The organism is Goekera deserti (assembly GCF_010685995.1).
Taxonomy (GTDB): Bacteria; Actinomycetota; Actinomycetes; order Mycobacteriales; family Geodermatophilaceae; genus Goekera; species Goekera deserti.
The window spans coordinates 1-56,960 of the sequence record NZ_JAAGWK010000009.1 but is presented as its reverse complement, the minus strand read 5'-3'; the positions used below and the strand labels follow the sequence as shown (position 1 = coordinate 56,960).

General features: G+C 75.1%; 56 protein-coding genes and 1 pseudogene (1 of these 57 running past the window's edge). 39 read left to right on the top strand and 18 right to left on the bottom strand.

Annotated elements, in window-relative coordinates:
• The 4 genes in view from aroQ to nusB are tightly spaced (at most 4 nt apart) and all read left to right on the top strand, a layout consistent with a single transcriptional unit that may run on beyond the window.
• On the top strand, positions 1–396 hold the 3' portion of the coding sequence (aroQ, locus tag G1H19_RS04645) for a type II 3-dehydroquinate dehydratase (RefSeq protein WP_162392504.1). 39 nt of this gene lie to the left of the window's left edge; the window shows 396 of its 435 coding nt (coding positions 40–435); the start codon falls outside the window, past its left edge; its stop codon occupies positions 394–396.
• Between the two features lie 2 nt (positions 397–398).
• Entirely contained in the window at positions 399–1,499 is a 1,101-nt protein-coding gene (locus tag G1H19_RS04640; RefSeq protein WP_152730731.1) for a M24 family metallopeptidase, read from the top strand.
• Positions 1,500–2,060 carry an elongation factor P gene (gene efp, locus G1H19_RS04635; RefSeq protein ID WP_152730614.1) on the top strand — a complete coding sequence of 187 codons (561 nt, stop codon included), beginning with the start codon at positions 1,500–1,502 and terminating at the stop codon, positions 2,058–2,060. It begins immediately after the preceding gene.
• A gap of 4 nt (positions 2,061–2,064) precedes the next feature.
• Positions 2,065–2,472: a transcription antitermination factor NusB gene (gene nusB, locus G1H19_RS04630; protein WP_162392503.1), complete on the top strand. Its 408-nt coding sequence runs from the start codon at positions 2,065–2,067 to the stop codon at positions 2,470–2,472.
• Positions 2,473–2,567: 95 nt separating this feature from the next.
• Here nusB and bldD read toward each other — a convergent pair whose 3' ends face one another.
• Positions 2,568–3,101 carry a transcriptional regulator BldD gene (bldD, locus tag G1H19_RS04625; protein WP_152730613.1) on the bottom strand — a complete coding sequence of 178 codons (534 nt, stop codon included), beginning with the start codon at positions 3,099–3,101 and terminating at the stop codon, positions 2,568–2,570.
• A gap of 200 nt (positions 3,102–3,301) precedes the next feature.
• Here bldD and pyrR point away from each other — a divergent pair, with 200 nt between their 5' ends.
• The 17 genes from pyrR (at position 3,302) to G1H19_RS04540 (ending at position 23,498) form a co-directional block, all read left to right on the top strand.
• Positions 3,302–3,943 carry a bifunctional pyr operon transcriptional regulator/uracil phosphoribosyltransferase PyrR gene (gene pyrR, locus G1H19_RS04620; protein ID WP_152730612.1) on the top strand — a complete coding sequence of 214 codons (642 nt, stop codon included), beginning with the start codon at positions 3,302–3,304 and terminating at the stop codon, positions 3,941–3,943.
• Positions 3,940–4,860 carry an aspartate carbamoyltransferase catalytic subunit gene (locus tag G1H19_RS04615; protein WP_152730611.1) on the top strand — a complete coding sequence of 307 codons (921 nt, stop codon included), beginning with the start codon at positions 3,940–3,942 and terminating at the stop codon, positions 4,858–4,860. The genes pyrR and G1H19_RS04615 overlap by 4 nt, the downstream gene beginning before the upstream one ends.
• Positions 4,857–6,191 (top strand): dihydroorotase, encoded by a 1,335-nt coding sequence (locus G1H19_RS04610; protein ID WP_152730610.1) that lies wholly within the window; start codon positions 4,857–4,859, stop codon positions 6,189–6,191. The genes G1H19_RS04615 and G1H19_RS04610 overlap by 4 nt, the downstream gene beginning before the upstream one ends.
• A gap of 26 nt (positions 6,192–6,217) precedes the next feature.
• Positions 6,218–7,369: a glutamine-hydrolyzing carbamoyl-phosphate synthase small subunit gene (gene carA / locus G1H19_RS04605; protein WP_162392502.1), complete on the top strand. Its 1,152-nt coding sequence runs from the start codon at positions 6,218–6,220 to the stop codon at positions 7,367–7,369.
• Positions 7,369–10,818 (top strand): carbamoyl-phosphate synthase large subunit, encoded by a 3,450-nt coding sequence (carB, locus tag G1H19_RS04600; protein WP_152730609.1) that lies wholly within the window; start codon positions 7,369–7,371, stop codon positions 10,816–10,818. Before carA ends, carB begins: the two co-directional genes overlap by 1 nt.
• A 134-nt stretch (positions 10,819–10,952) precedes the next feature.
• On the top strand, positions 10,953–11,879 hold the full coding sequence (locus G1H19_RS04595) for an iron-sulfur cluster-binding protein (RefSeq protein WP_235927969.1): 927 nt from the start codon (positions 10,953–10,955) through the stop codon (positions 11,877–11,879).
• Complete coding sequence (locus G1H19_RS04590; RefSeq protein ID WP_235927968.1) at positions 11,876–12,862, top strand: dihydroorotate dehydrogenase; 987 nt, start codon at positions 11,876–11,878, stop codon at positions 12,860–12,862. The genes G1H19_RS04595 and G1H19_RS04590 overlap by 4 nt, the downstream gene beginning before the upstream one ends.
• Positions 12,859–13,878, top strand: coding sequence for an orotidine-5'-phosphate decarboxylase (gene pyrF / locus G1H19_RS04585; RefSeq protein WP_162392501.1), 1,020 nt, complete (start codon positions 12,859–12,861; stop codon positions 13,876–13,878). The genes G1H19_RS04590 and pyrF overlap by 4 nt, the downstream gene beginning before the upstream one ends.
• A 360-nt stretch (positions 13,879–14,238) precedes the next feature.
• Complete coding sequence (mihF, locus tag G1H19_RS04580; protein ID WP_152730608.1) at positions 14,239–14,595, top strand: integration host factor, actinobacterial type; 357 nt, start codon at positions 14,239–14,241, stop codon at positions 14,593–14,595.
• Between the two features lie 58 nt (positions 14,596–14,653).
• Complete coding sequence (gene gmk / locus G1H19_RS04575) at positions 14,654–15,250, top strand: guanylate kinase (protein WP_162392500.1); 597 nt, start codon at positions 14,654–14,656, stop codon at positions 15,248–15,250.
• Positions 15,251–15,317: 67 nt separating this feature from the next.
• On the top strand, positions 15,318–15,581 hold the full coding sequence (rpoZ, locus tag G1H19_RS04570; protein ID WP_014741310.1) for a DNA-directed RNA polymerase subunit omega: 264 nt from the start codon (positions 15,318–15,320) through the stop codon (positions 15,579–15,581).
• Between the two features lie 183 nt (positions 15,582–15,764).
• Positions 15,765–17,015: a bifunctional phosphopantothenoylcysteine decarboxylase/phosphopantothenate--cysteine ligase CoaBC gene (gene coaBC / locus G1H19_RS04565; protein WP_152730607.1), complete on the top strand. Its 1,251-nt coding sequence runs from the start codon at positions 15,765–15,767 to the stop codon at positions 17,013–17,015.
• Positions 17,016–17,159: 144 nt separating this feature from the next.
• Entirely contained in the window at positions 17,160–18,362 is a 1,203-nt protein-coding gene (gene metK, locus G1H19_RS04560) for a methionine adenosyltransferase (RefSeq protein WP_162392499.1), read from the top strand.
• 124 nt (positions 18,363–18,486) lie between these two features.
• Positions 18,487–20,454, top strand: a complete 1,968-nt coding sequence (locus tag G1H19_RS04555) for a primosomal protein N' (protein ID WP_235927967.1) — start codon at positions 18,487–18,489, stop codon at positions 20,452–20,454.
• A gap of 130 nt (positions 20,455–20,584) precedes the next feature.
• Positions 20,585–21,136 (top strand): peptide deformylase, encoded by a 552-nt coding sequence (gene def / locus G1H19_RS04550; RefSeq protein WP_162392498.1) that lies wholly within the window; start codon positions 20,585–20,587, stop codon positions 21,134–21,136.
• Positions 21,085–22,065: a methionyl-tRNA formyltransferase gene (locus tag G1H19_RS04545; protein WP_328593535.1), complete on the top strand. Its 981-nt coding sequence runs from the start codon at positions 21,085–21,087 to the stop codon at positions 22,063–22,065. The genes def and G1H19_RS04545 overlap by 52 nt, the downstream gene beginning before the upstream one ends.
• Positions 22,062–23,498, top strand: coding sequence for an RsmB/NOP family class I SAM-dependent RNA methyltransferase (locus G1H19_RS04540; protein ID WP_162392497.1), 1,437 nt, complete (start codon positions 22,062–22,064; stop codon positions 23,496–23,498). Before G1H19_RS04545 ends, G1H19_RS04540 begins: the two co-directional genes overlap by 4 nt.
• 152 nt (positions 23,499–23,650) lie before the next feature.
• Here the strand turns inward: G1H19_RS04540 and G1H19_RS04535 are convergent, their stop codons facing one another.
• The 11 genes from G1H19_RS04535 to G1H19_RS04485 form a co-directional block, all read right to left on the bottom strand.
• Positions 23,651–24,331 (bottom strand): GPP34 family phosphoprotein, encoded by a 681-nt coding sequence (locus G1H19_RS04535; protein ID WP_162392496.1) that lies wholly within the window; start codon positions 24,329–24,331, stop codon positions 23,651–23,653.
• The gene (locus G1H19_RS04530) at positions 24,328–24,993 is read right to left on the bottom strand and encodes a hypothetical protein (RefSeq protein WP_162392495.1); all 666 of its coding nucleotides are present in this window, start codon (positions 24,991–24,993) and stop codon (positions 24,328–24,330) included. The genes G1H19_RS04535 and G1H19_RS04530 overlap by 4 nt, the downstream gene beginning before the upstream one ends.
• Positions 24,990–25,223: a hypothetical protein gene (locus tag G1H19_RS04525; protein ID WP_152730604.1), complete on the bottom strand. Its 234-nt coding sequence runs from the start codon at positions 25,221–25,223 to the stop codon at positions 24,990–24,992. Before G1H19_RS04525 ends, G1H19_RS04530 begins: the two co-directional genes overlap by 4 nt.
• A gap of 105 nt (positions 25,224–25,328) precedes the next feature.
• Positions 25,329–27,104, bottom strand: a complete 1,776-nt coding sequence (locus tag G1H19_RS04520) for an amidase (RefSeq protein WP_162392494.1) — start codon at positions 27,102–27,104, stop codon at positions 25,329–25,331.
• A gap of 38 nt (positions 27,105–27,142) precedes the next feature.
• The gene (locus G1H19_RS04515) at positions 27,143–28,027 is read right to left on the bottom strand and encodes a carbon-nitrogen hydrolase family protein (protein ID WP_152730602.1); all 885 of its coding nucleotides are present in this window, start codon (positions 28,025–28,027) and stop codon (positions 27,143–27,145) included.
• Complete coding sequence (locus G1H19_RS04510; protein ID WP_235927965.1) at positions 28,024–28,689, bottom strand: isochorismatase family protein; 666 nt, start codon at positions 28,687–28,689, stop codon at positions 28,024–28,026. Before G1H19_RS04510 ends, G1H19_RS04515 begins: the two co-directional genes overlap by 4 nt.
• Positions 28,686–30,149 (bottom strand): MFS transporter, encoded by a 1,464-nt coding sequence (locus G1H19_RS04505; protein ID WP_152730601.1) that lies wholly within the window; start codon positions 30,147–30,149, stop codon positions 28,686–28,688. The genes G1H19_RS04510 and G1H19_RS04505 overlap by 4 nt, the downstream gene beginning before the upstream one ends.
• A 3-nt stretch (positions 30,150–30,152) precedes the next feature.
• Positions 30,153–31,232 (bottom strand): pyrimidine utilization protein A, encoded by a 1,080-nt coding sequence (gene rutA, locus G1H19_RS04500; protein ID WP_152730600.1) that lies wholly within the window; start codon positions 31,230–31,232, stop codon positions 30,153–30,155.
• A 40-nt stretch (positions 31,233–31,272) separates the two neighbouring features.
• Positions 31,273–32,373: an ABC transporter permease gene (locus tag G1H19_RS04495; RefSeq protein ID WP_152730599.1), complete on the bottom strand. Its 1,101-nt coding sequence runs from the start codon at positions 32,371–32,373 to the stop codon at positions 31,273–31,275.
• Positions 32,370–34,001 carry a sugar ABC transporter ATP-binding protein gene (locus tag G1H19_RS04490; RefSeq protein WP_202925819.1) on the bottom strand — a complete coding sequence of 544 codons (1,632 nt, stop codon included), beginning with the start codon at positions 33,999–34,001 and terminating at the stop codon, positions 32,370–32,372. The genes G1H19_RS04495 and G1H19_RS04490 overlap by 4 nt, the downstream gene beginning before the upstream one ends.
• On the bottom strand, positions 33,998–35,173 hold the full coding sequence (locus G1H19_RS04485; RefSeq protein WP_152730598.1) for a sugar ABC transporter substrate-binding protein: 1,176 nt from the start codon (positions 35,171–35,173) through the stop codon (positions 33,998–34,000). The genes G1H19_RS04490 and G1H19_RS04485 overlap by 4 nt, the downstream gene beginning before the upstream one ends.
• A gap of 237 nt (positions 35,174–35,410) precedes the next feature.
• Here G1H19_RS04485 and G1H19_RS04480 point away from each other — a divergent pair, with 237 nt between their 5' ends.
• From G1H19_RS04480 to hisG, 8 genes are all read left to right on the top strand, one after another.
• Positions 35,411–36,052 carry a TetR/AcrR family transcriptional regulator gene (locus G1H19_RS04480; RefSeq protein ID WP_152730597.1) on the top strand — a complete coding sequence of 214 codons (642 nt, stop codon included), beginning with the start codon at positions 35,411–35,413 and terminating at the stop codon, positions 36,050–36,052.
• A gap of 53 nt (positions 36,053–36,105) precedes the next feature.
• Positions 36,106–36,786, top strand: coding sequence for a ribulose-phosphate 3-epimerase (gene rpe / locus G1H19_RS04475; protein ID WP_235927964.1), 681 nt, complete (start codon positions 36,106–36,108; stop codon positions 36,784–36,786).
• Complete coding sequence (gene ribD / locus G1H19_RS04470) at positions 36,783–37,898, top strand: bifunctional diaminohydroxyphosphoribosylaminopyrimidine deaminase/5-amino-6-(5-phosphoribosylamino)uracil reductase RibD (RefSeq protein WP_152730596.1); 1,116 nt, start codon at positions 36,783–36,785, stop codon at positions 37,896–37,898. Before rpe ends, ribD begins: the two co-directional genes overlap by 4 nt.
• A 1-nt stretch (position 37,899) precedes the next feature.
• Positions 37,900–38,538: a riboflavin synthase gene (locus tag G1H19_RS04465; protein WP_174278080.1), complete on the top strand. Its 639-nt coding sequence runs from the start codon at positions 37,900–37,902 to the stop codon at positions 38,536–38,538.
• Entirely contained in the window at positions 38,535–39,884 is a 1,350-nt protein-coding gene (locus tag G1H19_RS04460) for a bifunctional 3,4-dihydroxy-2-butanone-4-phosphate synthase/GTP cyclohydrolase II (RefSeq protein ID WP_152730594.1), read from the top strand. Before G1H19_RS04465 ends, G1H19_RS04460 begins: the two co-directional genes overlap by 4 nt.
• 73 nt (positions 39,885–39,957) lie before the next feature.
• The gene (ribH, locus tag G1H19_RS04455) at positions 39,958–40,488 is read left to right on the top strand and encodes a 6,7-dimethyl-8-ribityllumazine synthase (RefSeq protein WP_162392493.1); all 531 of its coding nucleotides are present in this window, start codon (positions 39,958–39,960) and stop codon (positions 40,486–40,488) included.
• A complete protein-coding gene (locus G1H19_RS04450) occupies positions 40,485–40,748 on the top strand; it encodes a phosphoribosyl-ATP diphosphatase (RefSeq protein WP_162392492.1) in 264 nt (87 codons plus the stop codon). Before ribH ends, G1H19_RS04450 begins: the two co-directional genes overlap by 4 nt.
• Before the next feature lie 87 nt (positions 40,749–40,835).
• A complete protein-coding gene (gene hisG / locus G1H19_RS04445) occupies positions 40,836–41,702 on the top strand; it encodes an ATP phosphoribosyltransferase (protein WP_162392491.1) in 867 nt (288 codons plus the stop codon).
• Positions 41,703–41,771: 69 nt separating this feature from the next.
• Here hisG and G1H19_RS04440 read toward each other — a convergent pair whose 3' ends face one another.
• Together G1H19_RS04440 and G1H19_RS04435 are read right to left on the bottom strand one after the other, a co-directional pair.
• Positions 41,772–42,992, bottom strand: a complete 1,221-nt coding sequence (locus G1H19_RS04440) for an MFS transporter (RefSeq protein ID WP_202925818.1) — start codon at positions 42,990–42,992, stop codon at positions 41,772–41,774.
• A 208-nt stretch (positions 42,993–43,200) separates the two neighbouring features.
• A complete protein-coding gene (locus tag G1H19_RS04435; RefSeq protein WP_162392490.1) occupies positions 43,201–44,130 on the bottom strand; it encodes a LysR family transcriptional regulator in 930 nt (309 codons plus the stop codon).
• Positions 44,131–44,239: 109 nt separating this feature from the next.
• Between G1H19_RS04435 and G1H19_RS04430 the strand changes: the two genes are divergently transcribed.
• The 5 genes from G1H19_RS04430 (at position 44,240) to G1H19_RS04410 (ending at position 49,405) form a co-directional block, all read left to right on the top strand.
• Positions 44,240–45,211, top strand: coding sequence for a fumarylacetoacetate hydrolase family protein (locus tag G1H19_RS04430; protein ID WP_162392489.1), 972 nt, complete (start codon positions 44,240–44,242; stop codon positions 45,209–45,211).
• Between the two features lie 83 nt (positions 45,212–45,294).
• Positions 45,295–46,425, top strand: a complete 1,131-nt coding sequence (locus G1H19_RS04425) for an FAD-dependent monooxygenase (RefSeq protein ID WP_152730592.1) — start codon at positions 45,295–45,297, stop codon at positions 46,423–46,425.
• A complete protein-coding gene (locus G1H19_RS04420; protein WP_152730591.1) occupies positions 46,422–47,480 on the top strand; it encodes an amidohydrolase family protein in 1,059 nt (352 codons plus the stop codon). Before G1H19_RS04425 ends, G1H19_RS04420 begins: the two co-directional genes overlap by 4 nt.
• Positions 47,477–48,415, top strand: coding sequence for a VOC family protein (locus G1H19_RS04415; RefSeq protein ID WP_152730590.1), 939 nt, complete (start codon positions 47,477–47,479; stop codon positions 48,413–48,415). The genes G1H19_RS04420 and G1H19_RS04415 overlap by 4 nt, the downstream gene beginning before the upstream one ends.
• Positions 48,416–48,445: 30 nt before the next feature.
• Positions 48,446–49,405: a fumarylacetoacetate hydrolase family protein gene (locus tag G1H19_RS04410; RefSeq protein WP_152730589.1), complete on the top strand. Its 960-nt coding sequence runs from the start codon at positions 48,446–48,448 to the stop codon at positions 49,403–49,405.
• Between the two features lie 47 nt (positions 49,406–49,452).
• On the opposite strand, the gene G1H19_RS04405 is transcribed toward G1H19_RS04410, so the two are convergent.
• Complete coding sequence (locus G1H19_RS04405) at positions 49,453–50,445, bottom strand: oxamate carbamoyltransferase subunit AllH family protein (protein WP_152730588.1); 993 nt, start codon at positions 50,443–50,445, stop codon at positions 49,453–49,455.
• A gap of 288 nt (positions 50,446–50,733) precedes the next feature.
• Between G1H19_RS04405 and G1H19_RS04400 the strand changes: the two genes are divergently transcribed.
• Positions 50,734–52,662 carry a helix-turn-helix domain-containing protein gene (locus G1H19_RS04400; RefSeq protein WP_152730587.1) on the top strand — a complete coding sequence of 643 codons (1,929 nt, stop codon included), beginning with the start codon at positions 50,734–50,736 and terminating at the stop codon, positions 52,660–52,662.
• A 22-nt stretch (positions 52,663–52,684) separates the two neighbouring features.
• On the opposite strand, the gene G1H19_RS04395 is transcribed toward G1H19_RS04400, so the two are convergent.
• Positions 52,685–53,227, bottom strand: a complete 543-nt coding sequence (locus tag G1H19_RS04395) for a TlpA family protein disulfide reductase (protein WP_162392488.1) — start codon at positions 53,225–53,227, stop codon at positions 52,685–52,687.
• A 137-nt stretch (positions 53,228–53,364) separates the two neighbouring features.
• On the opposite strand from G1H19_RS04395, the pseudogene G1H19_RS22955 reads away from it, so the two are divergent.
• The 3 genes and pseudogenes from G1H19_RS22955 to G1H19_RS04385 all read left to right on the top strand — a co-directional run.
• Positions 53,365–53,844, top strand: a pseudogene (locus G1H19_RS22955) (SDR family NAD(P)-dependent oxidoreductase); the annotation flags it as partial.
• Between the two features lie 13 nt (positions 53,845–53,857).
• On the top strand, positions 53,858–54,118 hold the full coding sequence (locus tag G1H19_RS22950) for an SDR family oxidoreductase (protein ID WP_328593534.1): 261 nt from the start codon (positions 53,858–53,860) through the stop codon (positions 54,116–54,118).
• A 106-nt stretch (positions 54,119–54,224) separates the two neighbouring features.
• Entirely contained in the window at positions 54,225–54,488 is a 264-nt protein-coding gene (locus G1H19_RS04385; protein ID WP_235909915.1) for a hypothetical protein, read from the top strand.
• Positions 54,489–54,498: 10 nt separating this feature from the next.
• Here G1H19_RS04385 and G1H19_RS04380 read toward each other — a convergent pair whose 3' ends face one another.
• Entirely contained in the window at positions 54,499–54,855 is a 357-nt protein-coding gene (locus tag G1H19_RS04380) for a WhiB family transcriptional regulator (protein ID WP_152730585.1), read from the bottom strand.
• A gap of 307 nt (positions 54,856–55,162) precedes the next feature.
• On the opposite strand from G1H19_RS04380, the gene G1H19_RS04375 reads away from it, so the two are divergent.
• Complete coding sequence (locus G1H19_RS04375; protein ID WP_162392487.1) at positions 55,163–55,546, top strand: VOC family protein; 384 nt, start codon at positions 55,163–55,165, stop codon at positions 55,544–55,546.
• A gap of 43 nt (positions 55,547–55,589) precedes the next feature.
• On the opposite strand, the gene G1H19_RS04370 is transcribed toward G1H19_RS04375, so the two are convergent.
• Positions 55,590–56,960 (bottom strand): ATP-dependent DNA ligase (locus G1H19_RS04370; RefSeq protein ID WP_163638788.1); only part of this gene is annotated, 1,371 nt, incomplete at its 5' end.

Sequence of the window (56,960 nt, the reverse complement as noted above, 5' to 3'; positions counted from 1 at the left end):
CTCGGCACCCGCGAGCCGGCCGTCTACGGCAGCACCACGCACGCCGAGCTGGTCGAGATGATCGAGGCGGTGGCGATCGAGCTGGGCGTGCCCGTTCAGGTGCGCCAGACCGACTCGGAGGCCGAGCTGCTCGGCTGGGTGCACGCCGCCACCGACGCCGGTGACCCGGTGGTGGTCAACCCCGGTGGCTGGACGCACACCTCGGTGGTGCTGCGCGACGCGCTGGCCGCCGCCACGGCCCCGGTGGTCGAGGTGCACATCAGCAACGTGCACGCCCGCGAGCCCTTCCGCGCCCACTCCTACGTCTCCCCGGTCGCCACCGGGGTGATCGCCGGGCTCGGGGTGCGCGGCTACGAGCTCGCGCTGCGCTGGATCGCCGCGGAGGTCCGCCCGTGACCATGGACCACGCCGGACGCCGGGAGCGGCTGCGGGCCACCGCGGCGGCGGCCGGGCTGGACGCCGTCCTGGTGACGAACCTGCTCAACGTGCGCTACCTGACCGGGTTCACCGGCTCCAACGGTGCCCTGCTGGTGCGCACCGGCGGCGCGGACCTGCTCGGCACCGACGGCCGGTACACCACGCAGGCCGCCGTGCAGGTGCCCGACGTCGAGGCGGTCATCGATCGCAGCACGGTGCCGGCGCTGGCCCGGGCCGCCGTGCGCGGTGGCGCCTCGGTGCTCGGCTACGAGTCCCACCACCTCACCGTCGACGGGCTGCACCAGCTGGAGGGCGTGCTCGCCGAGGCCTCCGGCGCCGCGGCCGCCCCGCGGCTGGAGTCGGTGCGCCGGGCGGTGGAGGCGCTGCGCGCGGTCAAGGACGAGGCGGAGGTGGCGGCGCTGCGGCAGGCGTGCGCGGTCGCCGACCAGGCACTGGCCGAGCTCGCCGCGGAGGGTGCGCTGCGCCCGGGCCGCACCGAGCTCGACGTGGGCCGGGAGCTGGACCACCGCATGCTGGTGCTCGGCGCCCAGGCGCCGTCGTTCGAGACGATCGTGGCCACCGGCGCGAACTCGGCGATCCCGCACCACCGGCCCGACGCGACGGTGCTGCGGCACGGCGACCTCCTCAAGCTCGACTTCGGCGCGACCGTCGACGGCTACCACTCCGACATGACCCGCACCGTGGTGCTGGGCCATGCCGCGGACTGGCAGCGCGAGGTGTACACGCTGGTGGCCGAGTCCCAGGCGGCCGGGCGGGCGGCGCTGGCGGTGGGCGCCGAGGTCACCGCTGTGGACGCCGCGGCCCGCGACGTCATCGTCGACGCCGGTCACGGCGAGCACTTCCTGCACGGCCTGGGGCACGGGGTGGGCCTGGAGATCCACGAGGCGCCCGGCATCTCGGCGCTCGGCGCCGGTAAGCTGGCCGCCGGCATGGCCGTCACCGTGGAGCCGGGGGTGTACCTGGCCGGCCACGGCGGTGTCCGGATCGAGGACACCCTCGTCGTCACCGATGGCGCGCCCGAGTTGTTGACCCTCACGAGCAAGGATCTGCTGGTTCTCTAGATGGCTACCACCAACGACCTCAAGAACGGCATCGTCCTCAACCTGGACGGTCAGCTGTGGACCGTCACCGACTTCCAGCACGTGAAGCCCGGCAAGGGCGGTGCCTTCGTGCGCACCACGCTGAAGAACGTGCTGTCCGGGAAGGTCGTGGACAAGACCTTCAACGCCGGGCTCAAGATCGAGACGGCGAACGTGGACAAGCGGACCATGACCTACCTGTACAAGGACGGCGCCGACTACGTCTTCATGGACGGCGACACCTTCGACCAGATCCCGGTGTCCGCGGCCACCCTCGGCAGCGGGGCGGACTACCTGCTGGAGAACACCGAGGTCACCGTGGCGGTGCACGAGAGCACCCCGCTCTACGTCGAGCTGCCGGTCACCATGGAGCTGGTGGTGCAGCACACCGACCCGGGCCTGCAGGGCGACCGCTCCACCGGCGGCACGAAGCCGGCCACGCTGGAGACCGGCGCGGAGATCCAGGTGCCGCTGTTCGTCACCACCGGGGAGAAGCTCAAGGTCGACACCCGCGACGGCCGGTACCTCGGCCGGGTCAGCTGACCTCGTGGCCGCTCGCTCCAAGGCGCGCAAGCGCGCCGTCGACGTGCTCTACGAGGCCGACCTGCGCGGTGGGGACCCGCTGGAGCTGCTGCGCGAGCGGGTCTCCGACACCACGCCGCCGGTGCCCGACCACGCCGTCCGGCTGGTGGAGGGCGTGCACGCCCAGTCCGCCCGGATCGACGAGCTGATCGACACCCACGCCAGCGGCTGGTCCATCGACCGGCTGCCCGACGTCGACCGCGCGATCCTGCGTATGGCGGTCTACGAGCTGCTCTGGGTGGACGACGTGCCCGACGCCGTCGTCATCGACGAGGCGGTGGAGCTCGCCAAGCTGCTCTCCACCGACGACTCCCCGGCCTACGTCAACGGCGTGCTGGGCGCCATCGTCCGCGCGGAGATCCCGACGAGCTGAGCCCGCGGGACCCTCCGGGCCCCACTCGATCGGGCTCGTGCTCGGATATCCGGGTCGGGGACCCTCCGGGCCCCGCTCCCCGGACTCCCGGACTGCTAGCGCGGCCCTCGGCGGCGGTCGCGGGCGTCGTCCTCGTCGTCGAAGTAGGAGGCGACGTCGGCGCCGGGGGAGAGCACGCCCCACTCGATCAGCCGGGTGGTGAGCTCGTCGGGGCTCATGTCGTAGATGATCGCCAGCGACTTCAGGTCCTCGGCGCGGATCGACAGCACCTTGCCGTTGTAGTCGTGCCGCTGGGCCTGGATGGTCGAGGCGTAGCGGGCCAGCGGGCCGGCCTCGTCGGCGGGCAGCGAGCCCAGCGACTCCAGGTTGAGCACGATCTTGGTGTTCTTGGTCACCGCCGAGCTGGGGCGGGGGTCGGGCAGCAGCTCGGCCACCGGGACCCCGTAGAACACGGCCAGCTCGGACAGCCGCTGCACCGTGACCGCGCGGTCTCCCCGCTCGTACGAGCCGACGACGACGGCCTTCCAGCGGCCGTGCGACTTGTCCTCCACGCCCTGCAGGGACAGGCCCTGCTGGTTGCGGATGGCCCGGAGGCGGGCGCCCAGCGCCCTGGAGTAGTCGGTGCTCATCGGTGTGCGTGCTCACTCACTGTCAGGAGGGACGGGAGTTCCTGGTAACGGAGAGTACGTGAGACGAAGTGTCACCAACAGGCGGCCACCCCTTAGGGGGTACGGACGCCCGGCGGGGTGGCGGCAGGTGTGCAGTAGCCTCCCCCGCGGATCACCTGCTCCTTTAACGACCCGTCCCGTGAGGCGGGGAAGGAGGCCTGATGGCCCTGCCATCCGACCAGAGCCCAGCGCAGCCCGACCCGACCGCCCCGAGCGCACTGATGGGCGCCGACGACGTCGCCCGCAGCGTCGACCGCATGGCCCACCAGCTCATCGAGCGCGCGGCCGCCACCACCCCCGGTGCCCCCGACGGTGGCCTGTCCGGCCTGGTGCTCATCGGCATCCCCACCCGCGGCGCCCCGCTCGCCCGCCGGCTGGCCGCCCGGATCGAGGCGTTCACCGGCACCCGCGTCGACGTGGGCACCGTGGACATCACGCTGTACCGCGACGACCTGCGCATGCACGGCGTCCGCGCGCTGGAGTCCACGCTGCTGCCCGAGGCGGGCATCGACGGCCGGCTGGTCGTGCTCGTCGACGACGTCCTGTTCTCCGGCCGGTCGGTGCGTGCCGCGCTGGACGCGCTGCGCGACCTGGGCCGCCCGCGGGCGGTGCAGCTCGCGGTGCTGGTCGACCGGGGTCACCGCGAGCTGCCGATCCGCGCGGACCTGGTGGGCAAGAACGTGCCGACCGCGCGCAGCCAGAAGGTCTCGGTGCACCTGAGCGAGGTCGACGGCGAGGACGGCGTCACCGTCACCGAGGGGCCCGCGCTCCCGGCCCTGCCCCCCGACCCCACCCCGGCATGAGGCAGCACCTGCTGGAGGCCGCCGACCTGGACCGCGCCGACGCCACGCTGGTGCTGGACACCGCGGCGCAGATCGACGCCGCGCTGGCCGGCCGGGAGGTCAAGAAGCTCCCGACGCTGCGCGGGCGCACCGTGGTCAACCTGTTCTTCGAGGACTCCACCCGCACCCGGATCTCCTTCGAGCTGGCCGCGAAGCGGCTCTCCGCGGACGTGATCAACTTCGCCGCGAAGGGCAGCAGCGTCTCCAAGGGCGAGAGCCTCAAGGACACCGCCCTGACGCTGGAGGCGATGGGCGCCGACGCGATCGTCATCCGGCACGGGGCCTCCGGTGCCCCGCACCGGCTGGCCCACTGGGTGCGCGGCAGCGTGGTCAACGCCGGCGACGGCACGCACGAGCACCCCACGCAGGCGCTGCTGGACGCGTACACGATCCGCCGCCGGCTGGGCCGCGTCGACGGCGTCCGGGTGGTGATCACCGGCGACGTGCTGCACAGCCGGGTGGCCCGCTCCAACGTGCGGCTGCTGCACACGCTCGGCGCCGAGGTGACGCTGGTCGCCCCGCCGACGCTGCTGCCGGTGGGCGTGGAGACCTGGCCGGTGCAGGTCAGCTACGACCTGGACGCCGCCCTGCCCGAGGCCGACGTGGTGATGATGCTGCGCGTGCAGGCGGAGCGGATGAACGCCTCGTTCTTCCCCAGCGCCCGGGAGTACAGCCGCCGCTACGGGCTGGACGCGCGCCGGATGGCGACGCTGTCCGACGACGCGATCGTCATGCACCCCGGGCCGATGAACCGCGGCATGGAGATCGCCGCCGACGTCGCGGACTCGGCCCGCTCCACCATCGTCGAGCAGGTCGGCAACGGCGTCAGCGTGCGCATGGCCGTCCTGTACCTGCTGCTCGGAGGAGCTCCCGAATGACGAGTGTGCTGATCACCGGGGCCCGGCCGTACGGCGAGGACCCGGTGGACGTCGTGCTGAAGGACGGCCGGATCACCACGGTCGGGGCGTCGCTGTCCGTGCCCGGCGCCGAGCGGCTCGACGCCTCCGGGCTGGTGCTGCTGCCCGGGCTGGTCGACCTGCACACCCACCTGCGCGAGCCGGGCCGGGAGGACGCCGAGACGGTGGAGACCGGCAGCCGGGCCGCCGCGCTCGGCGGGTTCACCGCGGTGCACGCGATGGCCAACACCGACCCGGTCGCCGACACCGCCGGCGTGGTGGAGCAGGTGTGGCGGCTGGGCCAGCAGGCGGGCCTGGTCGACGTCGTCCCGGTGGGGGCGGTGACCGTGGGGCTGTCCGGCACCCAGCTCGCCGAGCTCGGTGCGATGGCCGACTCGGCGGCCCGGGTGCGGGTGTTCTCCGACGACGGGCACTGCGTCGCCGACCCGTCGCTGATGCGCCGGGCACTGGAGTACGTGAAGGCCTTCGACGGGGTCGTCGCCCAGCACGCGGAGGAGCCGCGGCTGACCGTGGGCGCCCAGATGCACGAGGGCGAACGCTCCGCGCGGCTGGGCCTGACCGGCTGGCCGGCGGTCGCCGAGGAGGCGATCATCGCCCGGGACGTGCTGCTCGCCGAGCACGTCGGTGCGCGGCTGCACGTCTGCCACGTCTCCACGGCCGGCTCGGTGGAGCTGCTGCGCTGGGCCAAGTCCCGCGGTGTGCGGGTCACCGCCGAGGTCACCCCGCACCACCTGCTGCTCACCGACGCCTGCGTCGAGGGCGAGGTCGACGGCGGGGTCCGCACCGGCGCCTACGACCCGGTGTTCAAGGTCAACCCGCCGCTGCGCACGCACCGTGACGTCGCGGCCCTGCGGGCCGGGCTGGCCGACGGCACCATCGACGCGGTCGCCACCGACCACGCCCCGCACGCCGTGGAGGACAAGGAGTCGGAGTGGGCCGCGGCCCGCCCCGGCATGCTCGGCCTGCAGCAGGCGCTGTCGGTGGTCGTCGAGACGATGGTGGCCACCGGCCTGCTCGACTGGCGCGGGGTGGCGGACCGGATGTCGGTGCGACCGGCCGCCATCGGCCGGCTGGACGGCCTGGGCGACGCCGCGCACGGCCGCCCGATCGCACCCGGCGAGCCGGCCAACCTGGTCCTGGTCGACCCGGGGACCCGCGCCGTCGTCGACCCGGCCGCGCTGGCCAGCCGCAGCCGCAACAGCCCCTACGCGGGCCGGGAGCTGCCCGGCCGCGTCGTCCACACGTTCCTGCGCGGCACCGCGACGGTGCTGCACGGGGTTGCCCAGAAGTGAGAGGCCCAGAAGTGACCGGCTCAGCAGTGACAGAGGCGATCCTCGTCCTGGAGGACGGGCGCACGTTCCGCGGCGAGGCCTACGGCGCGCGCGGCACCACCATCGGCGAGGCGGTGTTCTCCACCGGCATGACCGGATACCAGGAGACGCTCACCGACCCCAGCTACCACCGCCAGGTGGTGGTGATGACCGCCCCGCACGTGGGCAACACCGGCGTCAACACCGAGGACGACGAGTCCTCGCGCATGTGGGTGGCCGGCTTCGTGGTGCGCGACCCGGCCCGCCGGCCGGCCAACTGGCGGGCCACCGGCACCCTGGACGACGAACTGGTCGCCCAGGGCGTCGTCGGCATCAGCGGCATCGACACCCGGGCGCTGACCCGGCACCTGCGCGAGCGCGGGGCGATGCGGGTGGGCATCAGCACCGAGACCCTGGACCCCGAGCAGCTGCTGGCCCAGGTCACCGCGGGCGACGAGATGACCGGCGCCGACCTCGCCCCCCAGGTGAGCACCGCCGCGGCCTACGTGGTGCCGGCGGTGGGGGAGAAGCGGTTCACCATCGCAGCCCTCGACCTGGGCATCAAGACCGCGACGCCGCGGCACCTGGCCGCCCTCGGCGTGGAGACCCACGTGCTGCCCTCGACCGCGACCGCCGCCGAGCTGCTCGCCGCCGGCCCGGACGGGGTGTTCCTGTCCAACGGCCCCGGCGACCCGGCCACCGCCGACTACGCCGTGGAGGCGGTGCGCGGCGTGCTGGACGCCGGCCGGCCGCTGTTCGGCATCTGCTTCGGCAACCAGGTCCTGGGCCGGGCGCTGGGCCTGGGCACCTACAAGCTGCGCTTCGGCCACCGCGGGCTCAACCAGCCGGTGCTGGACCGGGTCAGCGGCACGGTGCGGGTGACCAGCCACAACCACGGCTTCGCCGTCGACGCCCCGCTGGACCGGCCCACCGACACCCCGTGGGGACCGGTCGAGGTCAGCCACGTCGGGCTCAACGACGACGTGGTGGAGGGCCTGCGGCTCACCGAGGCGCCGGCGTTCAGCGTGCAGTTCCACCCCGAGGCCGCGGCCGGCCCGCACGACGCGGCGCCGCTGTTCCAGCGGTTCGTCGACCTGATGGAGACGCACGCGACGTCGCCGACCACGGTGCAGCACACGACCGGTGAGAAGGACTCCTGATGCCCAAGCGCACCGACATCGAGCACGTGCTGGTGATCGGCTCCGGGCCGATCGTCATCGGCCAGGCCAGCGAGTTCGACTACTCCGGGACCCAGGCCTGCCGGGTGCTCAAAGCCGAGGGGCTGCGGGTCAGCCTGGTCAACAGCAACCCGGCCACGATCATGACCGACCCCGAGGTCGCCGACGCCACCTACGTGGAGCCGCTGACGCCGGAGTTCGTGGAAAAGGTGATCGCCGCCGAGCGCCCGGACGCGCTGCTGGCCACCCTGGGCGGGCAGACGGCGCTGAACATCGCGATCGGCCTGTTCGAGAACGGCGTGCTGGAGCGCTACGGCGTGCGGCTGATCGGTGCCGACGTCGACGCGATCAACCGTGGTGAGGACCGGCAGATCTTCAAGGACATCGTCCGGTCGATCGGTGCCGACGCCCCGCGCTCCACCGTCTGCGGCACCGTCGAGGAGGCCCTGGCCACCGCCGCCGACGTCGGCTACCCGGTGGTCATCCGGCCCAGCTTCACCATGGGCGGACAGGGCTCCGGCATCGCCACCGACGAGGCGATGCTGCGCCGGATGGCCCACCACGGCCTCACCGACTCACCCGTGCACACCGTGCTGATCGAGGAGTCGGTGCTCGGCTGGAAGGAGTACGAGCTCGAGCTGATGCGCGACCGCAGCGACAACGTGGTGGTCGTCTGCTCGATCGAGAACGTCGACGCGATGGGCGTGCACACCGGTGACTCGGTGACCGTCGCCCCGGTCATGACGCTCACCGACCGGGAGTACCAGACCATGCGCGACGTCGGCATCGCGGTGCTGCGCGCGGTCGGGGTGGACACCGGCGGCTGCAACATCCAGTTCGCGGTGCAGCCGGACACCGGCCGGCTCGTGGTGATCGAGATGAACCCGCGGGTCTCCCGGTCCAGCGCGCTGGCGTCCAAGGCGACCGGTTTCCCGATCGCCAAGATCGCCGCCAAGCTCGCCATCGGCTACACGCTGGACGAGATCACCAACGACATCACCGGGGTCACCCCGGCCAGCTTCGAGCCCTCGCTGGACTACGTCGTCGTCAAGATCCCGCGGTTCGCGTTCGAGAAGTTCCCCGGTGCCGACCCGCGGCTGACCACGACGATGAAGAGCGTCGGCGAGGTCATGTCGATGGGCCGCAACTTCCCCGAGGCGCTGGGCAAGGCGATGCGCTCCACCGAGACCAAGGCCGCCGGGTTCTGGACGGTGCCGCAGCCGGAGGTGCCCGCGGCCGAGCTCGTCGAGCAGCTGCGCGTGCCGGTCGACGGCCGGCTCTACACCGCCCAGCAGGCCCTGGCCGCCGGCGCGAGCGTGGAGCAGGTCAGCCAGGCCAGCGGCTTCGACCCGTGGTTCGTCGACCAGCTCGCCCTGGTGACCGAGATCGGTGCCGAGGTGCGCGACGCACCAGCGCTGACCCCCGAGGTGCTGCGCCGGGCCAAGCGGCACGGGCTGTCCGACCGGCAGATCGCCGCGCTGCGGCCCGAGCTCGCCGGCGAGGACGGCGTCCGGCTGCTGCGCTGGCGGCTCGGGATCCGGCCGGTCTACAAGACCGTGGACACCTGCGCCGCGGAGTTCGAGGCGCGCACGCCCTACCACTACAGCTCCTACGACGAGGAGACCGAGGTGCGCCCCCGGGAGAAGCCGGCGGTGCTGATCCTCGGCTCCGGGCCCAACCGGATCGGGCAGGGCGTGGAGTTCGACTACTCCTGCGTGCACGCCGTCATGGCGCTGCAGGACGCCGGCTACGAGGCGGTGATGGTCAACTGCAACCCCGAGACCGTCTCCACCGACTACGACACCGCCGACCGGCTGTACTTCGAGCCGCTCACGCTGGAGGACGTGCTCGAGGTCGTCGAGGCCGAGCGCGCCGCCGGGCCCGTGCTGGGCGTCATCTGCACCCTGGGCGGGCAGACGCCGCTGGCCCTGGCACAGCGGCTCAAGGACGCCGGCGTGCCGGTGCTGGGCACCGCCCCGGAGGCGATCGACGCCGCGGAGGACCGCGGCGCCTTCTCCCGGGTGCTGGCCGACACCGGGCTGCTGGCGCCCAAGCACGGGATGGCCACCACCTTCCCCGAGGCGCGGGAGATCGCCGCCTCGATCGGCTACCCGGTGCTGGTGCGGCCCTCCTACGTGCTCGGTGGGCGGGGCATGGAGATCGTCTACGACGACGGGACGCTGGAGGCGTACATCGCCAAGGCCACCGACGTCAGCCCCGAGCACCCGGTGCTGGTCGACCGGTTCCTGGAGGACGCGATCGAGATCGACGTCGACGCGCTCTTCGACGGCACCGAGCTGTACCTGGGCGGGGTGATGGAGCACATCGAGGAGGCCGGGGTGCACTCCGGGGACTCCGCCTGCGCGCTGCCGCCGATCACCCTGGGCAGCACCGACCTGCGCGCGATCCGCGTCGCCACCGAGAAGCTGGCCGCCCGGATCGGGGTGCGCGGGCTGATGAACGTGCAGTACGCGCTCAAGGACGACGTCCTCTACGTGCTCGAGGCCAACCCACGGGCCAGCCGCACCGTGCCGTTCGTGTCCAAGGCGACGGCGGTGCAGCTGGCCAAGGCCGCGGCCCGGATCGCGGTCGGGGAGACCATCGCCTCGCTGCGGGCCGAGGGCGTGCTGATGGCCACCGGTGACGGCACCGACCTGCCGCTGGACTCGCCGATCTCGGTGAAGGAGGCCGTGCTGCCCTTCCACCGCTTCCGTACCGCCGACGGCGCCGGGGTGGACACCGTGCTCTCCCCGGAGATGAAGTCCACCGGTGAGGTGATGGGCATCGACGCGGAGTTCGGCACCGCCTTCGCCAAGAGCCAGGCCGCCGCCTACGGGTCGCTGCCCACCACCGGCACCGTGTTCGTGTCGCTGGCCAACCGGGACAAGCGCGCGGCGGTGTTCCCGGTCAAGCGGCTGGCCGACCTCGGCTTCCGGGTGCTGGCCACCGCCGGCACCGCGCAGGTGCTGCGCCGCAACGGGGTGGCCTGCGAGGAGGTCGGCAAGTACAGCGACGGCCCGGGCAACTGCGTGGAGCTGATCCTGGCCGGCGAGGTGGACATGGTGGTCAACACCCCGTTCGGCTCGCCGGGCAACAGCAACCCGCGGCTGGACGGCTACGAGATCCGCACCGCCGCGGTGAGTGCCGGCATCCCGTGCATCACCACGGTGCAGGGCATGGCCGCCGCCGTGCAGGGCGTGGAGGCGCTGCGCCGCGGGGACATCGGCGTGCGCAGCCTGCAGCAGCTGCACGCCGACCTGCGGGCGAGCCTCGCTGCCGCCGGGCCGGGTGCGGCCGCCGGGTCGGGTGCTGCGTCCGTGTCGCCGGGCGGGGGTGCCCCGCACGCCGGGGACGCCGCCACCGCCGGCCCGCCCGCCCCGCCGGCCCCGGAGCCGGGACCCGACGCGGCGGCGTCCGGGACCGGCTCGTGACCTCCGGCGCCGGGCTGTCGGGGGCAGGGCCGTCGGGGGCAGGGCCGTCGGGGGGCGGGCCGTCGGGGGGCGGGCCGTCGGGGGTCGGGCACACCGGTCCCGGCGCCGCGGGTCGCCGGCTGGTCACCGCCCCGGTGCCGCCGGCCGCCCGGCCACCGGTGCAGGGCCTGGCCGAGGTGCTGGCCACCCGGCCGGTCAGCGCCTACGTGGAGCTCACCCTGCACGCCCCGGACATCGCCGAGCGGTGCGAGCCGGGCCAGTTCGTGTCCTTCGCGGTCGGCGGCCGCACGTCGGCGATGCTGCTGCGCCGGTCCATCGCGATCAGCGGGGTGCGCGGGCCCGCGATCACCGTGGTCGTCTCCGCCGCCGGCCCGGGCTCGACCTGGCTGACCGAGCTGCGGCGCGGTGACGAGGTCGACGTGGTCGGCCCGCTGGGCCGGCCGTTCCCCGGCGCGCCCGCCGGCGCCCCCGCGCTGCTGGTCGGCGGCGGCTACGGCGCCGCCGCCCTGGTCGGGCTGGCCGCCCGGCTGCGCGGTGCCGGCCACGAGGTGGCCGCCGTCGTGGGGGCCGCCACCGCCTCCCGGCTCTGCTCGACCGACGAGCTGGGCCGGCTGGCCGCCCCGCTGGCCGTGCTCACCGACGACGGCAGCGCCGGCCGGGCCGGCCGGGTCACCGTGGCCGTCGCCGAGCTGGTCACCGGCGCCGGGGTGGTCTACGCCTGCGGCCCGATGGGCATGCTGCGGGCGGTCAGCGAGCTCGCCGGCGCCCGCGGGCTGCCCTGCTACGTCGCCGTCGAGGAGTCGATGGCCTGCGGCATCGGGGTCTGCATGACCTGCGTGCTGCCCGTGGTGGGCGCCGACGGCCGCACCCGCTTCTCCCGGGCGTGCACCGAGGGCCCGGTGTTCGGCGGCGACCGGGTGCGCTTCGAGGACATCGGCACGCTGCCGCCCGACGTCGTCGGCGCGGACGCGATGGGCCTGGCGCCCGCAGCCGCCGCCCCCGCCGGTGCCGTGGCCGGCCCTGTCGTCACCAGCCCGGCCGGGCCGGGGGAGACGCCGTGAGCGCCGACCCCGGGACCCTGGAGGTGCCCAGCGTGGACATGCAGGCCTCCCTCGGTGGTGTGCCCCTGGTCAGCCCGGTGCTCACCGCGTCCGGGTGCTCGGCGTTCGGGCAGGAACTCGACCCGTTCTTCGACCTCACCGCCATCGGTGCGGTGGTGACCAAGTCGGTGCAGCTGCGTGCCCGTTCCGGCCGGCCGACGCCGCGGATGGCGGAGACGCCCAGCGGGATGCTGAACTCCATCGGCCTGCAGGGCCCCGGCATCGACGGCCTGCTGGCCGAGGAGCTGCCCTGGCTGGCCGCCCGCGGGGCACGCGCCCTGGTGTCGATCGCCGGGTCGCGCACCGAGGACTTCGCCGAGCTGGCGAGCCGGCTGCGCGGCGTCCCCGGGGTGCTCGGGCTGGAGGTCAACATCTCCTGCCCCAACGTGGAGAGCCGCGGCGAGGTGTTCGCCTGCAACCCCGACGCCTCGGCCGAGGTGGTCGCCGCCGTGCGGGCCGCAGCCGACCCGGCGCACCCGGTCTACGCCAAGCTCACCCCCGACGTCACCGACATCGTCTCGGTCGCCCGGGCCTGTGCCGACGCCGGCGCCAACGGCCTGTCGATGATCAACACCCTGCTCGGGCTGGCCATCGACCCGGACACCATGCGCCCGGTGCTGGGCGGGGTCACCGGCGGGCTCAGCGGCCCGGCGATCCGCCCGGTGGCGCTGCGCTGCGTGTGGCAGGTGCACCAGGCGCTGCCCAACGTGCCGATCCTCGGCATGGGCGGGATCCGCACCGGGCTGGACGCGCTGCAGTTCGTGCTCGCCGGTGCCGGCGCGGTGTCGGTGGGCACCGCGGTGTTCAACGACCCCTCGGCGCCGGTCCGGATCGCCGAGGAACTGGCCGCGGCCCTGGGCGAGCGCGGCTTCGGCCGGCTGTCCGACGCGGTCGGCTACGCGCACCGCCGGGCCGACCCGCCGGCCGGACGGCACAGCCGGTGACCGCCGGCCCGCCCCCCGGCCCGGCCGTCCCGCCGCCCGGACCGGTTGACCCGCCGCCGGTCCCGCCGTTCGGTGCCCGGCTCGCCTCGGCCGTCGCCGCCCGCGGGCCGCTGTGCGTCGGGCTCGACCCGCACCGCTCCCTGCTGCAGTCCTGGGGGCTGCCCGACGACGTCGAGGGCCTGCGCCGGTTCACCGACACCTGCCTCGACGCCCTCGCCGGGCACGTCGCCGTCCTCAAGCCGCAGATGGCCTTCTACGAGCGGCACGGCGCCCGCGGTGTCGCCGTCCTGGAGAAGGCGGTGCCCGCCATGCGCGCGGCCGGCGCGCTGGTGCTGCTGGACGCCAAGCGCGGCGACATCGGCTCCACCATGGACGCCTACGCCGAGTACCTGCTGGCCCGGCACCCGATGCAGGTCGACGCGCTCACCGTCAGCCCGTTCCTCGGCCCGGGCTCCCTGGAACCGGCCCGGGCCGCCGCGGTGCGCTCCGGCGGGGGGCTGTTCGTGCTCGCCCGCACCTCCAACCCCGACGCCGGCACCTTCCAGCACGCCCGGGTCCCCACCCTGTCCCCGGAGGCCGCCCTGCCCCTGGACGCCGCCCTGCCTCCGGACACCGCCCCGCCCCCGGACGCCGCCGCCGGGGAGCGGACCGTCGCCCAGGCCGTCGTGGACACCGTGCGCGGCTGGAACACCCCGGCCTGGCTCGTGACGGACCCCCCGACGACGATCGAGCAGTTCATGGCCGCCGGCAGCGGCTGGGACGGCAGCGTCGGGTCGTTCGGCGTCGTCGTCGGCGCGACGTTGCACAGCCTGGACGTCGACCTGGACGGGCTGCGCGGGCCGGTCCTCGCCCCCGGTCTGGGCGCCCAGGGCGGCTCCGTCGCCGACCTGCACCGGCTGTTCGGTCGGGCCCGCGCCGTCGTCCCCACCGTGTCCCGGGACGTGCTCGGTGCCGGGCCCGGCACCGCGGCGCTGCGCGCGGCGGCCGACCGGTGGACGGCGGACCTCACCGGGTGAGCGAGCGCGGGTGCCGAGCCGGGCGGCGCGGTCGGCGGCCCGTCACCGGGACGCAGCCATCCGGTAACGAGCGGTCCTGATCGCCCCCTGCGAGGAGCTCGGCCGGCGTTCCCCGTCCACCCACCGGTTGAGCAGGGCAGATCACGGCGTGTCACGGGGTTCGCGGCCGTCTCCGTGGGCATCGAGCACACACGGGACGCCCGTCCGGCACCGGGTACGGCGTGCCGTGCCCCGGACGGGTGACTAGGTTCATCGCCAGGTCCGGTACCCGGGTGCACCACCCATCGCAGGACCACCCCCCACAGACAGATGCCCAACGTCGGACCCGTTCCACCCCGACGCAGAGAGATCGGACACACCATGCCCCTCCCCGAGCTGACCCCCGAACAGCGTGCAGCAGCACTGGAGAAGGCCGCCGCGGCCCGTAAGGTCCGTGCGGAGCTCCGTGAGAAGCTCAAGTCGAAGGGCACCACCGTCGGAGACGTCCTGCACCAGGGTGAGTCCGACGAGATCATCGGCAAGATGCGGGTCTCCGCCGTCCTCGAGTCCCTCCCGGGCGTGGGCAAGGCCCGCGCTGCGAAGATCATGGAGCGACTGGAGATCTCCCCGACCCGCCGCGTGCGTGGTCTGGGCGCCAACCAGCGCAAGGCGCTGGAGGCGGAGTTCGCCAGCGAGCCGGTGGCCGTCGACGACCTGGCTGCCAACGGTCTCTCCTGACCCACCCGACCTGACCCGGCCCACCCCGACGGCCCAGCGATACGGAGGACGACCCCGAGTGGCGCGACCGACTGCCCGTCTCACGGTGCTGTCCGGGCCCTCGGGGGTGGGCAAGGGGACCGTCGTCGCCGAGGTCCGGCGCCGGCACCCGGAGGTCTGGGTGTCGGTGTCGATGACCACCCGGCGCCCCCGTCCGGGTGAGGTCGACGGTGAGCACTACCACTTCGTCGAGGACGAGCACTTCGACTGGATGGTCGCCAACGGCGAGCTGCTGGAGTGGGCCGAGTTCGCCGGCAACCGCTACGGCACCCCGGTCGCGCCGGTCCGCGAGCAACTCGCCGCCGGTGCCCCCGCGCTGCTGGAGATCGAGCTGCAGGGCGCCCGCCAGGTGCGCGGCCGCGCACCGGAGGCCCAGCTGGTGTTCCTGGCCCCGCCGTCCTGGGCCGAGCTGGTCAGCCGGCTGGCCGGCCGCGGCTCCGAGCCCCCGGAGGTGCAGAACCGCCGGCTGGCCATCGCCCAGGCCGAGTTGGACGCCGCCGGCGAGTTCGACGCCGTCGTCGTCAACGACGACGTCGCCCGCGCGGCCGAGGAGTTGGTAGGCTTGCTGACTGCGCCTCCTCCCGACCTCCGTCCGGAGGACAGCGCACCCGAGTGAGAGACCGGCAGGCCGCCCCGTGGCCCGCCCGCTCGCTCCCCCGATCGAAGAAGGAGCACGCCCGCCCGTGTCCGGAGTCGCACCTGCCCCCGAGGGCATCACCAACCCGCCGATCGACGAGCTGCTCGAGCGCACCAGCAGCAAGTACGGCCTGGTGATCTACGCCGCCAAGCGCGCGCGCCAGATCAACGCCTACTACAGCCAGCTCTCCGAGGGCCTGCTGGAGTACGTCGGCCCGCTGGTCGACACCGCCCCGCAGGAGAAGCCGCTCTCCATCGCGCTCCGCGAGATCAACGAGGGCCTGCTCACCCACACCGCCGGCGAGAACTGAGGCTCCGTCCCCGGTCCCGCCCTGAGCTTGCGAAGGGTGGGGAGGACGGGGTCCTTCTTCTCGCTCCCCGGCACGCGCTCCGCACGTGCCGGGTCCCTGTGAGGGGGTCGTTCCAGCCCGTTCCGCGATGACGCCCCTGGCCCTCGGCCGGGGGCGTCGTCGTGTGTGCGGGAGGATGGGCCGATGAGCCGGATCGTGCTGGGTGTGGGTGGGGGAGTGGCCGCCTACAAGGCCGCGCTGCTGCTACGGGCGCTGACCGAGTCCGGGCACGACGTGCGCGTCGTGCCCACCGCCGCGGCGCTGCGCTTCGTCGGCGCCGCCACCTTCGAGGCGCTCAGCGGCAACCCGGTCACCACCGACGTCTGGGACGACGTCCCCGAGGTCGCCCACGTCCGGATCGGCCAGATGGCCGACCTGGTGCTCGTCGCCCCGGCCACCGCCGACCTGCTGTCCCGGGCCGCCACCGGCCGCGCCGACGACCTGCTCACCGCCACGCTGCTCACCGCGCACGCACCCGTGGTGTTCGTGCCGGCGATGCACACCGAGATGTGGTTGCACCCGGCCACCCAGGACAACGTGGCCACCCTGCGCCGGCACGGCGCCGTCGTCCTGCCGCCCGCGGTCGGCCGGCTGACCGGTCCGGACTCCGGGCCCGGCCGGCTGCCCGAGCCCGCCGACGTCGCCGCGCTGGCCGCCGTCGTCCTGGAGCGCGGGGCGCGGGCGCTGGCGCCCGACCTGGCCGGCCGGCGCGTGCTGATCAGCGCCGGCGGCACCCGGGAACCGGTCGACCCGGTGCGCTTCCTGGGCAACCGGTCCTCCGGCCGGCAGGGCTGGGCGCTGGCCCGGGTCGCCGCCGCCCGCGGCGCGGACGTCACCCTGGTCGCCGCCAACGTGGAGGACCCGGTGCCCTTCGGCGTGCGCACGCTGCACGTGGGCACCGCCGAGGAGCTGCGCACCGCGGTGCTCACCGAGGCAGCCACCGCCGACGTCGTGGTCATGGCGGCCGCGGTGGCCGACTTCCGCCCGGCCGACGTCGCCGCGGCGAAGCTCAAGAAGGGCAGCGCCGGCGAGCCGGGGTCCATCGGGCTGGAGCGCACCACCGACGTGCTCGCCGAGATCGTCGCCGTCCGTCGAGCCGGCCGGGAGCAGGCCGACCCGGTGCACACCGGCCAGGTGCTGGTCGGCTTCGCCGCCGAGACCGGCGACGCCGAGGGCGACGTGCTCACCCACGCGCGCGCCAAGCTCGCCCGCAAGGGCGTGGACGTGCTCGTGGTCAACGACGTGTCCGGCGGGCAGGTGTTCGGCCGGGGCGACACCAGCGTCACCGTGCTCGACGCCGAGGGCGGGGAGGCCGCGCTGCCCCCCGGCCGCAAGGACGCCGTCGCCGCCGGCATCTGGGACGCCGTCGTGCCCCGGCTCGCCGCGCCCTCCTGAGGCACCGGGCGCCCGGCGGTCGCACCGCGGGACGGCACCAGGTGGCGCGCCGGTAACGTCTGCCCCGGACCCGTGTCCCGTCCGGGCCCGCAGGACACCGCACGTGCACCACGACACCAGCACCACGACCCCAGGGAGACCCGAGTGCCACGCCGTCTGTTCACGTCCGAGTCGGTGACCGAGGGCCACCCGGACAAGATCGCCGACCAGATCAGCGACTCGATCCTGGACGCCATGCTGGCCCAGGACCCCCGCAGCCGGGTCGCCGTCGAGACGATGATCACCACCGGGCAGGTGCACATCGCCGGTGAGGTCACCACCGCCGGCTACGTGGACATCGCCGACATCGTGCGCAGGACCGTGCTCGGCATCGGCTACGACTCCTCCCGCAAGGGCTTCGACGGCGCCTCCTGCGGGGTGAGCGTCTCCCTCGGCGCCCAGTCGCCGGACATCGCCCAGGGCGTCGACACCGCCTACGAGGCGCGCACCGCCGAGGACCGCGCCGCGGCGGCCGAGGACATCATCGAACGCCAGGGCGCCGGCGACCAGGGCCTGATGTTCGGCTACGCCAGCGACGAGACCCCCGAGCTGATGCCGCTGCCGATCGCGCTGGCCCACCGGCTGGCCAAGCGGCTGTCCGCGGTGCGCAAGGACGGCTCCGTGCCCTACCTGCGTCCCGACGGCAAGACCCAGGTCACCGTGGTCTACGAGGACGACCGCCCGGTCGCCGTGGACACCGTGGTCGTGTCCTCCCAGCACGCCGAGGACATCTCCATCGACACGCTGCTCGCCCCGGACGTGCAGGAGTTCGTCGTCCAGCCCGAGCTGGAGGCCCTCGGCCTGCCCACCACCGGCTACCGGCTGCTGGTCAACCCCACCGGCAAGTTCGTCATCGGCGGCCCGATGGGCGACGCCGGCCTGACCGGTCGCAAGATCATCGTGGACACCTACGGCGGCATGGCCCGGCACGGTGGCGGCGCGTTCTCCGGCAAGGACCCCTCGAAGGTCGACCGCTCCGGTGCCTACGCGATGCGCTGGGTGGCCAAGAACGTCGTCGCCGCGGGCCTGGCCCGGCGCTGCGAGGTGCAGGTCGCCTACGCGATCGGCGCCGCCCACCCGGTCGGCCTGTTCGTGGAGACCTTCGGCACCGCCGCGGTGCCCGAGGAGGTGCTGGAGAAGGCGATCAGCTCGGTGTTCGACCTGCGCCCCGGTGCCATCGTCCGCGACCTGGACCTGCTCCGGCCGATCTACGCCCCGACCGCGGCCTACGGCCACTTCGGCCGCACCGACATCGAGCTGCCCTGGGAGCGCCTGGACCGGGTGGACGCCCTGAAGTCCGCCGTCTGAAGAAGGACCCCCGCGCCCCCCGGACCACGCTCCGCGCGGGCCGGGACCCTGCGCGGGGGCCGTTCCAGCAGGTACGGGTTGTGGACGGCGGTCGGGGCGGGTGCTGAGCGGGGAGACTGCCGGCGTGAGGGTGGCGCGGGTCGTCGTGGACGTGCCCCTGGCACACCTGGACCGGCCCTTCGACTACGCCGTCCCCGACGCGATGGCCGAGGACGTCCGGGCCGGGTGCCGGGTGCGGGTCCGGTTCTCCGGGCAGCTGGTCGACGGCGTCGTGCTGGAGCTGGCCGACTCGACCACGCACACCGGGAAGCTGGCGCCACTGGCCAAGCTGGTGTCCGGCGAGCCGGTGCTCACCCCCGAGGTGGCCCGGCTGGCCCGCTCGGTCGCCGACCGGTACGCCGGGGCGATGACCGACGTGCTGCGGCTCGCGCTGCCGCCGCGGCGGGCGGCCGCGGAGAAGCGCGAGGCCCCGCCGCGGCCCGCCGCGCCCGCGGCACCCGACCCGGCCGGCTTCGCCCGGTACCCCACCGGCCCCGCGCTGCTGGGCGCCGTCGCCGGGGGACTGCCGGCCCGCGCCGTGTGGACCGCGCTGCCCGGGGAGGACTGGCCCGCCCGGCTGGCCGAGCTGTGCCAGGCCGCACTGTCCGGCGGCCGCGGTGCGCTGGTCGTCGTCCCCGACGGGCGGGACCTGGACCGGCTGGAGGCCGCGGCCAAGGCGCGGCTGCCCGCCGGGTCGTACGTGGTGCTGCGGGCCGACGCCGCCCCCGACACCCGCTACCGGCGCTTCCTGGACGCCGCCCGCGGCAGCGCCCAGGTGGTCCTGGGCACCCGCGCCGCGTCGTTCGCACCGGTCGCCGACCTGGGCCTGGTGGCCATCTGGGACGACGGCGACGACCTGCACGCCGAACCGCGCGCGCCCTACCCGCACGCCCGCGACGTGCTGGTGCACCGCGCACACCTGGCCGGGTGCGCGGCCGTCGTGGCCGCCACCGCGCGCACCGCCGAGGCCGCGCTGCTCATCGAGAGCGGGTGGGCGCACGAGCTGGTGGCCGAGCGGGTCGTGCTGCGCGCGGTCGCCCCGCGGGTGCAGGCGCTGGGGGAGGACTCCGAGCTGGCCCGGGACCCCGCGGCGCGCACCGCCCGGCTGCCCAGCCTGGCCTACCGGGTGGCCCGCGAGGCCCTCGCCGCCGGCGCCCCGGTGCTGGTGCAGGTGCCCCGGTCCGGCTACGCGCCCGGGCTGTCCTGCGAGCGGTGCCGCGCCCCGGCCCGCTGCCGGCACTGCGCCGGACCGCTGGGCATCGCGGCCCCCGCGGGCCCCGGCGGGCAGCGGGTCGCGGCCTGCCGCTGGTGCGCCCGCCCGGCGGCCGCCTTCGACTGCCCGCACTGCCACGCCACCAGGCTGCGCGCCTCGGTGGTCGGTGCCTCCCGCACCGCCGAGGAGCTGGGCCGGGCGTTCCCCGGCGCCGCGGTCTCGGTGTCCGGGCGGGCCTCCGGCGTGCTGGCGACCGTGCCGCCCGGGCCGGCGCTGGTGGTCGCCACCCCGGGCGCCGAGCCGGTCGCCGAGGGCGGGTACGGCGCGGCGCTGCTGCTGGACTCCTGGGCGCTGCTCGGCCGGGCCGACCTGCGCGCCGCGGAGGAGACGATGCGCCGCTGGGTGAACGCGGCGGCGCTGGTCCGGCCGGCGTCCGCCGGTGGGCAGGTGGTCGTGGCCGCCGACGCCGGGCACCCCGTGGTGCAGGCGCTGGTGCGCTGGGACCCGGCGACCGTCGCCGCCCGCGAGCTGGAGGACCGCCGGGAGCTCGGCTTCCCGCCGGTCACCCGGATCGCCTCGCTGACCGCCACCCCCGCGGCGCTGGCGGACTTCCTGGAGGCGGCCCGGCTGCCGGCCTCGGCCGACCTGCTCGGGCCGGTGCCCGAGCCGCGCCGGCCCGCCGACGGCCCGGACCCGGTGCACCGGGAGCGGTACCTGGTGCGGGTGCCCCGCGCCGAGGGCGTGGCCCTGGCCCGGGCCCTGGCCGAGGTGCAGGGCGTGCGCAGCGCCCGCAAGGTCGCCGAGCACGTGCGGGTGCAGCTGGACCCGCACGAGATGTAGCCGGGCGGGGTCCGCCGAGATGGCCATCTTGGCGGGCCGTTCGTGTCGATCCTGGCGCGCTCGGGGCGTCTGCCGGGCCGGCGGAGCCGGTGCCGGCGAGGCCCTCGGGCGGGCCGCCTACCCTGGGTGGGTGAGCGTCACCCCGATCCGGATCATGGGCGACCCGGTGCTGCGCACCCCCGCCGCGCCCGTCGTCGACTTCGACGCCGAGCTGCGCCGGCTGGTCACCGACCTGACCGAGACCATGCACGCCGCCGGCGGGGCCGGGCTGGCCGCCCCGCAGATCGGCGTGGGCCTGCGGGTGTTCACCTGGTTCGTCGACGGCGAGGTCGGCCACATCGTCAACCCCGACGTCACCCCCGTCGGGGAGGAGACCGAGGAGGACGCCGAGGGCTGCCTCTCCATCCCGGGCTTCCGCTTCGACTGCCGCCGGCACCTGTACGTCGCCGCCACCGGGTGGGACCAGCACGGCGAGCCGATCCGGGTCGAGGGCTCGCACAAGCTCGCCCGCGCCATCCAGCACGAGACCGACCACCTGGACGGCGTGCTGTTCGTCGACCGGCTGGACGCCGAGGCCCGGGCCGCGGCGCTGGACGTACTCGGCGGCGCGGAGTGGCAGGGCCAGCAGGCCTGGTTGCCCTCCGGTGCGCCCGCCCCCGTCGTGAAGGTGAGCCCGCACTGAGGCTCCTCTTCGCCGGCACGCCCGAGGCCGCCGTCCCGTCGCTGGACGCGCTGCTCGGCTCGCGGCACGACGTGGTGGCCGTGCTGACCCGGCCCGATGCCCGGGCCGGGCGGGGCCGCCGGTCGGTGCGGTCCCCGATCGCCGAGCGCGCCGACGCCGCCGGCGTCCCGGTGCTCCAGCCGCGGTCGCCGCGTGAGCCCGCGTTCCTGGAGCAGCTCACCGACCTCGCCGTCGACTGCGCCCCGGTGGTGGCCTACGGCGCGCTGGTGCCACCGGCCGCGCTGGAGCTGCCCCGGCACGGCTGGGTGAACCTGCACTTCTCGCTGCTGCCCGCCTGGCGGGGCGCGGCACCCGTGCAGCACGCGATCATGGCCGGCGACCAGCTCACCGGTGCCGCCACCTTCCGGCTGGAGGCCGGGCTGGACACCGGGCCGGTCTACGGCGTGGTCACCGAGCCCATCGGCCCGGCCGACACCGCCGGTGACCTGCTGGGCCGGCTGGCGCTGAGCGGCGCGGGCCTGCTGGTGGCCACCCTGGACGGCATCGAGGCGGGCACGCTGGTCGCCGAGCCGCAGCCCACCGACGGGATCAGCCTGGCGCCGCGGATCGAGACCGCCGACGCGCAGGTCGACTGGGCGCTGCCGGCGACCGTGGTCGACCGCCGGGTGCGCGGGCTGACCCCGGCGCCGGGCGCGTGGACGCTGTGGCGCGGCGACCGGCTCCGGCTGGGACCGCTGACACCGGTCACCGGCGACGACCCGGGGCTGGCGCCCGGTGAGCTGTCGGTCCGCCCGGACGGCGTCCTGGTCGGCACCGGCTCCGGTGCCGTGCGGCTGGGCCAGGTGCAGCCCGCCGGCAAGCGGCTGCAGCCGGCACCGGACTGGGCGCGCGGCGCCCGGCCGACCGCAGGGGAGGTGCTCGGCGCGTGAGCGGACCGTCAGCGCGGGGCCGCCGCGCCGGGGGTGGGCCGACGGGTCGCCCCGCCGGCCCCCGCACCAAGCAGGCCCGGCCGGAGAGCCGCCGGGTGCGCCCGGTGCTCGACGGCGCCCGGCTCACCGCCTACGACGTGCTGGACGGCGTGACCAGCCGCGCCGCCTACGCCAACCTGCTGCTGCCCCAGCTGCTGCGCGAGCGCCAGCTCGAGCCGCGGGACGCCGCCTTCGCCACCCAGCTGGCCTACGGCACGCTGCGCGCGACCGGCACGCTGGACGCCGTCCTCACCGGGCTGGTGAGCCGCCCGCTGGCCGAGCTGGACCCCCGGGTGCTCGACCTGCTGCGCCTGGGAGCCCACCAGCTGCTCGACCTGCGGGTGCCCGCCCACGCCGCCGTCGACACCACCGTGGCGCTCACCCGCGCGATCGTCGGCACCGGCGCGTCCGGGCTGGTCAACGCGGTGCTGCGCAAGGTGGCCGCCGGCGGTGACCGGGAGAGCTGGCTTGCCACGCTGGCGCCGGCCGACGAGGTGCAGCGGCTGGTGCTGTCCACCGACCACCCGCGCTGGGTCGTGGAGGCGTGGCGGGAGGCACTGGGCACCGAGGGTGACGAGCTGGAGGCGGCGCTGCTGGCTGACGACGTCGCCCCGGAGGTGCACCTGGTCGCCCGGCAGGTGCCGCGGGAGGAGCTGGTGGCCGAGTCCGACGGCGTGCCCGGGCCGTGGTCGCCGTACGCGGTGCGGCTGGGCTCCGGTGACCCCGGCCGGCTGCCCTCGGTGCAGGCGCACACCGCCGGCGTGCAGGACGAGGGCAGCCAGCTGGCCGCCCTCGCGCTGACCCGCGCCCCGCTGGAGGGGCCCGACGTGGCGTGGCTGGACATGTGCGCCGGTCCCGGTGGCAAGGCGGCACTGCTGGCCGCGGTGCGCCCGGCCGGCGTCCGGCTGACCGCCGCAGACCGGGCCGAGCACCGCGTCGAGCTGGTGCGCGCCGCGCTGGAGGGCCAGGACGACGTCGAGGTGCTGGTCGCCGACGGCACCGCGCCGCCGTGGCCGGCCGGCGGGTTCGACCGGGTGCTGCTCGATGCGCCCTGCACCGGGCTGGGCGCACTGCGCCGCCGTCCCGAGGTGCGCTGGCGGCGCACCGCCGACGACGTCGCCGAGCTCGTCGCGCTGCAGCGGGCCCTGCTGGACGCCGCGCTGGCCGCGGTCCGCCCGGGTGGAGTGGTCGCCTACGTGACCTGCTCGCCGCACGAGGCGGAGACGGTGGGCGTGGTGGCCCCGGTCGCCGCCCGCGACGACGTCGAGGTGGTGCCGGTGGCGCCGCTGTTCCCCGAGGTGCCGGACATGGCCCGCGGCGAGCACGGCCAGCTGTGGCCGCACCGGCACGGCACCGACGCGATGTTCGTCGCACTGCTCCGCCGGACCCGCTGAGGCCCCAGGCCTGCCGGGGACTCCGGCCCGCCGCGCCTGAGGCCGCCGCTCGCTCCCGAGCTGGGGAGGGTGTGAGCGGACGGCCCGGTGTCGGTACAGTGGGAGCCTGGTTCGCCGGCAGCGACGAGCCGCCCGATCCGGTCGCCGCGCCCTCAGCCGGGTCCGACGGTGTCGCTGACGTACAGGTGCGCTGACTGCAGCCGGTCCCGCTGCCGGGACCACGCCAGGTGCTCGACCGCCGCGGCGCACAGCCACCGGGCGGCGCCGGTGCGGTCCAGCACCGCCGCCGGGACCGCGGCCGGCTCGTCGGCGTGGCCGGTCTCTCGGGCCGGCCCGAGCAGGCCGCCGGTGACGGCGAGCGCGGCCACCGCGGCGTCCGCGGGTGACAGCTCGGCCGGCTCGCGCAGGTGCACCGTCCAGTCGCCGCCGTCCCGCCCGTCCCAGCCGGGCGGCGGGTCGGCCGGCGCCAGGCTGCGCCGGCGCAACGGGCCGCTGCGGGTCACCCGCCACTGCCCGGACTCCAGCAGGGCGGCCACCACCTGCTCCAGACCGATCGCCCGCTCGTCGAGCCAGTCGTCGAGCGGGCGGTCCGGGTCGGCGTCCATCGCGGCCAGCAGCGCGTCGGCCGCCGGCGACCCGGTGGGCGTGCTGTCCAGCTCGATGCTCGTCTCGGTGGACGTGAGCCGCCCGGCCAGCGCCAGGTCGACCAGCAGCCCCGCCCGGACGGTGTCCGAGGGCGCCAGCGTGGCCGGCAGCCGCCCGCGCCAGGTGAGGCACAGCGCGGCGAGCCGGTCGGCGACGCCGGGGGCCGGCGCGGGAGCGGTCGGGTTCATGATCCGAGCGCCCGGGAGGCGACGACCAGCACGGAGCCGACGACCAGGCAGACCAGGGCCGTTGCGCGCCACGTCCGGGCCCGACGACCGGTCGTCCGCAGTTCCCACGCGGTCGCCGGCGGGGCGGGACGGGGCGGACCGGGCGGATCGGCCGTCCATCGGACTGCGGCGGTGCCGTGCAGGAAGGTCCACGCGCTGATGCAGACGAAGCCGGAGGCGAACACGAGCGCCGCCAGCACCGAGGAGGGCTCGACCGCCACCTCGTCGCCCAGGCGCAGCAGCGGCTGGACCAGCAGCAGCACGTAGAACGGCGCGTACCAGCGGAGCGCTGCCGCCATCCGGGCCTGTCGGTCGGCGGCCTCCCGCGCGGGCTCGCCCGGGTCGACGTGGTGCTGGACGGCGTACTGCGCGATGGCGGCGGTCCGCCGGTCGACCCGCCCGGTGCGACGACGGCTCAGCGCGACGGTCCCGCCCACCAGCGCGGTCACCAGGGCCGTGACGCCGACGAAGAGCCAGCGCGTGCCGGGGTCGGCGAACAGGTCGGCGTGCAGCCGCACCAACGACCAGGCGGCGAGCACCAGCCACGCCCCGGCGTACCAGCCGCGCCGCCGGGACCGCCGCACCACGGCGTCCCAGTCGACGTCCTGCCCGGTCGGCCTCACCGGACCCCCGCCGGCCGGGTGCCCCGGGTCCACGCCGGGACGCCGAGCACACCGAGCGCAGCGGCGAGCAGCACGACCGGGAGCCATCCCGGGACACCGCCGCCGAGCAGGACGTCCACTGCCCACAGCGCGGCCGCCGTCGCCAGCAGCACCACCAGCAGCTCCCGGACGACGGGATCGGTGAGCCGCCGCGCCGCGCCGCGGGCCCGACCCGGTCTGGAACTGGTCACGGCCGGAGGGTAGGTGCCCGGCAGGCGCGGGGCAGGTCGCCGGGTGTCCTGGCCGGGGTCGTCACCCGAACGTGTGGCACGCGGCCGGGGTGGGGTGAGCCGGGCTCAGCCGGGCGGGACGGCCCGGTGGTGCGCCGTGCGCGCCTGGAGGGCCAGCCCGACCCGCAGGCACAGCTCGTCGCGGTGGTGCGGGGCCACCACCTGCACGGCCATCGGCATGCCGTGGTCGTCGGTGCCGGCAGGCAGCATCAGCGCCGGCATGCCGGTCAGGTCGAAGGGCACCGTGTTGCGCGAGTGCACCGACAGCATGGGCAGCTGCTCGCCGTCGACGTCCAGCAGCAGGTCCGCCAGCAGCGGTGCCCGCGCACCGGGGCCCGGGGTGAGCAGCACGTCGGCACCGCCGAAGAGCCGCGCGGCCAGCTCCGCGGTCACCGATGCGCGCCGCCGGAGCGCCCGCAGGTAGTCGGTCGCGCCGATCACCACCCCGCGGGAGAGCCGGTCGAGCAGGCCGTCGTCGTACAGCCCCGCGCGCTGCGGGCCGCCCTCGTGACCGGAGGCCAGCTCGGCGTAGAGGATCGTCCACGCCTCGTCGAACACCGGCTGCAGGTCGCCCTCGGCCACCGGCACCAGCTGCGCGCCCGCGTCGACCAGCACGGTCAGCGCCGCCTCGAAGGCCAACAGCACCTGGCTGTCCACGCAGTCGGTGAACCAGCTGCCGGGCACACCGACCCGCAGGCCGGTGAGGTCCGGTGACAGCGGCCCGGGCTGGTCGTAGCCCGTCAGCGCGCTGGGGTCGACGCCGTCCGGGCCGGAGAGCAACGGCAGGACCAGTGCCAGGTCCTCGGCGGTGCGGGCCATCGGGCCCACGTGGTCCAGCGTCCAGGACAGCGTCGCGACGCCGGTCCGCGGCACCCGGCCGTAGGTCGGCTTCAGGCCGGTCGTGCCGCACCAGGCCGAGGGCAGCCGGATCGAGCCGGCGGTGTCGGTACCCAGCGCCAGCGGCACCAGCCGGTCGGCCAGCGCGGCGCCCGAACCGGTGGAGGAGCCGCCGGTCCAGCGACGCTGGTCCCACGGGTTGCGCACCGCGCCGTAGCGGCCGTTCTGCGGCGCCCCGCAGGCGAACTCGCTGGTGGCCAGCATCGCCAGCGGGACGGCGCCGGCCGCCCGCCAGCGGGCGACCGCGGTGGCGTCGGTGGCGGCGATCCGGTCGCCGGTGACCCGGCTGCCGCTGGTGACCACCGCGCCGGCCACGTCCAGCACGTCCTTGACCCCGAACGGCACGCCCTCCAGCGGCCGGGCGTTGCCCGCGCGCCAGCGGGCGGAGCTCTCCGCGGCGGCGTCCGCGGCACCGGCGAGCACCCGCAGCACCGCCCCGGTCCTCGCCCCCCGCTCGGCGATGCGGGCGGTCAGCTCGTCCACGACGTCGGTCGGGGTGAAGGCGCCGGCCGCGAAGCCGGCCAGCAGCCCGGTCACGCCGGCGAGGTGCAGCTGCCCGGCCACGGGCAGCTGGGCAGCAGCCAACTGGGCAGCAGCCAACTGGGCAGCAGCCAACGGGGCAGCAGCCAACTGGGTACCGGGCAGCTCGGCGCGGGACGACTCGGCGACGGACCGGGATGCGGCGGGGTGACGCACCGCGGGTCCGGCCGGCTCGGGCGCCACCGGCCGGGCCAGCAGCGCGGCGAAGTGCGCGGGCTCCGACCCGTCGGCGGGCGTGGGCAGCGGCAGCGGGCGCTCCCGGGAGCGCCGCAGCCCCTCGCCGGCCCAGCCGCGCGCGGCAGCCATCCGCTCGCCGCCGAGCGCCGGACCCCAGGCCACCCCGGCCGGCTCCTCCACCGCGCCCGTCGTCACCGCAGCCGGCTCGCCCACCGCGCCCGTCGTCACCGCGGCCGGCTCGCCCGCCGTCACCGCGCCCCCGGGGGTCAGCGCGCGGCCCGGGCGAGCAGGGCCAGCACGTCGGCGCGGCGGTCCCGGGCCAGCGGCAGCCGGGAGCGGGCGGCGTCCACCGCGGCGAGGTCCAGGGTGGCGTGCAGCGTCACCGGGGACTCGTGCGCCGGAGCCTCGGCGAGCAGCACGCCGGTGGGGTCGATGACGCAGCTGCGCCCGAAGAACGACGTCGTCGCGCCCTCGAAGGTCTCCGGTCCACCGCGGTTGGCGGCCACGACGAACACCTGGGTCTCGAAGGCGCGCACCACCAGCTCGTCGACGAACAGGCCGTCCCGCCAGCCGAAGGAGCTGACCAGCGCCACCACCACCTGCGCCCCGAGCGCCCGGGCGGCCAGCCAGTACTCCGGGAAGCTGCGGTCGTAGCAGATGACGCAGCCCAGCCGGACGCCGTCCAGGGTGAACGCCACCGGCTCGGGACCGGGCTTGAAGTAGAACTTCTCGTCGGTGTCCAGGTCCGGGGTGCACACCGAGGGGATCGACATCTTGCGGTACGCCGGTGCCTCGGTGCCGTCCAGTGCCGTGGGCCGGACCAGGGCACCGGTGCGGTCGAGGAGCACCGCGCTGTTGTAGAGCGACCCGTCGGCCGCCCGCTCGTACACCCCGAACATCACCGCGACCCCGAGCCGGGCGGCGAGCGCGGCGAACGCCGTCGTCGTCGGCCCGCTCAGCGGCTCGGCCCGGGAGTGCCGCGCGGCGTCCCGGGTGGTGCAGAAGTAGGGCGAGGAGCAGAGCTCGGGCAGCACCACCAGGTCGGTGCCCGGGGTGGCGGCCTGCTCGACCAGCGCGCACAGCTGCTCGAGGCCGGCCGCCGGGTCGCTGCCCTGCCCGCCGGACTGCACCACTGCCACCTGCAGGGTCATGATCGGTCTCCTCCCGGTGGGGTCAGGGTCTGCAGCCACTCGCGGACCGCGGCCAGCGGTCGCACCTCGCCGACCTTGGCGGCGAGGTCGAACAGGTTGGCCCGGTGCGGCGCCTCGTGCCGGTCGCCGACCGCGTCCTCCACCACCAGCGGGAGGAAGCCGTGGGACATGGCGTCGGTGGCGGTGGCGCGCACGCAGCCGCTGGTGGACAGCCCGCCGATGACCACGGTGTCCACGCCGAGCGCGGTCAGCATCGGGGCCAGCGGCGTGCCGAAGAACGCGCTCGGGTACTTCTTGACCAGCACGGTCTCGCCCGGCTGCGGCTCGACGCCGGGGATGAACGCGCCCATCGGGTTGCCCTCGGTGAAGTTCGCGGCCAGCGCGGGGACCTTGCGCCAGAACACCCCGCCGTCGGCCCCGTCGGCCCGGTAGACGACCTGGGTGAACACCACCGGGACGCCGGCCGCGCGGGCCACCGCCAGCAGCTCGACCATGCCGCCGACGGCGTCCTCCACGCCGGCGTACAGCGCGGAGGCCGGGTCGACGTAGGCGCGCACCGGGTCGACCATCACCAGCGCCGGACGGCTGCCCAGGGGCAGGGCGGTGTGGTAGCCGGCGACGGCGTAGTCGTCGTCCAGCTCGGTGGGGCGGGGCTCGGTCACGCGGGTACCTCCACGGGGCGCGGGGTGGGCTGCGGCGCGCCGCGGCTCAGCGACGCGGCGACCGCTCCGAGGCAGAGCACCCCCAGCACCAGCAGGGCGGCTCGGCTGCCGGTGACGAACGCGTCGCCGGCTGCCCCGGGCAGCTCGGAGAGCATCCCGCTGTACACGGCCTCGCGCGCAGCCGGCTCCAGCCCGGCCGTGACGACGGCCAGCGTCAGGGCGGTGCTGAGCACGAAGCCCGCGTTCTGCAGCATCGACCGCACCCCGTTCGCCGCGCCGCGCCGGCCGGCCGGGACGCTCGCCAGGATGGCGCTGGTGTTGGGCGTCATGAACAGCCCCGTGCCCGCGCCGATCATCGTCAGCGGCACCGTCAGCAGCACCCCGGCCGAGGGCCGCAGCACCACGGCCAGCACCAGCAGCCCGGCCGCCACCAGCAGCAGCCCCACCGTGCTCAGCGCGCGGGCGGGGAACCGGCGGGCCAGCCGGCCGGCCAGCGGTGCGGTGAGCACCGTGCCGACGGCCACCGGCAGCACGCACAGCCCGGCGTCCACCGCCGACAACCCGTCCTGGGCCTGCAGGAACAGCGACACCAGCAGGACGACGGCGAACTGGGCCACCGACAGCAGGAAGCCCGCCAGGTAGGCCATCCCGCGGGCCCGGTCGGTGAGCAGCCCCAGGTCCAGCAGCGGGTGCCGGCCCCGCGCCTGGACGACGACGAACAGCGGCAGTGCGACGACGGCGGCCCCGGCCGCGGTGAGCACCAGCGGATCGGTCCACCCCAGCGACCCGCCGCTGGAGACCGCGACCACCAGCCCGCCCAGCCCCAGCAGGGACAGCGCGGCGCCGAGGAGGTCGAACCGCTCGCCGGCCCGGCGCGGCGGCGAGGGCGGCACGGTCAGCGCCGACGCGCCCAGCGCCAGCAGGCCCAGCGGCACGACCGGCCAGAAGACCGCCGACCACCCGCCGAGGGACACCAGCAGCCCGCCGGCCACCGGGCCGATCAGCGCACCGGTGGCGGCCACCGTCGCGTTGAGCCCCAGGGCCACCGGCAGCTGCTCGGCCGGGAAGGCGTCGGCCAGGATCGCCGAGGTGCTGGTGATGACCGCGGCCGCACCGATGGCCTGCCCCACCCGCATCCCGATCAGCACGCCGACGTCGGGGGACAGCGCGCAGCCCAGGCTGGCCACGGTGACCACGGCGAGCCCGGTCAGGTAGACCCGCCGCCTGCCGAGCAGGTCCGACAGCCGGCCCAGGGCGAGTACCAGCACGGTGACCGCGAGCATGTAGGACAGCAGCACCCACGCCGCCGCGGTGGGGCCGGCGTCGAAGTGGCGGACCACCGAGGGCAGGGCGACGTCCAGGCTGCTGGTGTTCAGGAACGTCAGCACGACGCCGATGCTGGTCGCCGCCAGCACCCGCCACGGGGGCGTGGCGGGTGCCGACGTCGTCAGGTCGGGCACGCCTCAGACGGCGACCCGGTCGGCCCGGCAGGCCATCAGCGGCTGGATCCTCGTGCCGAAGTCCTCCAGCCCGACCAGGAAGTCGTCGAAGGTCAGCATGATGCCCTTCGTGCCGGGCACCGCCGCGGCCTCGTCCAGCATCCGGGCCACCGACGCGTAGGAGCCGACCAGGGTGCCCATGTTGAAGTTGACCGCCCCCTCGGGCAGCGTGATGTGCTTGGCGGTCGAGCCGTCCCCGGCGGAGGTGTCCATCGAGGCCTGGTCGGCCATCCAGGCGAGTGCGCCCATGTCGGCGTGCTCGTTGTAGGCCGTCCACCTCGCCATCGCCTCCTCGTCGGTGTCGGCGGCGATCACCATGAACAGCACGTAGGCCCCGACGTCCCGGCCCGTGCGGGCGGTGGCGGCGAGCAGCTTCTCGTTCTGCGGCGCGTAGGCGGTGGGGGTGTTGACCCCGGCGCCCATCGTGAACTGGTAGTCGGCGTGCTCGGCGGAGAACCGCATGCCGCGCTCGCTCTGCCCGGCGGCCACGATCGGCACCGAGCCCGCGGCCGGTGGCGGGCTCATCCGGCAGTCGGTCATGGTGAAGAACTCGCCGGCGAAGTCGCTGCGGCCCTTGGCCCACAACTCCTTCATCACCTGCACGTACTCGCCGGAGTAGTCGTAGCGGTGGCCGAAGTAGTCGTTGCCCGGCCACAGCCCCATCTGCTCGTACTCCGCGGACTGCCAGCCCGACACGATGTTGATGCCGAAGCGGCCCGGCGCCACCGAGTCGATGGTGGTCGCCATCCGGGCCACCATCGCCGGCGGGAGCGTGAGCACCGCCGTCGAGGCGTACAGCATGATCTTGCTGGTCACCGCGGCCAGCGCCGACATGAGCGTGAACGACTCCAGGTTGTGGTCCCAGAACCCGGTCTCCCCGCCGAACCCGCGCAGTTTGATCATCGACAGCGCGAAGTCGAGGCCGTGCTCCTCGGCCAGGGTCACGACCTGCTTGTTCAGCTCGAAGCTCGGCATGTACTGCGGGGCTGCCGAGGAGATCAGCCAGCCGTTGTTGCCGATCGGGATGAAGACGCCCATGTCCATGTCGTGCTCCTCTTCTCTGTGCGGTGGTGGGGGAGGGGGGTCAGCCGGCGCCGCTGGTGCGTCGGCGCACCAGCTGGGAGAGCGCGACCGCGACGACCAGCGCGCCGCCGTAGAACAGCTGCTGCACGAAGTTGTCCACGCCGAGCATCTGCAGGCCGACCACGCCGGAGACCAGGAAGTACACGGCGACGAAGGTGCCGACGGCGTTGAACCGGCCGGGGGTGATCGCGGTGGCGCCGAGGTAGGCGGCGGCGAAGGCGGGCAGCAGGAACGAGGAGCCGGAGCTGGGGTCGGCACCGCCCAGGCTGCCGGCGTAGACCACCCCGGCGAGCCCGGCGACCACCGCGGAGGTCACGAAGGAGCCCCAGCGGATCCGGTCGACCGCGAGCCCGGACAGCCGGGCGACGCTCGCCCCGCGGCCGACGAACAGCAGCCGCCGGCCCAGTGGCATCCGGGTGAGCAGGAACCACGTCGCGACGGCGGCCAGCAGCCCGTAGTAGAACGACAGCGACACCCCGAACAGCCGGTTCACCACCGTCCACTCGGTGAGCGCAGGGTCGACCCCGGTCACCGCCGTGGAGTCGCTCAGCCACTGCACCAGTCCGAGGACGAACGTCGAGGTGCCGAGGGTGACGATGAACGAGTCGATGCCGAGCAGCACGACGCAGGCACCGTTGACCAGCCCGACGACGACCGAGGCCGCCACCGCAGCGGCGATGCACGCCGGCAGCGACCAGCCGTGCTGCACGTTCAGGACGGCGACCAGCATGGCCGACAACGACAGCGTCGAGGTGACCGACAGGTCGAACCCGCCGGTGGTCAGCGGGATCAGCAGGCCCAGCGCCAGGATCAGCAGCACCGCCTGGGAGCCCAGGATGTTCTGCAGGTTGCCGGTGGTGGCGTAGGTCTCCGGCCGGGCGAGGCCGAACGCCACCACCACGACCAGCCAGACCGCCACCAGCGCGTAGCGCTCCACGTAGGCCGACGGGCGGTGCCACCGGCGGCCCGGCGCTGCGGGCCCGACCGGCGCGACGGTCCTGGTGCCCTCGCTCGTGGTGACGCTGCTCGTGGTGTCGTTGCCTGCGGTGTCGTTGCCTGCGGTGCCGTCGCTCGCGGTGTCGTTGCCCGCGGTGGTGGTCATGCGGTCACCTCCGGCGAGCTCCCGGTCGCCTCGTGCAGGGTCACGCTGCCCAGCACCCGGTCGGCGATCCGTTCCCGGGTCAGCGCCGGGCCGGCCAGCTGCTCCACGACCCGGCCCCGGGCCAGCACGAGCACCCGGTCGCACAGCGTGGCCAGCTGCTCGTAGTCCGAGCTGGCGACGACGATCGCGGCACCGCCGCGGGCGGCGGAGGCGAGCTGGTCGTGGATGTGCGTGCGGGCGCCGATGTCCACGCCCTGGGTGGGTTCGTGCAGCAGCACCAGCCGCGGCCCGGTCTGCAGCCACTTGGCCAGCAGCGCCTTCTGCGCATTGCCGCCGGACAGCGAGCCGTACACCGCGCGCGGGTCGCGGGGGCGCACGTCGTGGGTCTCGGTGAGCTGCCGGCCGCGGGCGAGCAGGCGTCGGCGGTCCAGCCCGGCCCGGCCCCGGAACTCCGCGAGCACCGGCAGGGTCATGTTCTCCAGCACGGTCAGCTCGCCCGCCGCGCCGTCCCGCGCCCGGTCGGCCGGCACGAAGACGACGCCGTGGGCCAGCGCGGCGGCCGGGGTGCTGGTGGCCAGGTCGAGTGCCGCGTCGGGCAGCCGCAGCGTGCCCGATGCGCCGGGTCGCGCGCCGTAGAGCGCCGGCAGCACGTCCTCGTAGCCGGAGCCGGCCAGCCCGGTGAGGCCGACGACCTCGCCGGCGCCCACGGTGAACGACAGCCCGGCCAGCACCCCACCGTGCAGGTCGGTGACGCCGGCGTGCACCGGGCGCTCGGGGGTGTGTCCGGCGTGCTCGGTCGGGACCGGGCTCTGCACCGGGCGACCGACGATCATCTCGATCAACTGCGGCACGGTGACCGCGGCGGTGTCGGCGGTGCCGCGCAGTCGGCCGTCGCTCAGCACGGTGACCCGGTCGGTGTGCGCCAGCACCTCGTCCAGGTCGTGGGACACGAACAGGACGCTGGTGCGGCCGTCGGCGACGAGGTCGCGCACGAGCCGGAACAGCAGTGCGGTGCCCTCCTCGGGCAGGAACACCGTCGGCTCGTCGAGCACCAGCAGGCAGTGCTCGGCGGTGGCCCGCTCGCGGGCGTCCCGGATCTCCTCCGCGGCCCGGACGATCGCCAGCAGTGCCCGCTCGGTCGCGCCCAGGCGCTGCACCGGCTGGTCGATGTCGACGTCCAGCCCGAGGCGGCCGAACGCCGTCCGGGCGCGGCGCCGCTCGGCACCCCAGTTGATCCACGGCCGGCGGGAGCCGGCGATGTGGGCGACCCGCAGGTTCTCCAGCACCGACAGCTCCGGCACCAGCGCCAGGTCCTGGTGCACGAAGGCCAGGCCGTGCTCCCGGAAGCGGCCCGGAGGCACCGGCAGCGGCACCGACCGGCCCCCGATGGTCAGCTCGGCCCCCGGGTCGGGGGCGTGGAAGCCGTTGAGCACCTTGATCAGGGTCGACTTGCCCGACCCGTTCTCCCCGAGCAGCGCGTGCACCTCGCCGGGGGCGACGGTCAGGTCCACGCCGTCGAGTGCCTTCGTCGTCCCGAACGTCTTCGACAGCCCCCGCAGCTGCAGCAGGGGTGTCGACGTCGCAGTCGCCGGCGCCACGGGTGGACGGGTGGTCTGCAGGGTCGTCACGAGGTGACGCCCCAGAGCGTCTCGTAACCGGTGCGGAACGCGTCGCCGAAGCCCATGCCCGACTGCGGTGGGGTGCCGGCCTCGTCGACGTTGTCGGCGGTGAACACCCGCAGCGGGGTCTTCGCGTTCCGCGGCGCCGGGGTGGCGCCGGTGATCAGCCGGGCGCCCGCGTCGAAGGTCGCCCAGGCCAGCCAGGTGGTGTTCTCCCCGGAGTCCATCACCACCGAGGTGCCGTCCTGGATCATCTTCAGGATCGAGAGCGTGCCGTTGAACGTCGCGATGGACACCCGGCCGGTGCCGCCGGCGGCGGTGATGCCGGCCTGCGCGTAGATCGACATCGAGTCGTAGATCGGGATGATGTAGTTGATGGCCGGGTTGCTCTGCAGCGCCGACTGCACCTCGCCGGCGATCTTCGTCGCCCAGTCGGTGAGCGGGACGTTGACGACGTCGACCGAGCAGTCGGGGCAGTGGGTGGCGAACTCGTCCTCGATGGCGGCGACGATGCCGTCGGACGGCGGCACCTCCGAGCTGGTGATCACCAGCGCGTCGGCCTGGCCCTCGGTGTCGGCGATCGCGTAGTCGGCCGACAGTCGGCCCGACTCGTCGAACGGGGCGTCGACGGTGGAGGTGACCAGGTCGGCGACGTCGTCGGGCAGCTCGCTGTCGTTCTGGTAGGCGTGGCTGACCAGCACCGGGATGCCGGCGTCCTCCGCCTGGGTCAGCGAGGGGATCAGCAGGCTGGGGTTGACGCCCTGGCTGAGGATGATGAGGTCGACGTCCTGGTTGACGGCCTGCTCGACACCGGCGGCCCACTGGGTGGGCGAGCCCTGGTTGTCGTACTCGATCCAGGTCGCGCCGAACCGCTCGGCCAGTTCCGCCCCCTCGGCGTCGACCTCGACGACGTAGGGCACCTGGCTGCTGGACGGGATGTTGAAGATCGTCGACCCGGCCACAGCGGTGATGTCGAACGGCTCGGCCTCCAGCTCGAAGGCAGGTACCTGGGAGTACCTGTCGATCTGTTCCTGCGCGTACCGGACGCCGTCGGCGGACGACCCACCCGCTGCCGATCCGCCGGACCCGCTGCCGCTGGACCCGCTCGAGCACGAGGTGAGCACGAGGGCGGCGCAGACCACGGCTCCGGCAGTGCCAGCGGGACGCAGGGGTTGTCTCATGGGGTCGCTCCAGGGAGGCCGCGGGCCGGCGGGTGCCGGACGCCGGGTCGGATGTGGGGCCGGGCGGGGGGCCGTGTCCGCGGCGCTGCGGGCCGTGCGGGTGATGTCCTCACCGAGCGCCGAACGTAGGGAGCAGATGTGTCGCGCCCATTGCCGCTCTGACCTGCACGGTGTCCGGCTCGTAACTTTTCGCCATCGCCCGTTCTCGTAAAGCGCGGCGGCTGCCAGGCTGCGGTCGTGCCCACGAGTCCACGCCCGAGCGCCCCCACCGCCGCCCGCCGCCCGCGCGGCCGGCCGATGAGCGAGGAGGCGGGCGAGACCATCCACCGGGCCACCCTGCAGCTGCTCGCCGAGCGCGGGATCGACGGCTTCACGATGCGCGACGTCGTCGAGCGGGCCGGGGTGGGCGTGGCCACCATCTACCGGCGCTGGCCGTCCAAGGGCGACCTGGTCGCCGGCACCGTGACCCGGCTGATGGCCGAGGCCGCGCCCCAGCCGGTCGCCGGCTCGCCCACCGAGACGATCCGGCTGGTCACGCGGAGCCTGGTGGACCTGCTGACCACCACCCCGGTCGGCGCGGCGCTGCCCAGCATCATCGTCGAGGCCGACCGGAACCCCGCCGTCGGCGCGATCGTGCACGGCTGGTTCGCCCGCCGCCGGCACCTGCTCAAGCAGGCGCTGCAGGAGGGGGTGGAGAGCGGGGAGTTCCGGGCCGACATGGACCTCGACGTCGCCTTCGACATCCTGGCCGGACCGCCGTACTACCGGCGCTACATCGCCCGGGAGGTGCTCAGCGCGGAGTACGCCCACCGGCACGCCGAGGAGTTCATCCGCTCGGCCCTCGCCCGCTCGGCCACGGCACCCCCGGACCGGGGGTGACACCGGGTGCCGGCCGGCGGTGGGGTGCCCGACCGGGCACCTACGATCACCCGGTGACCCGGGAACCGATGATCGCGCCCAGCCTGCTGTCGGCGGACTTCGCCCGGCTCGCCGACGAGACCGCCCGCATCGCCGACGCCGACTGGCTGCACGTGGACGTCATGGACGCCCACTTCGTGCCGAACCTGACCCTCGGCCGGCCGGTGGTGGAGGCGATCGCCCGGGTGAGCCCGGTGCCGCTGGACTGCCACCTCATGATCGAGGACCCCGAGCGCTGGGCGCCCGGGTACGCCGAGCTGGGCGCGCGCAACGTCACCGTGCACGCCGAGGCCTGCACCGACCCCCCCGCGGTGGCCCGCGACATCCGGGCCGCGGGTGCCCTCGCCGGCCTGGCGCTGAAGCCGGGCACCCCGCTGGAGGCGTACCTCGACGTCCTGCCCGACTTCGACACGCTGCTGGTGATGACCGTGGAGCCGGGTTTCGGCGGTCAGGCGTTCATGGCCAAGGTGCTGCCCAAGGTGCGCGAGGCGCGGCGGCTGGTCGACAGCGGCCACCTCGCGCTCTTCCTCGAGGTCGACGGCGGCATCAACGCCGACACCATCGAGCAGGCCGCGGACGCCGGCGCCGACGTGTTCGTCGCGGGCTCGGCCGTGTACGGCGCCGCGGACCCGGCCGCGGCGATCGCGGCGCTGCGCGCCCGGGCCCGCACGGCCACCGGCCGCCGGCCGGCATGACCGACGGCGGCGCCGCCGGCCCCGTGCGACCCGTCGCCGCCGACCCCGGCCCGGTGGTGTCCGCGGCCGAGCGGGCCGCCATGGCCCGGGCGCGGCTGATGGGGGAGCAGGTGCTGGGCAGCACCAGCCCCAACCCGGCGGTCGGCGCGGTCGTGCTGGACGCCGGCGGCCGGGTCGTGGGCGAGGCCGGCACCGCCCCGCCCGGCGGCCCGCACGCCGAGGTGCGCGCCCTGGCCCAGGCCGGCGAGCGGGCCCGGGGCGGGACCGCGGTGGTCACCCTGGAGCCCTGCGCGCACACCGGGCGCACCGGCCCGTGCGCCGACGCGCTGCTGGCCGCCGGCGTCGCCCGGGTGGTGGTCGCCGTCCCCGAGCCCACGGCGCTGGCCGTCGGGGGAGCGGAGCGGCTGCGCGCCGCCGGGGTCGACGTGGTGCTCGGCGTGGAGCAGCAGGAGGCCGAGCACGGGGCGCTGGCCGGCTGGCTGACCGGAGTCCGCGAGCACCGCCCGTTCGTGCTGTGGAAGGTCGCCGCCACCCTGGACGGCCGGGTGGCCGCGGCCGACGGCACCAGCCGCTGGGTCACCGGCCCGGTCGCCCGCGCCGAGGTGCACCGGCTGCGGGCCGGCTGCGACGCCGTCCTGGTCGGCTCGGGCACCGCGCTGACCGACGACCCGCAGCTGACCGTCCGGGACACCGACGGAGTCCCGGCCGCGCGCCAGCCGCTGCGGGTGGTGCTGGACCGCCGCGGCCGGCTGCCGGCCACCGCCCGGGTGCTGGACGGCACCGCCCCCACCCACGTCAGCCGGGCGGCCGACCCGGCGGAGCTGCTCGCCGAGCTGTTCGCCCTCGACGTCCGCCGGGTGATGCTGGAGGGCGGGCCGACCCTGGCCGCGGCGTTCCTGCGGGCCCGGCTCGTCGACGAGGCTGAGCTGCACCTCGCCCCCCAGCTGCTGGGCGCCGGCCTCCCCCTGGTGGGTGAGCTGGGAATCAGCACGATGTCCGGCGCGCTGCAGTGGCAGGTGGTCGCCGTCGACCGGCTCGGACCGGACACCCGGTTCCGGCTGCGGCCCGGCAGGCACACTGATGGGCCCCGCGACCCCCAGGAAGGGGACTGACGTGTTCACCGGCATCGTCGAAGAGGTCGGCACCCTCGAACTGCGCGAGGACCTCGGCGCCACCGAGGCCGACCGCGCCGCCCGGCTGCGCATCCGCGCCCGCCAGACCCTGGAGGGCGTGTCGCTCGGCGACTCGATCTCGGTCAACGGCGTCTGTCTGACCGTCACCGCCGTCGAGCCCGACGGCGGCCCCGGGGGCGTGTGGAGCACCGACGTCATGGGCGAGACGCTGCGCCGCAGCAGCCTGGGCGCGCTCTCCGACGGCGACCCGGTCAACCTGGAGCGCGCGGTCACCGTGCAGACCCGGCTCGGCGGGCACCTGGTGCAGGGCCACGTCGACGGCGTCGGCACCGTGCTCGCCCGGACCCCCGGCGAGCACTGGGAGGTCGTGAGGGTCTCGTTGCCGCCGCAGCTCTCCCGCTACCTGGTGGAGAAGGGCTCGATCACCGTCGACGGCGTCTCCCTCACGGTGAGCGCGCTCACCCCCGCCACCGACCCGGAGCCCTGGTTCGAGGTCAGCCTCATCCCCACCACGCTGCGCGAGACCACGCTGGGCACCCGTGTTCCGGGTGACCCCGTGAACCTGGAGGTGGACGTCATCGCCAAGTACGTCGAGCGTCTGATCGGAGCACGCGCATGACCGAGTCCCTGCCCGCTGTCGCGGACGGGTCGCTGCCGCGCACCCGGCTGGACAGCATCGAGAGCGCCATCGCCGCGGTCAAGGCCGGGCGCCCGGTCGTCGTGGTAGACGACGAGGACCGCGAGAACGAGGGCGACCTGATCTTCGCCGCCGAGCTGGCCACCCCCGAGCTGGTGGCGTTCATGGTCCGGTACTCCTCGGGCTACATCTGCGTCGCGGTGTCCGACGAGGACGCCGACCGGCTGGACCTGCCCCCCATGCTGCGGGTCAACCAGGACCGGCACGGCACCGCCTACACCGTCACCGTGGACGCCCGCGAGGGCATCAGCACCGGCATCTCCGCCGTCGACCGGGCGCACACCATCCAGCTGCTCGCCTCCGAGCAGACCGACCGCACCGACCTGTCCCGGCCCGGGCACGTCGTCCCGCTGCGGGCCCGCGACGGCGGGGTGCTGCGCCGGCCCGGGCACACCGAGGCCGCCGTCGACCTGGCCGTGCTGGCCGGGCTGCGGCCGGCCGGCGCGCTGTGCGAGATCGTCAGCGAGCAGGACCCCACCGGCATGGCCCGGCTGCCCGAGCTGCGCGACTTCGCCGACGCCCACGACCTGGTGCTGGTGTCCATCGCCGACCTCATCGCCTACCGCAAGCGCTTCGACAAGCTGGTCGAGCGCGTGGCGGTGGCCAAGGTGCCGCTGGCCGCCGGGGTGTTCCAGGCCGTCGGCTACGCCAGCTCCTACGACGACCGCGAGCACGTCGCCTTCGTCTTCGGTGACGTCGACGGCCCCGGCCGCGACGGCGCCGGCCCCGGTGAGGACGTGCTGGTGCGCGTGCACTCCGAGTGCCTCACCGGCGACGTGTTCGGTTCGCTGCGCTGCGACTGCGGCCCGCAGCTGGACGCCGCGCTCACAGCCGTCGCCGAGGAGGGCCGCGGGGTGGTGCTCTACATCCGCGGCCACGAGGGACGCGGCATCGGCCTGCTGCACAAGCTGCAGGCCTACCAGCTGCAGGATGACGGCGCGGACACCGTCGACGCCAACCTCGACCTCGGCCTGCCCGCCGACGCCCGCGACTACGGCACCGGCGCGCAGATCCTGGTCGACCTCGGCGTCAAGACGATGCGGCTGCTGACCAACAACCCGGCCAAGCGCGCGGGCCTGGAGGGGTACGGCCTCAAGATCACCGGACGTGTCGCGCTCCCCAGTCACGTGACGGCTGAGAACATCGGGTACATGCGGACCAAGAGAGACCGGATGGGTCACCTGCTGGACATCATCGAGCCGGAGACCGAGGGCGACGTCGCCCCCTCCGCCGCCGGGTTCACCCGCGTGACGGAGCAGCGCTCGTGAGCGAGCTCGCGAGCTCACGCGGAGACACAGCGGCACCGCGAATGCGGACGACGAGCGCCAGCGAGGAGGACAAGTGAGCGGCGAGGGCGCACCCCAGCTGTCCGTCGTCGACGCCGCGGGCACGAGCCTGGCCGTGGTGGCCACCTCCTGGCACCCGGCGCTGACCGACGCCCTGCTCGCCCGGTCGCTGGCCTGCGCCGAGGCGTGCGGCGTCGTCGAGCCGACCGTGGTGCGGGCCAGCGGGGCCCTGGAGCTGCCGGTGCTGGTGCAGGCCCTCGCCGAGGGCCACGACGCCGTCGTCGCGCTGGGCGTGGTCATCCGCGGCGGCACTCCGCACTTCGACTACGTGTGCGACTCGGTCACCGCCGGGCTCACCCGGGTCGCGCTGGACGCCGCCACCCCGGTGGGCAACGGCGTGCTGACCTGCGACACCGAGGGCCAGGCCCGGGCCCGCGCCGGGCTGCCGCAGTCCACCGAGGACAAGGGCTGGGACGCCACCATCGCCGCGCTGTCCACGGCCATCACGCTGCGCGAGATCCGCTCCCCGCGCCGCACCACCGGCTTCACCGCCACGCCCGCGAGCACCCCGGACAGCCCGGCGTGAAGACGTTCGACGGGCTCTTCGCCGAGCTCAGCGCCAAGGTGGCCGCCGGTGACCCGTCGTCGGGGACGGTCACCGCGGTCACCGACGGCGTGCACGCGGCGGGCAAGAAGGTGGTCGAGGAGGCCGCCGAGTCCTGGATGGCTGCCGAGCACGAGGGCGCCGACCGGACGGCGGAGGAGATCAGCCAGCTGCTGTACCGGGTGCAGGTGCTCATGCTGGCGCGGGGCCTGTCCCTCGAGGACGTCTACGCTCACCTCTGAAGAAGGACCCTCCTGCCCCCCACCACGCGCTCCGCACGCGGCGGGACCCTGCAGGAGGGCCGAACCCGTGAGCCGAGGAGTTCCACAGTGTTGCGCGTCGCCGTGCCGAACAAGGGCGTCCTGAGCGAGCCGGCCGCGGAGATGCTGTCCGAGAGCGGGTACCGGCAGCGGCGCAGCACCAAGGACCTCGCGGTCTACGACCCGGAGAACGACACCGAGTTCTTCTACCTGCGCCCGCGGGACATCGCCGTCTACGTCGCCGCCGGCACGCTGGACGTCGGCATCACCGGCCGCGACATGCTGCTGGAGACCTCGCCCGCGCACGGTGAGGGCCCGCTGGCCACCGAGGTCATGCCGCTGGGCTTCGGCCGCTCCTCGTTCCGCTTCGCCAGCCCCGAGGACAGCGGCATCGAGAGCGTCGACCAGCTGGCCGGCAAGCGGATCGCCACCGCCTACCCGGTCGTGCTGGAACGCTTCCTCGCCGACTCCGGCATCAAGGCCGACGTGGTCAAGCTCGACGGCGCGGTGGAGACCGCCTGCCGGCTGGGCGTCGCCGACGCGGTCTGCGACGTCGTGGAGACCGGGACGACCCTGCGCCAGGCCGGGCTGCACGTGATCGGCGCGCCCGTGCTGTCCAGCGAGGCCATCCTGGTCCGCCGGGCCGGCGCCGAGGAGGTCCCGGCCGTGGCCCAGCTGCGCCGCCGGCTGCGCGGCGTGCTGGTCGCCCGGCAGTACGTGCTGCTGGACTACGACTGCCCCAACGACCTGCTGCCCCGGGCCACCGCGCTCACCCCCGGCCTGGAGGGCCCCACGGTGAGCCCGCTGCAGACCCCGGGCTGGTCGGCGGTGCGGGCGATGGTGCTGCAGCACGACACCAACCGGCTGATGGACGAGCTCTGGGAGCTCGGGGCCCGCGCCATCCTGGTCACCGGCATCCACGCCTGCCGCATCTGAGCGCCGCACCGCACACGACGACGGCCGCGCCCCCTGCCGGGGGCGCGGCCGTCGTCGTACCGGGCCGGGTCAGTCGACCAGCGCCTCCGGGGTGGCCGGGCGCAGGACCAGCACGGCCGCGGCCAGGGCCAGGGAGATCACGGCCATGACGACCAGCGCCCCGGACAGCCCACCGAGCAGCCCGGAGACGGCCAGGATGAAGACCGGGCAGAGGAACTGCCCGATGAACAGTGAGCCGGTCCAGAAGCCGGTGCCCCGGCCGCGCTGCTCGTAGGGCAGCGAGGAGACCGCCCAGGTGAGCAGGGTGGGCAGCAGCAGGCCGGTGCCGGCCGAGGCGATGACCCCACCGAGCGCGACGACGGCGATGCTGCCGCCCACGCCCATGACGGCGATGCCGACGCCGGCCGTGCCCAGGGCGGCGGGCAGCAGGACGGCCGGTCCACGGGCGGCGACCCGGGCGAACGTCGCCGCACCGACCGCGGTGGCGATCGCTGCCGCGGCGCTGATCGCACCGATCACACCGGTCGAGGTGACACCGACGTCCTCCAGCTTGAAGGACAGCTCCACGATCGGGGTGAAGAACACCGCGCCGCCGACGAAGCTGACCGCCAGCGGGGCCGCGAGGCGGCGCAGGTCGACCGGCACCAGGGGGCCGGCCGGGCGGGGCGCGGGCTGCCAGAGCAGCAGCGGCACCAGGACGGCGGCCACGATGCCCACGGCGTACAGCACGAACGGGGCGCGCCAGCTGCTCTCGCCCAGCGCACCGCCCAGGCCGATGAAGAAGATGGCCGAGACGCCGGTGATCACCGTCTGCAGGCCCAGGTACCGGTTGCGCCGCGTGCCGCTCCAGTAGTCGGCGATCAGCGTCGTCACGCAGGTCATGATCACGGCCTCGGCGATGCCGACCAGCGCCCGGCTGGCGACGATCGCCTCCAGCGAGCCGAGGTACAGCGGCGCCGTGCCGAACACGGAGTAGGCGACCAGCGCGCCGGTCAGCAGCCGCACCCGGCCGAACTTGTCCACGAACCGGCCGGCGACCGGGGCGATGAGGCCGATCATCAGCGCCGGGACGGTGAGCGACACCGGCACCAGGAGTTCCACGTCCGGGTTGCCGGCGAAGGCGTCGGTGATGGCCGGCTGCACCGGGGCGATGAGGACCGCGCCGAGCACCGACAGGCAGCTCAGGGCGAGCAGCAGCACGACCTGGGCGCGGCCCGGGGTGCGCTCGGTCGGCGCGGACGCGGGCGTGGGACTCGGTGTCGCCGTCCCGCTGGCGGTCAGCTCGGACAAGGGGCCTCCTCGGGGAACCCGCCACTGTGCGGGCCGCTGGACGTCCGCCGGACGTGACGGACGTCGCTGAGTGTCCGATGCCACAGTCACCCTGACCAATAGACGTTGCCGGGGTGGTCATCACTGCGGTGGATGTGCATGCTGGCCGGATGCGGCCCGCCCACCTGCGGACGGACGCCGGGCCCGCCGGGCCGCCCGGGAGAGGAGGTCAGCTGCTGGGTTGCGCGGGGAGCGTCGCCAGCCGCGCCGCCTGCACCACCAGCTCTCGGAAGAACAGGTGCTCCGGGTCGCGGTCGTACACCGGCAGCCACCACAGCGCCTCCACCAGCGGGCCGACGTCGAACGGGCAGGGCAGCGCCCGCACCCCCGCGCTGAGCGGCAGCACCTGCACCAGCCGCTGCTGCATGAGGGCGATCCGCCCGGTGCCGGCCACCAGCGCCGGGACGGTCAGGAAGCTCTCGGTGATCACCTGCACGCGGGGCTCGATGCCCATGTGCCGCAGCTGCCGCGCGGCCGGGGTCGCCGACGTCGGACCCTGGTAGCTGGCCACCCAGGGCATGGTGGTGAGGGCCTCGAGGGTCAGCTCCTCGCCGACGTCGGTGTTGTCGGCCGACACCACGCAGACCCACTCGTCGCGGTAGAGGTCCACGTGCGGCAGGTCGGTGACGAAACCGTGCGGCATCACCATGCCGTCGGTGGCCAGCAGCGTCTGGGCGGCACGGTCGACCATCTCCGGGGTGTTCGCACCGAAGCGCAGCCGCGCCATCGGGGCGGCCTCGGCCAGCAGGCCGGCCAGGGTGTCGCCGAGGACCCGGACGGCGTAGTCGCTGATCACCAGGCTGAACTCGCGGGTGGAGTCGGCCGGGACGAAGTCCGGCTGGGCGGTGAACACCCGCTCCACCCCGCGCAGGGCCAGCGTCACCTGCGGCTTGAGCTGCACCGCGAGCGGGGTCAGCTGGTAGTCGTTGCCCGAGCGGGCCAGCAGGTCGTCGCCGAAGTGCCGGCGCAGCCGGGCCAGCGACGCCGACAGTGCGGGCTGGCTCAGGCCCAGTTGGTGTGCCGCCCGGGTGACCCCGCGCTGCTGCAGCAGCGCGTCCAGGGAGACCAGCAGGTTGAGGTCCAGGTTGGACAGCTTCACGACGACCGAGCGTATCGGTGGCGATGATCGACGTCATCAGCGATCGGGCCTTCCCTGATGGCCGCGCCCGGACGAACGTGGTTCCCGTCACTCTGATGGAAGGACCGCCGTGCTCCCCGGAACCACCTCCTTCGTGCTCGCCCGACTCGCCGCGGACGGCCGTGCGCGCACCGCGCTGGTCGCCGGGGAGCTCGTCCTCGAGCTCGACGACGTCGCCCAGACCCTCGGCGTCCCCGCCCCGGTCACCGTGCAGCAGCTGCTGGCCGAGTGGGACCGCGTGCTGCCGTTGCTCGCCGGGCTCGCCCCGCAGGCCGCCGCGCCGCTGTCCGGCTACACCGTGCTCGCGCCGGTCGAGCCGCGCCAGGTGTTCCAGTCCGGTGCGAACTACCGCACCCACGTGATCGACCTGGCGATGGCGCACGTCGAGATCGCCGAGGGCCGCACGGTGGAGGAGGTGCGCGCCCAGACCGCCGCGGAGATGGACGAGCGGGCCGCCACCGGTGACCCCTACGTGTTCCTCGGCCTGCCGAGCGCCGTCGGTGGCCCCTTCGACGACGTCGTCCTGCCGTCGTGGTCGCAGAAGCACGACTGGGAGCTGGAGCTGGCCGCCGTCATCGGTGCCCCCGCCTTCCGGGTCGGCCGCGAGCAGGCCCTGTCGCACGTGGCCGGCTACACGATCGTCAACGACCTGAGCTCGCGCGACCGCATCTTCCGGCGGGACATGAAGGAGATCGGCACCGACTGGTTCCGCGGCAAGAACGCCCCCGGCTTCCTGCCCACCGGGCCCTGGCTGGTCCCGGCCTCGTTCGTCGGTGACCCGCAGGACCTGCGGATCACCCTGACGCACAACGGCGTGGTCCAGCAGGACGAGTCGACCAAGGACATGCTCTTCGACGTCGCGGCGCTGGTGTCGGCCGTCTCGCAGACCACCACCCTGCTGCCCGGGGACCTGGTCCTGACCGGCAGCCCGGCGGGCAACGGTGCGCCCCGGGGCATCTTCCTGCGCGACGGCGACGTGCTCGAGGGCTCGATCACCGGTCTCGGCACCCAGCGCCAGACGTACCGCGCCGAGCAGTCGTGAGCCCGGCCGCTCCGCCCTCGCCGTCCGCGCCCGGTGCCGGAGGCGCCGCGCTCGACCCGAACCCCACCTCGTAGGAGCCCGTCATGACCGCTGTGAACTCCGTGCTCGTCGTCGGCGGCGGTGCCGCCGGCGCCGCCACCGCCATCCTGCTGGCCGAGGCCGGCGTCGCCGTCGACCTGGTCGAGGTGAAGCCGGACGTCGCCGGCATCGGCTCGGGCATCAGCCTGCAGGGCAACGCGCTGCGCGTGCTGCGCCAGCTCGGCGTCTGGGACCAGGTGCAGGCGTCCGGGTACCCCTTCGACTCCATCGCGCTGCGCGCGCCGGACCCGGCCGGGACGTTGATCGTGGAGATGCCCGATGCCCGCACCGGTGGTCCCGACCTGCCCGCCGGCATGGGCATGCCGCGCGCCGCGATGGCCCGGATCCTGCTCGACCGGGCGGTGGAGGTCGGCGTCAAGGTGCGCATGGGCACCACCTACACCGAGCTCACCCAGGACGCCGACGGCGTCGACGTCGCGTTCGCCGACGGCGGCACCGGCCGCTACGACCTGGTGGTCGGCGCGGACGGCATCCGCTCCTGGACCCGCCGGATGCTCGGCGTGGAGCTGGAGACCCGGTCCACCGGCATGGGCATCTGGCGGGTGTTCACCGGCCGCCCGGACAGCGTGTTCCGCACCGAGCTGGTCTACGGCGGCCCGGCCTACATCGCCGGCTACTGCCCCACCGGCGAGGACTCGCTGTACGCCTACCTCGTCGAGGACGCGCAGGACCGCAGCACGCTGACCCCCGAGCAGCAGCTGGAGACCATGCGCGGGCTGGCCGAGCACTACCACGGGCCGTGGGACGACATCCGCGCGCTCATGGACGACCCGTCCAAGGTCAACTACACCTGGTTCGAGAGCCACGTGCTGCAGGGCGACTGGCACCGCGGCCGGGTGGTGCTGATCGGCGACGCCGCGCACTGCTGCCCGCCCACCCTGGCCCAGGGTGCCGCGCAGGCACTGGAGGACGCGGCCGTGCTGGCCGAGCTGCTGCTCGCCGCCGACACCCTGGACGACGGGCTGTGGGCCGCGTTCACCGCCCGCCGGGCCGACCGGGCCACCGCCGTCGTGGAGGCCTCGGTGCAGCTGGGGCAGTGGCTGCTGGACCACGAGCGCGGCGACGTGCCGGGGCTCATGGGCCGCATCTCGGCCATGGTCAGCGTGCCGGCATGACCGTCGTGGACGTGCACGCGCACGCGATCATCGGTGACGTCGAGGCCGTCGTCGCCGGGCAGCCGGGGCTGGACGCGGCGAAGGCGCTGGACGCCCGGCGCAACGGTGGCGCGTCGCTGGCGGTGTCCGGCCGGATGGTCGGCGAGCGGATCCCGCTGCTGACCCAGGTGGACGCCCGGCTGGCCGCGATGGACGCCCAGGGCGTCGACGTCCAGGTCGTGTCGCCCTCGCCGTCGCACTACCACTACTGGGCCGAGCCGGACCTGGCCCGCGTGGTCTGCACCACGGCCAACCGCTCGATCGCCGCGCTGGTGGCCGAGGAGCCCGAGCGGTTCGTGGGTCTGGGCCTGGTGCCGCTGCAGCACCCCGACCTCTGTGTCGAGCTGCTGGAGGACGCCGTCCTGGGCTGCGGCCTGGCCGGGGTGGAGATCAGTTCGCACGCCCCGGGTGGCGGCGCCGCCGGTGACCGCACCGTGGAGCTGTCCGACGAGCGGCTGGAGCCGTTCTGGGCCCGGGCCGCGGAGCTCGGGGCCGTGGTGTTCCTGCACCCGTTCGGCTGCACGCTGGACGAGCGGCTGGACCGCTGGTACCTGTCCAACACCGTCGGCCAGCCGGTGGAGAACGCGGTCGCGCTGTCGCACCTGGTGTTCGCCGGCGTGCTGGACCGGCACCCGGGCCTGCGCCTGGTCGCCGCGCACGGCGGCGGCTACCTGCCCACCTTCCTCGGCCGCTCCGACCACGCCTGGACGGTGCGGCCGGAGGCCCGGGACTGCGCGGAGCTGCCCAGCTCCTACCTGCGCCGGCTGTGGTTCGACTCGCTGGTGCACACCCCCGAGGCGCTGCGCGCCCTGGTCGAGGCCGTCGGCGCCGACCGGGTGCTGCTCGGCTCGGACTTCCCGTTCGACATGGGCGTCCCCGACCCGGTGCAGCGGCTGCAGGCCGCCGGCCTGGGCGCCGACGCCGAGCACGCGATCTCCGGCGGCACCGCCGCCGAGCTGGGTCTCGTGCCCACCCACACCACGCCCGCCCCGACCCTGGAGGGAACCCCCCGATGACCCAGCGCCTGATCACCCACCTGCGGCACGTCGACCTCGCCGTGCCGGACTACGCCAAGCAGCTGGACTTCTACACCGGCACCTGGGGCCTCACCGCCGAGCACAGCGACACCGGCGTCTCGTTCCTGGCCGCCGAGGGCAGCCCGGAGCAGTACGTGGTGCGGTTGCGCGAGGCGACCGACAAGCGGATCGACCTGATCGCCTTCGGTGCCGCCACCGCCGCCGACGTCGACACCCTGGCCGGCCGGCTCGCCGCCGACGGCGTGCAGCTCGTCGGGGAGCCCGGCGACCTGCAGACCCCGGGCGGCGGCTACGGGTTCCGGTTCTTCGACAACGAGGGCCGCACCGTCGAGATCTCCTCCGACGTCGCCACCCGCACGCACCGCAAGATCGAGGTGGGCGAGTCGATCCCGGTGCGGCTGTCGCACGTCGTGGTCAACTCCGCCGACCCCGAGGGCACCCGGGCCTTCTACGAGAAGCACCTGGCGTTCGCGCTGTCCGACACGCTCATGCACCCGCGCATGGGCGAGATGATGTACTTCATGCGGGTCAACAGCTGGCACCACAGCATGGCCATCGCCCGCGGCCCGCACCCGTCCCTGCACCACGCCTCCTTCGAGCTGCGCGGCGTGGACGAGTACATGCGCGGGACGGGCCGGATGCTGCGCGCCGGGGTGGAGAAGATCTGGGGCCCGGGCCGGCACAAGGCCGGCAACAACACCTTCAGCTACTTCCTCGACCCGCACGGCAACACCATCGAGTACACGACCGAGCTCGACGTGCTCGACGAGGACACCTGGCACCCCGGCCTGCACGACTTCTCCGACCCCGAGGTCACCGACCAGTGGGGCACCGCGAACGCGATGGACGAGTTCGTGGCCCGGAAGTCGTTCAACGACGTGGACAAGGGGCTCTTCGTGGCCCCGCCGGTCTGACGGCCGCACCGGTCTGATCGGATCACCGCCATGCGATTCGCGACGTACCTGCACGACGGCACCACGACGGCGGGCGTGGTGAGCGAGGACGGCGTGCACGCGCTCACCACCACCGTCCTCGACCTGGTGCGGGCGGGGCTGCCCGCTGCGCTCGCGGCGGGGGAGGAGGCCCTGGAGGGGGCGGCTGTCGCCCTGGACGAGGTGCGGCTGCTGCCGCCGCTGCAGGCGCCGTCCGTGCGTGACTTCGTCGCCTTCGAGGAGCACGTCGAGGGCGTGCGCGCCGGGATGGGGGAGGCGGGGGCGATCGCGCCGGAGTGGTACGAGGCGCCCACGTTCTACTTCACCAACCCCTACGCCCTGATCGGCGCGCACGACGACGTCGCCGTGCCCCCGGGCTGCGAGCTGTTCGACTTCGAGTGCGAGGTCGCGGTGGTCATCGGCCGGGACGGCGCCTCGCTCAGCCCCGAGCAGGCCCGCGACCACGTCTTCGGCTACACGGTGCTCAACGACTGGTCCGCCCGCGACCTGCAGCGCCGGGAGATGAAGGTGGGTCTCGGGCCGGCCAAGGGCAAGGACTCGGCGTCCACCCTCGGGCCCTGGCTGGTCACCGCCGACGAGCTGGAGCCGTTCCGGGACGAGGACGGGTTCCTCGCCCTGGACATGCGGGTGTCGGTCAACGGCACCGAGATCGGCCAGGACCTGCTGTCCAACATGGGCTGGCCGTTCGAGCACCTGGTCAGCTACGCCTCCCGGGGCACCTGGGTGCGCGCCGGGGACGTGCTCGGCTCGGGCACCTGCGGCAACGGCGGCTGCCTGGCCGAGCTGTGGGGGCGCCGGGGTGCCGACGCCCCGCCGCCGCTGGCGGTGGGTGACGTGGTCGAGATGACCGTGGAGGGGATCGGCACGCTGCGCAACCGGGTCGTGGCCGGGCTGGACCTGCCGCCGGTGGCCCCGGCGCGCCCCCGCCCGCGCGCCCGCACCCGGGGCTGACCCGCGATCGGTCCCGGCCCCCGTGCGGGGGCCGGGACCGGTGGCTCTCAGCGGGCGCGGGCGCCGCGCTCGGAGAAGTCGATCGCGGTGGCCAGGCCGAGCGCCAGGGCCCGGCCGCTGGTCGACCCGGTGGCCAGCAGCGTGCGCAGGGCCGGTGCCAGCGCACCGTCACCGACCAGCGCGCGCACGACTGCGGCGAACTCGCCGCTGACCCGTCCGGCGGACGCGTGGCGGAGCAGCGAGCGGGACAGCTCGGTGGTGCGCCCGGTGGCCAGCGCGTGCACCCCGGCACCGAACCGCTCGGCGTCCGGGTGCCCGAGCAGCACCAGGCCGGCCACGATGCCGGCGAGCACGTCGTCCCCGGCCGGGGTGAGCCCGGGGCCCAGCCCGACCAGCCGGATCGCGGTGCGCAGGGCGGCGTCCAGGTCGGCCCGGCGGACGGCGCCGCGCAGCGCCGCCAGCGGGCCGCTGGGGCCGGCGGGCAGGCCGGCCAGGGCGAAGGAGCTGGGCATGACCGGGTCGCCGTACAGCGCCCCGCGCAGCTCCCGCACGCCCTCCGGCAGCAGGGCCGGGCGGGCGCTGGGCAGCCGGGGCCGCGGGTCCCACCACGCGGCGGCGCTGACCACCAGGTCGCCCACGACGATCCGGCCGGCACCGACCTGGGCGGGGGAGCCGCTGGGCACCGACACCAGGGCGCGGCCGTTGGACGGGCGGGAGAGCACGCAGGCCAGCGGCAGCCGGGCGGCGTCACTGGTGAGCACGCCGACGACGTCGGGGCCGCGGTCGGTGCGCACCTCGAGGTAGACCGCGGCGGGCACGGACAGCAGCACGCGCGCCGGGCGGACCGGGCCGCGCAGCAGGTCGGCGACCCCGGTGCTGGCGGCTGCCGGGACCGTCGCGCCGGCGCGGCTGCGGGCCGAGGTGGCGACGGTGGCGCGCGCCGAGTCGCGCGGCAGCGGGATCGTTGGTACACCTGCACGTGCCGCCCGTCCGCGGACGGCACCGGTCGCCGGGGCAGTGCGGTCGTCGATGGTGGGCATGCGGGCGCCTCCTGGGGTTCACGAGCCGCCGGGCTGGGGCTCCGAGGCCGCTGTCGGCCCACACCGGGTGGGCGGTGGGAGTGTTCCCACCGTGCGACGGCGACCGCCTACCATCCGGGCGTGCGATGAACGGGCCGACCCGAACCTAGGCGGCGCGTCGTGCTGCCGCGTATGGCGGAAGTGCACAATCATGGACGCCGTGGCCCGGGCATCTCTGACAGGATCAGGTATGTTCCGGTCGCCGAAGCTCGGCGTAGGGGGACAGTCGTGACTGAGCGTGTCGAACGAATGACAGTGGCAGCAGAGGGCGACCGGTTGGGTGCGTTCCGGACCGCCGGACCCAGGTCGCTGCCGGTGCTGTCCCAGCTGCCGCCGGCCGACCGGACGGCAGCCCAGACGAGCATGGGCCTGACCCTGACCGAGGTCATGCGCCTGGATGCGCTGGCCGGCAGCCACCTGGCCGCCGGTGACGACGGTGCCCTGCGCGTGGTGCGGTCGGTCGTGCTGGACGACCCGTCGGACCCGCTCGCCGGTGCGGGCCCGGACGTGCTGGTCGTGCTCGGTGCGCGGCTGCCCCCGGCCGACGCCGCCCAGTGCGCGGCGCTGGTCGAGCGGCTGGACCGCAGCGGCTCCGCGGCGCTGGCCTACCGGGAGAGCCCGACGACCTCCGTCGTGCCCCAGGCCCTGCTGGACGAGGCCGACCGCCGTGACTTCCCGGTGCTCGCACTGGCCCCCTCGGCCCGGCTCGACGAGGTGGTGGCCGGGGTGCTGGGCGGCATCGTCGCCAAGCAGACCCGGGCGCTGTCGCTGTCCTCCCGCATGCACGACGACTTCATGGACGTGGCCCTCACCGGCGGCGGGCTGGCCGAGGTCGTCGGCCGGGCGGCCAACTTCCTGGACGGCGCCGCCGTGCTCGGGCTGGGCCCGGACCGGGAGATCATGGCCAGCGCCGGCCCGGAGGCCGACGTCACCGAGATCCGCGACTGGCTGTGGCTGCTGGACGCCGCCGCGGACGACGCCTACGCCGACATGGGGCCCTCCCGCCGGCTGTCGGAGGTGCGCGCCGACCAGAGCGTGGTCACCCCGGCTGCGGTGCTCGCCCAGGCCGACCTGTCCCCGGCCGACGGCATCCTGCTGGTGCCCGGGCACCACGAGCTGCCCGGCGGGGTGGGGGAGTACGCCGTGGCGCCGGTGATGGCCGGTGACCAGCGGCACGGCTGGCTGGTCGCGGTGCACCGCACCGGGCCGATGCTGGTCGGCGCCGGCACCGTGCTGGAGCGCGCCGCCGTCATCGCCGCGCTCTCGGAGATCCGGCACCAGGCCGTGCACTCGGTCGAGTTGCGCTTCCAGGGCGACCTGGTCCGCCGGCTGGTCGGCGGCGCGGTCGGGCACACCGAGCGCACGCTGGCCTACACCCGCAGCTTCGGCTGGCGCCTGGACGGGCCGGTCGTCGTCCTGGTCACCGCCACCGAGACCGTGGTGGAGGCGAGCGCCGACCCGACCCGCGCGCTGGACGTGCTCGACCGGCTGGCCGACGGCTGGCGGTCGGCCGTCGAGAGCGAGGTCGCCGGCGCCGCGGTCGCGGGGCTCGCCACCGAGATCGTCACCGTGCTGCCGCTGGACGGCCGCACCGCCGACGAGGTCACCGCCCTGGTCACCGCGGTGAGCTCCCGGGTCAACGCCCGGCTGCGCCGGCTGGGCCGGGTGCTGGGCACCGGGATCGGCCGCACCGCCACCTCGCTGTCCGGGCTGGGCGACGCCCACCAGCAGGCGCAGCGTGCCCTGGTCGTCGGTCAGGAGATCTACGGCGGGCAGGCGGTCACGCACTTCGACCAGCTCGGGGTGTTCCGGCTGCTGTCGCTGATCCCGGACTCCAGCGAGCTGCGCTCCTACGTCGACGAGGTGCTGGGCCCGCTGGCCGACGCCAGCGACCCGGACTCGGCCGACCTGCGCGACACGCTGCGGGTCCTGCTGGAGACCAACCTCAACGTGGCCGAGTCGGCCCGCCGGCTGCACTTCCACTACAACACGATGCGCTACCGGATCGGCAAGCTCGAGCGGCTGCTCGGGCCGTTCACCTCCGACCCGACGCTGCGGCTGAACCTGCTGCTGGCACTGCACGCGGCCCGCATGCGCGGGCTGGACCAGCCGGTCCGCCCGCCGGCAGCGCTGGCCCCGCCGGTCACCGTGGACGACGGGCTGGACGCGCTGGTCTGAGCGGGCCCGGCCGGCCGGTGGCTCAGCCCTCGGCGAGCAGGTCGCCGAGGGCCCGGCGCAGCTGCTCCTCGGTGGTCGCCTGCGCGTAGACGGCGGCCACCCGGCCCTCGGCGTCGATCAGCACCGTCGACGGCGGCTTGCTGATCGGGAACGCGGCGAAGGCCACCGACACCTCGCCCCGCGGGTCGGCGACCGAGGGGAAGCCGATGTCCTGCTCGGCCACGAACGCCATCGCTGCCCGCTCCGGGTCCTGCACGTTGACGCCCAGCACGCTGACCCCGGTCGGGGCGAGGTCCTCGGCCACCCGGTCGATCGCCGGCATCTCGACCCGGCAGGGCGCGCACCAGCTGCCCCAGAAGGTGAGCACGGTGACCCGCCCGGACAGCGACGCCGGGTCCAGCTCGCCGCCGCCGAGCAGCTCGCCGGCCAGGTCGGGGGCGTCCAGTCGCTCGGCGGCCGGCACCAGCTCGCCCAGCGCCGTCGGCTCCGCCGCGGCATCACCGCAGCCGGTCAGGCACGCCAGCGCGGCGAGCGTGGCCAGCGCTCGGGTCGGGGGTGGGCGCACGAACGCAGCGTAGGGCCGCCGGGGTGGCCGGTGCGGGTCGCCGGTGTGGCCGATGCGGCGCCGGCGCGGGCGGGGTGGCCGGTGCGGTGCGGCCTCCGGGGTGGCTGGTGCGCCCCGGGCACCGCCAGGATGCAGGCATGCCCGCACACCGCCCGGTCACCGTCGTCACCGGCGGGAGCCGGGGGATCGGCGCCGCCACCGCCGTCCACCTGGCGCGTGCCGGCCACGACGTGGCGGTGGGCTACCGGACCGACCACGCCGCCGCGGACGGCGTCGTCGCACAGGTGGTCGCTGCCGGTGGTCGCGCGCTGGCCGTGCGGGCCGACGTCAGCGACCCCGACGACGTCGACGCGCTGTTCGCCGCCGCGACCGAGCTGGGCCCGGTGACCGGGCTGGTGGCCAACGCCGGGCTCACCGCGCACGTGGGCGACCTGGCCGACACCCCGGTCGACGTCGTCCGCAGGGTGCTGGACGTCGACCTGCTGGGGGTGGTGCTGTGCGCGCGGCGGGCGGCCCAGGTGATGAGCCGCAGCCGCGGCGGGCCGGGCGGGGCGATCGTCGCCGTCTCCTCCGGCGCCGCCACGCTCGGCGCACCGCACGAGTACGTGCACTACGCCGCGGCGAAGGCCGGTGTCGACGCCCTCGTCGTCGGCCTGGCGAAGGAGGCTGGCCGGCGACGGCGTCCGGGTGAACGCGGTCGCGCCGGGCCTGGTGCGCACCGGCATCCACGCCGCGGCGGGCGACCCCGACCGGCTGGACCGGGTGGCCGGCCGGGTGCCGATGGGTCGGCCGGGCGAGCCGGGCGAGATCGCCCCGGCCATCACCTGGCTGCTCGGCCCGGAGGCGTCCTACTGCACCGGCGCGGTCCTCCGTGTCGCCGGGGGGCTCTGAACCACCGGTCCGCCGCAGCCGGGCGGCCTCGTGATCCCGCCCGCCGCCAGTACCGACACGAACGCGCCGCCATCATGGCCATCGTGGCGCCGCCACAATGGCCATCATGGCGGGGGTGGGGCTGCTGGACGTCCCGGCCCGGGTGCTCACCGGGCTGCGCACCCGGGGGTCGGCGGGCCACGGGCGCACGGAGTGGTACGGCGTCCAGGACCTGCACGCGGTCGTCCGGGTCGACGCCACCTGGGAGGGCGAGCCGCTCGGCGCGGTGGCGCCGGTGCGGCCGCCGGTGACCTTCGGCTTCGGGTCCGTGCCGCCGGCGCCGGGGGTCGTGCGGGTCACCACCACGGTCCAGGTGCCCGCGGGCGGCTGAGCAGGTGCGGTCAGGCGGTGCGGCGGCGCAGCGCGCGGCGCTCGCGCTCGGACAGGCCGCCCCAGATGCCGAAGCGCTCGTCGTTGGCGATGGCGAACTCGAGGCACTCGGCGCGGACCTCGCAGCCGGTGCAGATCTTCTTGGCCTCGCGGGTCGAGCCGCCCTTCTCCGGGAAGAACGCCTCGGGGTCGGTCTCGGCGCACAGGGCCTTCTCGTGCCAGCTCGACGTCTCGGCGTCCAGCGCGCCGAACAGGTTCTCGGTCAGGCCGGCGTCGAAGGCCACGCTCGGGCCCTCACCCAGGCCCAGCACGTCGTACTGGGCGGTGTGGGCGGTGCGGTAGTCGCTCAACCACGTGACGTCGGCCATGTCGATTCGTCCCCCTGCGTCTCGGCTCGGCCCCGTCTACGAACGGTCGCCGGGCTGTCACGGTGTGTGACATCGAGGGAATTACACGCGTGTAGTCGACCTCCGGTCAACTGCCGGTCCGGGCACCGTCCGCCCCTCCTGTCCCACCCGTCCCAGGCGTGTGTCGCGTTCCGCGATCCGGCGGTGACACGCCGGTGCCGCGGTCATGTTGTGACGACGACGCGCCGGGGGGTTCGTTGACTTCGATCCGGCCGGTGTCCCGGTGCGACCCCACCCGCCACGCCCCGGGCACCGGCAGGATGACGGCGTGGACGTCCTCAGCAGCAGGCTGCTCCTGCGCCCCGTCGACCATGCCCGCAGCCGCGCCTTCTACGCGGACACGCTGGGCCTCGCCGTGAGCCGGGAGTTCGGCCCACCCGAGCACCCGGGGGTGGTGTTCTTCCTCGGCAACGGGCTGCTGGAGGTGTCCGGCCAGGCGGACGAGCCCCCGGTCGGGCTGTCGCTGTGGATCCAGGTCCGGGACGTCGCCGCGGAGCACGACCGGCTGCGGGCGGCCGGGGTGCCGATCACCCGCGGGCCGGTGCGGGAGCCGTGGGGGCTGGTGGAGATGTGGACCGCCGACCCGGACGGCGTCCCGATCGTGCTGGTGCAGGTGCCCGCCGACCACCCGCTGCGGCGCGACGTGCGCTGAGCCCGCCGGGCCCTGCCGACGGCCCGGCCGACCCGGGCCCGGCTCACTCCCCGGCGGGTCCACCCAGCAGCGCGCGGACGGCGTCGATCGTGTCGGCGTCGGCGGGGTCCTTGTCCGGGCGGTAGCGCAGCACCCGGGCGAAGCGCAGCGCCACCCCGCCCGGGTAGCGGGTGCTGCGCTGCGCCCCGTCCAGGGCGATCTCGACCACGACCTCGGGGCGCAGCAGCACACCCCAGCCAGGCTCCTCGCGGGCCAGCGCCGGGAAGGTGGCGGTCTGCCAGTCGAGCAGCTCGTCGGTCATGCCCTTGAAGGTCTTGCCCACCATGACCGGTGCGCCGCCGGCCGGGTCGCGGGCGCCGAGGTGGATGTTGGAGAGCTTCCCGGAGCGGCGGCCGTAGCCCCACTCCGCGCCGAGCACCACCAGGTCCAGGGTGTGCACCGGCTTGACCTTCTGCCACGCCTTCCCCCGCCGGCCGGCGGCGTACGGGGCGTCCAGGGCCTTGACCACCACGCCCTCGTGCCCGGCGGCCAGCGCACCGGCCAGCACCGCCGCGGCCGCCTCCGGGTCCGGGCGGCGGACGGCGGGCATCCGCAGCGGCGCCTGCTCCGCGCCGGCGAGCAGCCCGGCGAGGGCGTCCAGCCGCACCGCCAGGGGCTCGTCGAGGAGGTCGCGGCCGTCCAGGTGCAGCAGGTCGAAGAAGAACGGGCTGAGCAGCAGGGCCCGCGCCGCTGGGTCGGGGTCGGCGGGGAGCATGCTGCCGAAGCGGCTCATCGTGTCCTGGAAGGCCCGCGGGCGGCCGTCGTCGTCCAGGGCGAGGGTCTCGCCGTCCAGCACGGCGGTGCGGCAGGGCAGCGCGCGCACCCGGTCCACCAGCTCGGGGACGCCGTCGGTCACCTCGCGCAGGGTGCGGGTCCAGACGCGCACCACGTCGCCGTCGCGGTGGACCTGGATCCGGGCGCCGTCCAGCTTGGCCTCCACGGTCACGTCGGCGCCCAGGTCGGCCAGGGCGGCGTCCAGGGAGGAGCCGGGGCTGGCCAGCATCGGCCGCACCGGGCGCCCGACGGTGAGCCGCACGGCGTCCAGCGCGGCGGTGCCGCCGGTGAGCGCGGTGACGGCGGTGTCCGGGAGCCGGCCGGAGAGCATGAACGCCCGGCGCACCGCGGCGGCCGGCACGCCGGCGGCGGTGGCCACCGCGTCGAGCACGACCCCCTCCAGCGCGCCCTGCCGCAGCTCGCCGCCCAGCAGCGCCACCAGGAAGCGCCGCTCGTCGCCGGTCGCCGCGGCCAGCAGGGCGCCCAGCGTGGCCTCCCGGCGGGCGACCGAGCCCGGCCCGCTGGTGGTGGCGAGTGCATCGAGGGCCCGGTCGACGTCCACGACGGTGAGCGTCGGACCGGCTTCCGGCGTGCCGTCCCG

Coding starts and splice junctions, on each gene's coding strand:
- pyrR (WP_152730612.1), top strand. CDS start 3,302: ATGGCCCTGCCATCCGACCAGAGCCCAGCGCAGCCCGACCCGACCGCC.
- G1H19_RS04640 (WP_152730731.1), top strand. CDS start 399: ATGGACCACGCCGGACGCCGGGAGCGGCTGCGGGCCACCGCGGCGGCG.
- G1H19_RS04495 (WP_152730599.1), bottom strand. CDS start 32,373: ATGACCACCACCGCGGGCAACGACACCGCGAGCGACGGCACCGCAGGC.
- G1H19_RS04380 (WP_152730585.1), bottom strand. CDS start 54,855: ATGGCCGACGTCACGTGGTTGAGCGACTACCGCACCGCCCACACCGCC.
- G1H19_RS04485 (WP_152730598.1), bottom strand. CDS start 35,173: ATGAGACAACCCCTGCGTCCCGCTGGCACTGCCGGAGCCGTGGTCTGC.
- G1H19_RS04420 (WP_152730591.1), top strand. CDS start 46,422: ATGACCGTCGTGGACGTGCACGCGCACGCGATCATCGGTGACGTCGAG.
- G1H19_RS04610 (WP_152730610.1), top strand. CDS start 4,857: ATGACGAGTGTGCTGATCACCGGGGCCCGGCCGTACGGCGAGGACCCG.
- ribD (WP_152730596.1), top strand. CDS start 36,783: ATGACCGACGGCGGCGCCGCCGGCCCCGTGCGACCCGTCGCCGCCGAC.
- G1H19_RS04425 (WP_152730592.1), top strand. CDS start 45,295: ATGACCGCTGTGAACTCCGTGCTCGTCGTCGGCGGCGGTGCCGCCGGC.
- G1H19_RS04400 (WP_152730587.1), top strand. CDS start 50,734: ATGACAGTGGCAGCAGAGGGCGACCGGTTGGGTGCGTTCCGGACCGCC.
- carB (WP_152730609.1), top strand. CDS start 7,369: ATGCCCAAGCGCACCGACATCGAGCACGTGCTGGTGATCGGCTCCGGG.
- G1H19_RS04410 (WP_152730589.1), top strand. CDS start 48,446: ATGCGATTCGCGACGTACCTGCACGACGGCACCACGACGGCGGGCGTG.
- G1H19_RS04515 (WP_152730602.1), bottom strand. CDS start 28,027: ATGACCCTGCAGGTGGCAGTGGTGCAGTCCGGCGGGCAGGGCAGCGAC.
- G1H19_RS04415 (WP_152730590.1), top strand. CDS start 47,477: ATGACCCAGCGCCTGATCACCCACCTGCGGCACGTCGACCTCGCCGTG.
- G1H19_RS04615 (WP_152730611.1), top strand. CDS start 3,940: ATGAGGCAGCACCTGCTGGAGGCCGCCGACCTGGACCGCGCCGACGCC.
- G1H19_RS04405 (WP_152730588.1), bottom strand. CDS start 50,445: ATGCCCACCATCGACGACCGCACTGCCCCGGCGACCGGTGCCGTCCGC.
- coaBC (WP_152730607.1), top strand. CDS start 15,765: ATGAGCCGGATCGTGCTGGGTGTGGGTGGGGGAGTGGCCGCCTACAAG.
- G1H19_RS04460 (WP_152730594.1), top strand. CDS start 38,535: ATGACCGAGTCCCTGCCCGCTGTCGCGGACGGGTCGCTGCCGCGCACC.
- G1H19_RS04385 (WP_235909915.1), top strand. CDS start 54,225: ATGGCGGGGGTGGGGCTGCTGGACGTCCCGGCCCGGGTGCTCACCGGG.
- efp (WP_152730614.1), top strand. CDS start 1,500: ATGGCTACCACCAACGACCTCAAGAACGGCATCGTCCTCAACCTGGAC.
- G1H19_RS04535 (WP_162392496.1), bottom strand. CDS start 24,331: ATGAACCCGACCGCTCCCGCGCCGGCCCCCGGCGTCGCCGACCGGCTC.
- mihF (WP_152730608.1), top strand. CDS start 14,239: ATGCCCCTCCCCGAGCTGACCCCCGAACAGCGTGCAGCAGCACTGGAG.
- rutA (WP_152730600.1), bottom strand. CDS start 31,232: ATGGACATGGGCGTCTTCATCCCGATCGGCAACAACGGCTGGCTGATC.
- bldD (WP_152730613.1), bottom strand. CDS start 3,101: ATGAGCACCGACTACTCCAGGGCGCTGGGCGCCCGCCTCCGGGCCATC.